The following is a 57,147-nucleotide window of genomic DNA, read 5'->3' as shown; positions in this document are numbered from 1 at the left end:
TCATTTCCACGGCCGGAACCCAGGCAGCCGCGTCTCTGCCGTCAAACAGCGGTTCCAGATCAATCGGGTTGCCCGCCTGAAGGAACAGGTCAACGGCATGAGCTATCTGGCGCATGTGATTGCGCTTACGCACCGCCAAACTCAACCGATCTAAGCGTCCGATCATCTCGTCCAGAGCGAGGCGGTTTCGTGAAACAGCACCGAGAAGGTTATCCAGGAGGACACGCCGTAGAGAACGATCACTGCCGGCCATACTTGAAAGGCCTACATGAGTGAACAAACCCAGGTTTTCGTGGAGCCGTTTGAGCCTGTTGATCGCATTATTGATATCTCGCAGCCGATCTCGCAGCCGTGGAGAGAACCCATACCCCCCTTCGATGAACGCTCGGGTTTGCGCTTGCTCGTTACGTAAGTGGTTCGTGACTTGACGGCAGCTGTACGTCAATCGTTTCAGGTGCTGTTCGGCCTCATTGGAGGAGTTGGCCGCTTTGGCGTCACGGTATGCCTCGCAGTGCTGCTCAATGGCTATGAGGGATTCTTTCAGGTCAGGAGCAGCACGACCAAAGCCCTGAAGCGAAATTTGCGCGCCGACGTCCAGCAGCAAGCCACTGAGGTAGTAGAGCTCATCATCTTCTTCGATGAGCCCTTTGGACATCAGATAGGAAATCCCCTTTGTCCGTCGCTCAGGCAGCGCCACTCCGTCCTCGTCTGCCATCGCTAATGCTTCGAGAAAAGGTGCATTTCGTGTGAGTGCATCACCCAGCTCGATCCAGTCTGGCTCCTTCACAAATTGAGCCCTCCCTGATGTTCAGTATGCGATTGGTCGCTGGCACCGATGTCGAGGCTGAGCGAGTTGTATTCGGCTATCCACGCCAAGATCGTATGAACGTAGCCCATCTTGCCTGTGGCGATGTAGTTCGCCGACTCGCTGTTGCGCTTGACGATGTACCCGGCGTCAGCCAATGCGCGAAGGACAAGTTTGAGCCTGTCGTTGTTGTCCTTACCGCTTTTGGATTTGTTGAAAAAGTCGTACCCGCTGAGATCCCAGAGCTGCGTACGGTAGGTGGGATGATTCTCGATTGAGTCCAGCATGTCGGCGAATGAAATGACGTCGCCCGGGGCCAGGCATGTCTCACTGCGTCCCGCACGATTGATTAGCCGGATGAATTCAAGGCAAGGCCGAATCTGGTCGCGTAGCTCGATCAGTTGCGCCGTTGCCGCTTCTCGATCTACAGGTTCAGAAAGGTCAATAAACCGTGCAAAGAACGTATCGGGAGCCTCGGGCTCACCGAGTGTTGCCAATTTTCGCCCCAGGGGCGCGAGCGCACTCTCGACGCTGGCCGCAAAATCAGACTCTCGTAGCTGGCGGTGAAGCTCTGGATAGGCATATTGGCAAATGAAGCCCCCGGCAAGAAGCTTACTCAGTACGTCTCTCAGTGGGCTCATTGTGCATCCTTCCGATCATCGTTTCCCAGTGCATCGTTAAGGTCATCAAGCTCGTCCTTTTCCTCCATGCCGTACTCCTTGACCACAATCGAATCGGTGTCAGACCGGCGCTCCAGGCTGTACCGATTATTAAACTGCCGGAGCAGCTCCGGCGCGCCTCCAGGAAAGCATGCCAACATGGAAAGCCCGCGATCATTGAAGTAGTTGACCAGCGCAACGTAGTTTTCTGGTGACAGCTCCAATGCTTCGTCGATGGGGATCGACATCTGAAAATCCGCCTCATTTCGCAAAAGCTCGAACAGCGATACGTAGATCATGGCCACGATGATCTTCGTCAGCCCTGTGCTGCTGAGGTGGATCAGCTCTGCGTTATTTGTCGCGACTTTCACCCTGCCTTGGTCGTTGCAGGTGACGGAGACATCGAAACAATCGGAAAGCTTAGACGTGAACGCACCGCCTTCAATCTGGCGTTCCACGGTGCGCAAGGCGTCCATGAAGCCATCAGTTGGTAGATAATCACCTCCCATCCCACTCCACCGCTTGTACTGCTGCTCGTAGTTCGTCATGTCGTCCCAAAACGACATCTCATGGATGCGTGATGAAACTTTGAACTCAAACTGGCGGATTTGGGCGAAAGAGCCGAGTACCTCGCTCGCCTTCTCTGTCGCGTCCTTTCCTAACTTCAAAATGCTTCGGTGCAGGTGCTGCAGCTTCGAGCGGTTATCGCAGAGCTCGTCTGAGAGGTTTTTAGCCTGAATAATCAGCTTGGTTTTCTGGTCAGGGTGAGATATCTCAATGTATTCCTGGAGATTCGCAGCGGCTTCCAACCACGCCAGCTCAAGCACATATGCACTGTTTGAGGCGTGATTGATGATCTGTTCGATGGCCGCGCCCTGCGGCGTATGCACCAGCCGTTCTCTGACGAAACGATGGTGAACGTCGCGATAAAGCTCGGCGCCTTTGCGGTGGTGTTCTGATTTGCGACGTTTGAGCTTGCCGACCTCATCCTCGATGTCTGCAGCCTTCAGCGTAGAACCCAAGTGGGCCTCAGCGGCTGCGTCAATCTGTTCAAGATCGCGCAGTACCCGTGATACTGCACCTAGCTCCTGGTCATCGGCGTGCCCTTCGGTGACCAATGCCTTGCGACGCTCGGAAATCGTTTTTTGCGCAGCCCGTAGCTCAAGTTGCCATTGTTCAATGGCGCGACTGATCCGCTCAAACTCTGCGATTGCGCGAGCCAACGCCGCCTTACGTTCAGGAACTGCTGGTACTGATTCTCTAACCCAAAGTCGATAGCCATCGATCTCCGATTCATGATCCCTTAAACGTTTGATCGTTTTCTCCAGCTCAGCAATCTCGGCGCCAAGCCGCTTGCTCGCCGTGTCATCAACTCCAGCTGATTTGAGCTGGGCTTCAAGATCTGCCAAAGCTCGTTCCAGTTCCGCCGCGAGGGTGGCGTCGACCCGTTCTTCTGCGGTCTGCAGTTCCAGCTCGGCCCGAGACTGATCCTGAGTCAACTGCAGTCGAGACTTGTCTGCTTCACCTTGCAGGTCACTAATTTCCTGCCTGTGCCGTTTTTTCAAACTGTCTAGGTGGCTGGCGATCAATTCAAGCCGATGTGCTGCTTCCAAGACGCGGGCCGCCTGTATCTCGAGTTCCTGCACGACCTCGTCGCGAGCCCGATCAACCAAACCGGCGTGATCCCCTTTTAGCGTCTCCAGATCCAGACTCGCATTGGTCAGTTCTTTTTGAGCTGCCGACGCCCGGATACCTGTCTGGCGCAGGCGATCTTCTACTCCTCGCTGCTGTCGCTCTATCACCTCCATATCAGTGCCGAGCGCTCCAATCTGGGTGGTCAATAAAACGACCTCAGCTTCGAGAGCGCGAACACTGGCAACAGTGGCCTGGGGGAGCACGTCGAGATTGATCTCAACACCGTAGAGACTTTCTTGAACTGCCTCTAGCAGCGCGGGATTCAAATCCGTACGCATCAATGTCTCTGTCGGGACAAGTCGAGCGATATTATCTGTCCAGGTAGGGTGATGCCGTCGCAGGAAACCAAGCAATGTTTCGGCACCGGCGTTGATCTGCAGCTTGATGGTATTTCTGGACTCGACCAGCGCGTCTCGCCTGGCTTGCAAGCCGCTATACTCCGCAGCGCGGGTCTGTCGTTCCAGCGATAGGCTCTCTACCTCGGCTGATACAACACTCAGCGCGTTTTGAAACTCGGCAATGAGCAGCATTTGCTCATTGATACCCTTTTGGGATGCATCCAGCGCGATCTGGGCGTCAGGAAGCGCGCTGAGGGACTTGAGTTGTTCAGCACGTGCAAGCTCGCGAGCCTGAGTACCAGTTGCCTGGAGCTGTTCTTGCTGGTGCACGGCGAGCTCGTCCTCATGAGCGACCCGTCTCTCATCAAGCAATTTATCTTGAGTAGCGGACAACTCCTGATGCCGTTGTTGGATCGCGTGTGAGGACGCATGGTACTTGGAGAACGCAGCACTCTTTCCATCAGCAGCAGCCTGCTTCGCAGCCGCTTCGAGTTCCAGAAACACGCTTCGGATGTCAGCCCCTTGGCGGTTCAATTTGACCTGATGTTCTTGCTTGAGGTGTAACTGGTCTCGTATCTCCCCAAGCTGGTCGAATTCCTCCGAGAGCGCCTGTGTACGATTTTGCAGGTAGCGATCCCGCTTTTCGTTGAACCGATGCTGCCAGGACTCCGCCTCTGTCACCAGGGTCTGAGCTTCGCCCTTTAGACCGCTGAGTGCACTCATATGATCTCGGTTACGGTTTTGTAGCTGCTCATCTTCTGAACTGAGCTGGGCCAGCGCTTCCACTCGACCGTTTTGTCGTTCCTTGAGTTTCTCTTCGACCATGAGTGCTCGGCGCTTGTGCACGCCCAACTGCCGCAGGACTGCACGAAACTCGTGGCAGTGGCGATTCATTTCAAATATCACGGGTTTCAGCGACTCCATCAGGAGATAGCCCGCGCGGTTTTCAATGACATTCCTGAACGGCTGCGCGTTGAGCATCATTAGAGTGCGGCTTGGATCTGCGTTGTCCTGCTGAAGGATTTCGGCCATGGTTGCCTTCATCGTGTCGAAGGTGCCGCCGCTCTCGATAAGCGCCAGAGTCACAAAATCGATGCCGTTGAAGTCCTTGCGCTTTGGTGCGAGTGAGAAGCCCATCCGCAGACTCACGATCAGCTTGCGCTTGGTAGCGTCGGTGATTTTCTCCAGATGGGCTGTGCCGCTATTGAATTGAATGATCTGCCGGTAGTGGTACGGTTGCAGCTCAGGGGAACAGGCGATCCCAAGGTGGGTCAGGTGGCCATGTAGTTCGCCTGGAAGTACCAACAGGCCTGCATCATAGTCGCGGTAGAGAAGTTCCGGGCTCCAAGCGCTTGATACCAGTCGATATGCATACCCTTCCCCGCTACGATGCATGATCGCGCAGCGAGCATCGCCAGCAAAGTTCACGTATTCAAACACGATGAAGCTCGAGGAACGTGGGAGATACCAGTTGGCAAAGCTCTCACGGTTGGTTCCAGCCTTCACCAAGCGCCCTGGAGACGCGCCATAAAACACAGGGATGAGCTTTATGAAGGACGACTTTCCGATTCCGTTTTCACCCGTGACGCTGGTGTTACCTTCCATGACAAGCTCTGCTTTGGCGCCCGCACATAGTGAATCGATCAGTACAATTTTGATGAGTTGCGACATCAGCTGCCTCTCTGGCTAACCTCGTATCAATACCGCCGACGGTTTCTCGGCATCCCTTCGCAGCGTCCATCTACTCCTTCGACGGTGCTTGCGCTCTCACTCAACGATATGTAGATATACCTGACACATCTACGGTGTTTACGCATACAGGTAAACTTTTCGAGCACATGGGGACGGTATGAAACGGGCGAAAGCGATTGAGGCTGTACGCTGGGATTTGGCATTGCGTTACAAACTGATAGAGACCGTTGCCTGGTGGGAAGGTCGCCTGACCACGGGGCACTTGATGCAGAGCTTTGGCATCAGTCGTCAGCAGGCGTCGAAGGACATCAACACCTACATCGATGAGCATGCGCCCCGAAATCTATCGTATGACAAGCACCTAAAAGGTTACGTACCCACCAAGCATTTCAAACCGCTGTTCATGAAGGAAAGTGCAAGTGCATATCTGCACCTGCTGAACCAGAATCACGAGCGGGCTCCGCACATTGAAGGACTGACGTTGGCGTATGCGCACATTGACATCCTTGACGTGCAGGATCGCTCTATCCGCCCCGAAGTGCTTAGGCCGTTATTGAAGGCTTGTCGAGAAGGTCAACGACTTGAGTGTGAGTACGCTTCTTTCAAAACGCCAGATGGGGAAACCCGACTCATTGCGCCGCATACGCTTATCCATACCGGCATGCGCTGGCACGTGCGTGCATACTGCGAGAAAAATGGTGAGTATCGTGATTTTGTATTGAGCCGGTTTCGGGGTACTCCGGAGCTGATGAATGATTTCACAGAGCATTCACGTCAGCTCGACCCCGGGTGGACGACGCCGGCGACAGTGATCCTGGAAGCGGATTCGAGATTGAAGGCTGGGCAACGGGCCATTCTCGAAGCCGATTACGGAATGGAGAACGGACAGTTGATGATAGAAACCCGCGGCGCGTTAGTTCAGTACGTCTTGAATCGCTACCAGATCGATACCGCCAAAATGCATATGAAACCAAGCGCCCAGCAGCTCATCGTGGCTAACCTGGACGAGCTCAGCCATTGGCTCTACTAGACCTGGGCAGCACCGTGAATGTGTAAACAAATCACGCATATCGCGCAGGTAGGGCTTGATCACATCCAACAGCAATCACCAGCTGCACCACAGCGGATGCCCCTTACTCAGAGGATCAGCTGGATCGCTGCCGTTGGAAAAGGCAATAGGCCTCATCAGCTCGGAGGCCTACCCCCTATCTACGGGGTGGCCATTTGCGACCTCACACTCAGCATCGTCGTTGGAGGCATCGTTCCTCCGCGATACTCTGAAGCTCAGCTATGAAGATGCTGAGCGGGATTTCAGCAAACTGCGCCTGGAGTCTGATCGGCTGTTAGAGATGGATGATAGCAAAGGACAACAGGGGTTACGTGCACTCCCCCGCCGCCAGAGTCCTTGGCAGCGCATTCGGATCATTCGACTGTAAGGCAAGATTCGACAAAGCCGCCTTCGACGTCGACGCTCTCCACGTGCCATGCTGAAATAATGCCGAAAGAAGATGCCGCTCGATGTGCCGGAATACCGAAGTAGGCAAATGAATTCTGGCGGAGGTTATGAGCCCTCCCCACGGGTTACTTTTACTTTTTAGCTGTTTCTAGACACTATTCCCCGAGGTACATGCAGATGCCCTTTGACGAGCGAATTCTTAACGGAATGGGGGTGCTCGCAGCCGTTGTCAACAATGGCAGCTTTGCATCGGCCGCCCAGGCGCTTGACATGACCCCTTCAGGAGTAAGCCGGGCGGTCCAGCGCTTTGAAAGCCGGCTTGGAATCCGTGTCTTTGACCGCACTACACGCGCCGTGTCGCTGACTGACGAGGGCCAGCAGCTTTTCGATCACATACTTCCGTTGCTGGAAGGCCTGGAGGACGCTACAACCCAAGCACTATTGGGTCGCGGTGACGTGAGTGGCAGGCTTCGAGTTAATGTCCACCCATTCTTCTCCCAGTTGATTCTCGGCCCCGGCCTAGATCGCTTCCTGCGGGCCCATCCGAATCTGACGCTGGACCTGGTCGCACGTGAACAGCTTGGCGACATGGTCGCGGATGGTTTCGACCTGGCCCTTCGCTTTGGCGAGCCAAAACCCTCCCGACTTGTGGCAAAGAAGATACTCGAAACACGCATCCTCACCGTGGCATCGCCTGCGTACATCGAGCGCTGCGGAATGCCCAGTACTCCCCTGGAACTGCAAAACGACTCGCACAATTGCATCCAGTTTCGCGACCCGGAAACATCGCGCCCTTTTACCTGGGCGTTTCGAAAGGGCAAAGAGCAGTTCGAACTTGCCTTGGGGGGCCAACTGCTGGTCAATGATGTCGGGACTTTGCAAGGGGCCTGCCTGGCTGGCTATGGCATCGCTCAGGTGATGGAACTTGGGGTGGAACACTGGCTGTCCAGTGGCAAGCTGGTAAATGTGCTCCAGGAGTGGTCGGATGAACACTTTCCGCTGTATGCGCTCTACCCTTCACGCAAACATCTGCCTGCCAAGACACGGGCCTTTATGACATTTGTAGCTTCGATTGTGGAGTGAGTCGCTGCCGGTCCCTCAACACAATGATCTTCTGACCTTTATAAAAACCTGATTGGTGACACCTTGTCATCATTCAATTGACAGTTCATGCGTCGCGCCGATCTCTCCTGATTGATAGCCTGCCATCAATCGTCAACGCCACCTCATCATCTTGAGGTGGCTTCATTCAGGAGATTGGCATGAGCAACAAATCCACCGCATTGATCGTTGGCGCCTCCCGTGGCCTTGGTCTGGCCCTCGCCGAGGAATACTGCATCCGTGGCTGGCAGGTCATTGCGACCTCCCGCGGCAGCTCGCAAGGGCTGGAAAAACTACAAGGTAGCTTTGGCGCTTCGCTGGAGGTCGAGCAAGTCGACATCGTAGACCTGGACTCCGCAAAAGGGCTCCGTCAGCGCCTGGACGCTCGTGAGCTGGATGTGCTTTTCGTCAACGCAGGCATCTGCAAGGCAAACGAGCTGAACGCCCTTCAGGTCGAGGAAAAAGATTACTTGGACATGTTGCTGACGAATGCCCTGAGTCCCATGCGCCTCATCGAGCTGTTCTACGACCGCTTGAATGCCAAGGGTGTAGCGGCCGTAATGTCCTCGGAACTGGGCAGCATCACCGACGCCAAGGGGTTCTGGGAACTGTACAGTTCAAGCAAAGCGGCACTGAACATGCTGATGAAACATTTCCATTCGCGCCACGTCGACGACACTCGTGCCCTGCTTGCGATCGCTCCGGGCTGGGTGCGTACCGATATGGGCACGGATAATGCGTTGCTGGACATCTCCGAAAGCATTCCTCTGGTTGTGGACGTCGTGGCCCGTAATGCTGGTGTGCCGGGTCTGCGCTTCACTGACCGCCACGGCAACGAACTGCCTTGGTAACCGTCCTAATCCCCCCGCGATTGGAGGTTGAGGAACTACAAAAAATCATCACTCCATTACGACTGTGAACTCGTCTCTTCATCTGGAAGAGGCGGACGACGACCCGTTATTACAGCTTCAATACAGCTAAACGCAGGCATCAAATTTTCTGCGATCTCTACCGCTTTTCCTGTTGGGCGCACTCCTCTACCTGTCCGAAGAAACAATGGATCGTCAAAGTGCGATCTCAATCGAGCGAGAGAACCACTCACGGCAGGTTGCCCTACCTTCATTAGAATTGCGGCGCGCGAGACACTTCGCTCACGATAGAGCACTAAAAACGTCACCATCAGGTTGAGGTCGACGTCATGAAAAATTTTCTCATTGATCGCCATAGTCCTCTTTCCCTCTACTATTCAGTTTATTGTTTTTTCTGGCACGGAGATGATTACGATGATGCTTGCGGCTTGAAAGCAACTGCCTTTTTTGTACTAGCAACTACCCACCGAACTGCGTCGGTCAGTCATCAGGTTTCACGCCAGATTCATCGCAACCTAAAATAATTGTGCGGTGGATAATGAAATGGATAAACCGTGAAAAACGAGACGCTTAGTCGCAGCAAAAGCGACAATGCACTTGAGGCTTACTTGTCTTCGATATCAGGACTAATGATATTTACTCAGGGCAAAAAAAAGCCGCCTATGAATAGGCGGCAAAAACCAAAGGACGATGAATGAAGCCTCTACCAAGAGTAAAATTGACAGAAGCACATCGGGATGTTGATCCAAACAGAATCTTACTCGCACCTTGCGCCGCGCACCATAAATCCCGTCGATATGAAAAATCAAAACAACTTATTTTATTTTCGGCGATTTGCAAGAATTCCAAAACAAGCAATACGACGATATCTTCAAGACTAATAACACGACTCAAACATAACCCCCCTCCTCGATCGCCGTTCAATAATCTTTTTCCTCGCGGCCTTAACCTGAGAGGCCAGTTCTGGAAAATATGATGAGTGCTTTAGAGCAAGAGCGCCTGAGCTGAATCTGCAGAGTGCGGGCTCAGTTCTTTCTTCTTTGTAGGCAGGAGGCATCGATAGCGAGGGCAGTTCATGGTTCAATGCCAGCGAGGAATACAAAGTTATTGTCAGTGTTATCAACGTAAGGAAGCTGCGGCAACCATCGCCACTCAACATTTCGAGTATGCCGTTTAAGGTCAGGTGGTAGTGCAGATGAAGGCCATCATCGAAACAGGTGGTGAAATCGTCCTTTTGACCCACTGCAACTGAGAGACAATTTGTAGCTGACACTGCCATGGCCTCCTCTCCTCTGCGGCATGACAGCAACCGCGGGACTGCCTTTGCTCAGAACATAAATACGATCAAAAAAATGGGCCGTGGTTATCACCACGACCCATCACCTACTTGCGTGTCAGCGATCAGGCAGTTGCTCGTGCCTTATGGATAGCCACGATTTCAGCTTCATCCTTCAAGGCCTTTTGAACGGATGGACGAGCGTCTACACGTGCTTTCCAGGCGTTCAGGTTTTCCAGATGGCCGATCTCGGTGCCCGAGCGTTCGTGCCACAGGGTGGCCCAAACATAAGCGTCAACAACCGAGAAATTATCGCCTAGCAGGTACGCACGTCCGTCAGCCAGACGGGTGTCCAGGGTGGTGTATGCAGCGACCAGTTTTGCACGAGTCCACTCCGTGCCGAAATCGGTCATGAGTTTGCGCATCAGAGGGATATGCTTCTGTGCAATCTCGGTGGCGATGAAGGTGAGCAATTGGTCGACCTTGACGCGTTCCAGGGTGCCACGCGTTGGGATCAGACCGAACTCAGGATGCTGGTCAGCCAGGTAGGAAGTAATAACGATGGTTTCGGTGATTTTGTCCTGCGAATCATTTTCCAGGGCCAGAACCGGAACGTACAGGAGTGGATTGGCCTCGGCGAAAGATTCGCCATTGGAAGTGGTTTGGTCGAAAACGTTGAAGTGAACCAGTTCAGGGTTCAGACCGATTTCGTTGGCGATGATCTGAACGGCTTGGGAGCAGGTTTGATCGGCGATGTACAACTTAGTCATGATTGCATTCCTCGGGGAGTCAGTTGTTTTCCGCGCCCTGAATCCGGGCTGGTGAACAAAGTCTGAGCTTCCCTCTGAGGATGATAAACAGTCGGCAATGATACGCTCTGTAGCGTGCACAGCTACAATCAGCCCAACGTTTGATAAAGCGTCGGGTGATCGTCGCTGCCTTGCACCGGCGGGTCTTCTTATATGACGGGAGAACGTGAAAAAATGAATACGGACGTGAGCTTTCCAAGCGTCGATCACAGAACGTCTGAGACCAATCATTGAATCCATATGGAAGACAGTCTGTGTCCAAAAAAGCGCTTATCCAGATTTAAACAATCTATATAGTCGGCGCTGAAACCTCGACTCTCAGGTAGTTACGCGAGATAGCCCCCAGCGCAAAGCTTAGGTACGGTTTTGGGCTTCCATTAGAAGTAGCGCCCCGCTCCAGACACCGAAAGCCAACTCAACAAAACTATTATTCATTCAAAAAAGTCCCGCGTGCGTGCGGACCTGAAAACCAAACTAGCGCAAGCGAGGGCCGTCTACGATACCGGACTTGCAACCGATCACGAAGTATTTCGTCTGAAACTATTATAATAAAGATTGCGGCATCAAAAAATCGTAAGCAATGATGCTTGCCGTTAACATCAGATAAAACCCTGAACATCCGCACCAAGAAAAAACTTCAAGATATAGCCAACGCACTAGCGCTTTTTACCGAACGTCTTTCGCGCCGCCATTATGAGATAGTGTCGCACTATCGAGATGAAAAATCTCAAACCGTCTTTTGAAAAATGAGCCATAGTAAGTCAAGCGATAGTTGTGTACGTATCGACATGAATAGACAGATTATAGAGAGACTGTAATGGAACGAGCCGACACCTCCTTTCCGGACATAGCCGCCTTCGTCGGCGTCGCACAGACCGGTAGCTTTACCCGAGCTGCTGAAAATCTTTCAACGAGCAAATCCAACGTCGGCAAGGCGGTTCAACGACTGGAAATCAGGCTGGGTACCAAGCTCTTCCAGCGAACCACCCGTGCCGTACGCCTCACTGAAGATGGCGAAACTTATCTGAACGCGGCCATCGCGGCGCTGGATGGCCTTCGGGATGCGGCTCGCGAGTTAGCCGCAAGAAAAGATGAGCCGATGGGCCGCGTTCGCCTGGACATCCCATCTGGGTTTCGCCAGTTGTTTCTTCCAACCATCTCCGAACTTCGTCAGCGCTACCCACAGGTGACGCTAGAGTTGTCCATGACCGACCGCATGTCGGACGCAGTGGGTGAAGGCTGGGATATTGTGGTTCGCGCGGGGGAGTTGCCGCAGGACAGTGAAATGACTGTGCGCAAGCTTTGCAATATCACACTCAGTCTGTACGCCTCTCCCGACTACCTGGCCCGTCATCCGCCGATTGAGTCAGCGGCCGACCTGGTCAACCATGAAGCGGTGATTTTTCGAGGGTTTACTGGTCGGCTGCGTCCATGGTCGATTACCGATAATGGCCATGTCCGAGAGTTTTCGCCGACGCCGGTTTTGATTGTTTCAGATGGGCAGGCCGTGATTGACTCCACAGTTATTGGACTCGGCATTGCCCAAATTTATGACAAGGTTGCTCAACCCTACGTCGATTGCGGCAAGCTTGTCCGCGTACTCACTGCTGTTGACTCACCGGGCCCTCCTGTCCATGCCCTCATTCCCTTGGGCAGTCGTATGCCGGCAAAAACGCGAGCGGTGCTCAACTACCTGGCGGATCGTCTGCGTTAGCCTGATGACCTGTCGCATCCTGCTCTTGACTCCATGCTCGCCAAACGCAAAAAGCCCCGAAGCAGAGAGAGATCTTCTGCTTCGGGGTCTGCGCACATCGGGTTATTGCCGCTTCAAGGCGGGTAACCGTTTTGATGCCTAGGCAGCTTCGCTGGCAGTGTCGCCTGCAACCGCGCGATCCTTGCTCAACAACCCAAGAACCACAGCCGCAGAAGCCAATGTGATGATGGTCAGGATATGCAGCAGGTACTGAAATGCGGAGGCATACCCGTGTACCAGACGCTCATTGGCTAGACCTGGAACGGTGTTGATGGCATGGGCCATATCACCGGTGGTAACGCGATGTGCGGTTTCTGCAATAAGCGCTGCATCAGCACTCCCTGCAACCACCTGTACCGCTTCTGAGAGGTTGGTATGCAGCAGCGAAGCCAGCATCGCAGCCACGCTTGCCAGGGCAATGCCCTCACCCGCGACACGCACCGTGTTGAAAATACCAGCCGCCATACCCGCGCGCTCTTTTGGCACGACGCTGACCGACAGACCGTCCATCAAGCCCCAAGGCAGACCTGCCCCGATACCGATCAACAGCATGGGGCCAACCAGACCAAACTTCGGCTCGCCAATGTTGTACAGGCTCAACCAGTGCAGCCCCACGGCAGCGATCAGGAACCCCACGCCCGAAAGAACGCCGGCGGAGATAAACCGCGTCATCGAGGCGGCCAGCATCGGTACTACCAACATTGGTGCAGACAGTGCCAGCAGCAGCAAACCGGCGTCGATTTCGCTCAGGCCTTCAACACCAATGAATCGCAACGGCAGCATCACGACCAGCACGATGTAGCAGTAGCAGGTGCCGATCGGCAGCATTTGCACGCCGACAAAACGCGGGAAGCGGAACAGCGTCAGATCCAGCATCGGGCGCTTGACGCGCATTTCAATCATCACGAAAACCACCAGCAATACCGCCGATGCACCCAACAGGCCAACCACTAAAGGGCTACCCCAACCGCTGTCAGGCGCTTGGATCACACCAAACGTAAACAACGCCAGCACCGAACTGAAGGTAAGGGTGCCGGGCCAGTCAAGACCTGTTGCGCCGGGGTCACGTGTCTCACGCATGCGCGGCAGGCCAAAGACCATGGCAATCACACCGATCAAAGCCGTGAACAGGAAAATCGCACGCCAGCTAAAGGCTTCGATCAACACGCCGGCCACCAATGGGCCGAATGCCAGACCGATACCGAAGGTCGTGCCCAGCATGCTGTACGCACGGGTGCGAGCATGACCTTCAAACTCTTGTGCAAGCGCAGCGGAGCCACTCGCCAGTGCAGCCGCACCGGCAACCCCTTGAATGGCACGCAGGATATCAAGCCAGAACACCGAAGGTGCCATGCTTTGGGCCAACGACGCAGCGGTAAACAGCATCATGCCGATGGTGAACAGGCGCTTGCGCCCATAGACGTCAGCCAAAGCACCTGCAGCCATCAGTAAACTGCCGAAAGACAGCATGAAGGCATTGGTGATCCAGGTAAGCGCCACTGGACTTCCACCCAGATCCCGCCCAATCGCGGGCGTGGCAACTGCCCCTCCGGTAAAACTCAGTGGAAGTACCAAAGCGGAAAGACAAATCGCTGCAAGAATAAGCAGCTTGTCTCTCTCCCTGGCAACGCGGTCTGTTGATTTCATGATTTCACCGTAAGTGGAATGTGCGCAGCTGAATGCACCGTCTTTGAAAATCGGCATCACCGTCGAGGGGTTTGCCACTTGGAAACCCAGGCATCGCCTGTGCTTGGGAGCTATTGTCCTGTAAGCAAGGAAGTCCTTAAACGCACCTGCGTGAGACGCTTCGTCGCTTGCAAAGAGACAATGCGACACCCCCGATTCCGGGCCTGCGTGACGGATGCCCCGATGCGTCATCACAAAAACAAAAAAGCATGCTCGATGGCATGCTTCTCTGTTTTTCCATCGGTGATAGTCAGCGAGCTTTACCGCTGCGTGATCGCTTGAGACGTGGCCGGTTTGGCATTACCCCAGCCACCACCCAATGCGCGAATCAGGTTCACGGTGGCCGCCGCTTGAGCGCCCTGCAACTGCACCGCCGCCCTGCGTGATTGCAGCGCCGTCCGCTCCGCGTCGATGACAGAGAGATAGATGACATCGCCTTCGGTGTACTGCGCCCGGGCGACTTTCTCCGCCCGGCCTGACGCCTCCACAGCTTGCGACTGCGTCCGGGTCTGGTCTTCCAGCACTCGCAGGTCAGAGAGGTTGTCCTCTACTTCACGGAACGCCACCAGCACCTGTTGCCGATAGTTGGCGACATCTTCTTCGTACTCGGCCCGGGCCTTGGCCAGGTTTCCCTTGCGCAGGCCACCGTCGAAGATCGGCAAGTCAAGCGCTGTACCCGCCAACGGGCCAAGCAGGAAAGTACGGCTGCTCCATTTGAACAAGTTGCTCAGCGAACCGGACTCAAAACCGGCAGTGCCGGTCAGCGTCAATGACGGGAAGAACGCCGCTTTAGTCACGCCGATCCGTGCGTTCGCCGCAGCCATAGAGCGCTCGGCCGCGGCGATGTCCGGACGACGCTCCAGCAGTGAAGATGGCAAACCTGCCGGGATACGCAGATTCACCGGCTGTAAAGGATTGGCGGCCATCGAAAACTCTGCCGGTGTTTTGCCCAGCAACACCGCGAGGCTGTGCTCCGACGTCGCACGTAGACGCTGCACCGTCATTGCATCCGACCGGGCCGTCGCTAACTCAGACTCGGCACGCGCAACATCCAGCTCACTGATATCGCCCAGCGCATATTGCTGCTGCACCAGTTTAAGGGCTTGTTCACGCAGTTCGATGGCATGGTTGTACACCTCGATTTCCGCGTCCAGTTCACGCAACGCGAAATAGTTCTGTGCAACATCCGCCTGCAAGGCCAACAACACCGAATGGAACAAGGCTTCGCTACGCTGGGTTTCCGCGTCCGCCGCATCAACCGTGTTGGCGACGCGACCAAACATGTCGAACTCGTAAGAGATACCGGTCTGGGCACGCCACAGGGTTTGACTCGCCCCCTGCCCGCTGTCCGACTGGAACTGCGACGCCGGTGACACACGCTGACGGGTCGGGCCGAAACCCGCGTCCACGGTGGGGAACAGAGCCGAGCGAGCCGACTGATTCAGCGCCCTCGCCTCCTTCAACCGTGCGGCCGCTGCAACCAAATTCTGGTTGGCATCCTGCGCCTGACTTTCGAGGTGATTCAGGGTGGTGTCATTGAACACCCGCCACCACTCGCCCCTGGTGAAGTCCTCCGACGGCTCGGCGGTTTTCCAGTTGCCGGCTTCGGCAGGAGACAGCGGTGCCGAAACCTTTTCCTCTTTGAAAGCCTGTGGTGCAGAAACATCAGGTTTCTCGTAAGTCGGCGCCAGGGAGCAGCCGGCCGTCACCAACATCGTCGCCAACCAGACCGATCCTAAAAGCATCCGATTCATTGCAAACACTTTCATGTCGTTCTCCTTACTTCAGGTACGCGGCTTCAGGCACGCGGGCTGATGCTTGAGTGTGATGGCCACTACTTGAGTAGGGCGTGTGTTCCGGACTGATATTAAAGTCGTCGTTGAGGTCAGCACCGAGGTGTGGGTGTTTACCGTGCTTATCCACCAGGTGTTCCACACCCGACAGTTTGCGCAGCAACACGTAGAACACCGGCGTCAACATCAGACCGAACAGAGTCACGCCCAGCATGCCGAAGAACACCGCAATACCCATGGCCTGACGCATTTCAGAACCCGCGCCGGTGGAGAACACCAACGGCACGACCCCCATGATGAAGGCGATGGACGTCATCAGGATCGGACGCAGACGCAGGCGGCTGGCCTCGATCGCGGCCTGCACAATGGAACGGCCCTGCATTTCCAGTTCGCGGGCGAACTCGACAATCAGGATGGCGTTCTTCGCCGACAGCCCCACCAACACCATCAAACCAATCTGGGTGAAGATGTTGTTGTCACCATTGGTCAGCCACACACCCACGAGTGCCGACAGAATGCTCATTGGTACGATCAGGATGATCGCCAATGGCAAGGTCAGACTTTCATACAAGGCAGCCAACACCAGGAACACCAACAACACGCTGATCGGGAACACCCACATTGCCGCGTTGCCAGCGAGTACCTGTTGATAGGTCAGGTCAGTCCACTCGTACTTGATCCCGCGTGGAAATACTTCCTTGGCGATACGATCGACCGCCGCCTGAGCCTGGCCAGACGAATAGCCGGGAGCCGGGCCACCGTTGATGTCAGCAGCGGTGTAGCCGTTGTAGCGCACGACCATTTCCGGGCCATAGGTGGTGGTCACTTTGATCAGCGACGACAGCGGCACCATCTCACCTTTGTCGTTGCGGGTTTTCAGCAAGCCAATGTTTTCAGCGGTAGCACGGAACGGCGCATCCGCCTGAGCCCGCACTTGATACACACGACCGAACGCGTTGAAGTCATTGACGTACATCGAACCCAGGTAGATCTGCAGGGTGTCAAATACATCAGTGACCGACACACCCAACTGCTTGGCCTTAACCCGATCCAGGTCAACGTTGAGTTGAGGCATGTTGATCTGGAACATCGAGAATGCCGGGCCCAGTTCCGGCGCCTTCGCAGCCGCAGCCAAGAAATCCTGAGTCGCCTTGTTCAGCGCCTCCAAGCCCAGTGCACCACGGTCTTCGATCATCAGTTTGAAACCACCGACCGTCCCCAGGCCCGCCACTGGCGGTGGGGGGAATACGGCGATGGCCGCGTCCTTGATCCCGGCATATCTGGCATTCAACTGCGCAACGATGGCCGAGGCGGACTCTTCTTTGGAGCGATACTTCGACGGCTCAAGTACAGGGAATACCAGGGCACTGCTTGGCGAGTTGGTCAGGCTGACCGACAACCCCGGAAACTGCGGCAGGTTCTTCACGCCTGGAATGGCCAAGGCGATATCACCCATGTCACGCACGACTTTCTCGGTGCGATCCAACGTCGCGCCACTAGGCAATTGTGCGATAGCAACCACGTAGTCCTTGTCTTGTGCTGGCACAAAACCACCCGGCACGATTTTGCCCATCCACACCGCGCCACCGAGCAGAATGCCGTAGATCACCAGCATCACGAGCTTGCGGTTAACGACACGGCGTACACCGTTGCCATAGTTTTCCGAACCCCGGTTGAAAACGCGGTTGAAGACGTTGAAGAAACGACCGAACAGCTTGTCCATGATCCGGGTCAGACGGTCTTTCGGCTCGTCATGCCCTTTGAGCAGGATGGCGGACAACGCTGGCGACAGGGTCAGGGAGTTGAACGCCGAGATCACAGTAGAGATCGCAATGGTCATCGCGAACTGTTGATAGAACTGACCGGTCAGGCCGGACATGAAAGCCAGCGGCACGAACACCGCCACCAGGGTCAGCGCGATGGCGATGATCGGCCCGCTCACTTCCTGCATGGCCTTGTAGGTCGCATCACGCGGCGACAGGCCATCGGCGATGTTTCGCTCGACGTTTTCCACCACGACGATGGCGTCGTCGACCACAATACCGATTGCCAGCACCATGCCGAACAGCGACAGGGCATTGATGGTGTAACCAAAGCCCAGCAGCAATGCAAAAGTACCGATGATCGATACCGGCACCGCCAGCAACGGAATCAGCGAGGCGCGCCAGGTCTGCAGGAACACGATGACCACCAGTACTACCAGGGCAATCGCCTCCAGCAGGGTCTGGATCACGGCATGAATACTGTCACGCACAAACTGGGTGGGGTCGTACTTGATGCCGTAATCGACACCATCCGGCATGTCCTGCTTGATCTCTTCCATGACGGTGCGTACGTCATCGGAAATCTGCAACGAGTTTGCACCCGGTTGCTGGAAGATAATCATCTGTACGGCAGGCTTGTTGTCGAGCAGTGCACGCAAGGTGTACTCGGACGCGGCCATTTCCACACGAGCGACATCCGACAGCCGCGTGATCGCGCCACCGGAAGATTTCAGGATGATGTCGCGAAATTCCTGCTCGGTTTTCAAACGGCCTTGGGCGTTGACGCTCAACTGCATCGGTACGTCGGTGAGCATTGGCGCACCGCCAACGATACCGGCTGCCACCTGCACGTTCTGCTCACGAATGGCTTTCACCACATCGAGAGCGGTCATGTTCAGGCGGGAGACCTTTTGCGGGTCGAGCCAGATGCGCATCGAGTAGTCGCCGGCACCCCACATCACCACTTCACCCACACCAGGAATCCGCGCCAGGCGATCCTTGACGTTGATCAACGCATAGTTGCGCAGATAAGTCAGGTCGTAACGCTGGTTGGGCGAGGTGATGCTCACGCCCATGGTCAGGGTGGGTGAGGACTTGATCGTGGTCACGCCCAGGCGCTGCACGTCTTCAGGCAGACGCGGCAAAGCCTGCGCCACGCGGTTCTGCACAAACTGCTGAGCCTTGTCCGGATCAGTACCGAGCTTGAAGGTGACGGTGGTCGTCAACTTGCCGTCGCTGTTGGCCAGCGACTGCATGTAGAGCATGTTTTCCACGCCGTTGATCTGTTCTTCAATCGGCGAAGCAACGGTTTCGGCGATTACTTTCGGGTTGGCGCCCGGGTACTCGGCGCGCACCACCACCGAGGGCGGTACCACTTCAGGGTATTCGGCGGTCGGCAGTTTGGTGAGGGCAATCAACCCCGCCAGGACCACCACCACCGACAGCACGCCGGCGAAGATAGGCCGGTCAATAAAGAATTTAGAGATATTCATGATGATGTTCTCTCGTTAAGCCGAAGGCTTCGCAGCACGACCGATGTTCGCCATTTCCACGGCGTTGGCGTGCACGGTGTCGTTGGGACGTACGCGCTGCACACCGCTGACCACCACCCGATCACCGGCCTTCAGACCCGAAGTGATGATGCGCAGTCCATCGTGCAGATTGCCCAGGGTGACCTCGCGGTACTCGACGACATCGCCCTGGCCGACCAACAGGACAAATTTCTTCGCCTGATCGGTGCCGATGGCAGAGTCATCAACCAATACGGCGTCCGTTGGTTTACCGCCACCCACCTTGATACGTGCGTACAGACCCGGCATCAGTGCACCATTGGCGTTATCGATACGGGCCCGCACACGGATGGTTCCCGATTGGGTGTCGAGTTGGTTGTCGATGGAGTCGACCACACCGTTGCGCGAGTAACCGGTTTCGTCAGCAAGACCGAGGGAAACGGGAGCAGGTTTGCCTGACGCCTGATTCAGGTAGCGCAGGTAGGTTTGCTCATCGACATCGAAGGATGCGTAGATAGGCGTCACCGAAACCAGGCTGGTCAGCACCGGTGCCGCCGGGCCTGCCGACACTACGTTGCCAACGGTCAGTTCCGCACGCGATACACGTCCGGCGATGGGGGCGGTGATTTCGGTGTAGGAAAGATTGACCTTGGCCGCGTCGAGTGCGGCCTTCGCCACCTTCACGTTAGCGATCGCTTCGCGCGAAGCATTTTGTTTCTCGTCCAGATCGCGCTTGGAAATGGCATTGGATTCAATCAGTCGCCCAGCGCGAGCGGCATCGGTCGCCGTATAGACGGCGCGGGACTCAGCAGCGGCCAATTGACCGGCAGCACGATCAACCTCGGCCAGATAAGGACGCTGATCAATAGTGAACAGGCGATCTCCTTTGTTGACCATTGCTCCGTCTTTGAAATGTACGGCAACGATGGTGCCAGGCACCAATGGACGAATATCGACCTTGCCTACCGCCTCCAGGCGACCCGAATAACTCTGCCACTCGCTAATCTGTTTAAAGACCACGGTGGCGACATCAACTTCAGTTTTAGGGGCGGCCGCTGCTTCTGTCGCATGAACTGACTCAATGGCTGAAAAATGATCGCCATACTTCACGGCGATTCCGGCTGTGCCGGCCACTAAGAGCGCACTCAACGCAACGGAAAGTCGTTTGTGATGGGCGATCATTTCTTTTCTCCTACTCAGTTAAGTGACTGTCTTGATAGGCAGCGATCGAATACCAGCTCCGGTCTACTACCAAACGTCTTGCAATTGACTTTTATGTATTTCGGGCGCAAAGAGACTCCCTCCCGAAACCGGACACTTACAGCACAACACACACAACATCAGGTTTAATTCAGGGCGTTATTCCCGCTGACAATGCGCCGATATAGTCATCAACAAATCCGCTTTCGCATAATGCATTGTTCAACTTGTGCACATACTCTGCGTTACTCCCCATAGGGCCGGACGCTCCTGAAATGTGCCGCGTAACGGCTTCAACACTCGCATCCTTTTCATACAGCGGATGGTCAGGCTCAGCGACGAATACCAATGCCGTAGCGTGTGTCCCGTCATCCATAGCGATCGGCGCCCAAACCGGTCGATAAGCGCCGGTTGGCATCTCCCGAACCCAAAGCAGGATCAACTCTTCTCGTGCCACCTGCTCGGTCAACCTGAAAGCGACTCCCTGAGTAGAGCCCCCTGGTTCAAGTGCCAACATCCGTCCCGGCGTACTGACGGTGGCTCGACCAGCGATGATTCGCATGCAAAAGCTTCTGTGCCAGCCTTGTAAAGTTGCTCGTTTTTGTCCTGCAAAGTTCAACAAGGGATTCCATAACAACGAACCGTAACCAAAGACCCAGATGTCGCCACGTTCATGGCGTTTGGCCAACGTTTCGCGCATGGATTGCTCGATCTGCTCTAGCGTCCACAACAAATCTTTTGGCATCTCACCGAAATTCTCGAGGTATGCACCGGAGGTAATCTGGTCTTTCGTCAACATTGCCGCCGCCTCTGATTCTGCGTCCGTACTGAAAATAGATCCGGCCCAGCCTGGCCCGTAGAACGCAAAATTTGCGGCAGCCAAGAGATGAACCAACGTTGGCAGCCAAGTAATAAATCTGCCCATGGACAAATACTGCCGGAGCGTGAGAGACGGATAAATAACGCAGGGATCTACTGTTAGTAGCCACAAAAGAGACAATGATATGAATAGAGGGTGCTCGTTCTAACTGATCAGGTCTTTGTCGCAAACAGCACTTTTCTTTACGGCGCAGCAAAACACCCAAGTAGTTCCCTGACTATCTTTCAAGCGTCCGCCCAGCAACTAAGGATACTGTTTCATCAGTGCCTGGATTGTTGATCCGCTTGAGTCACAACGAAACTATTGAATTGGGTCCGGCTTGCAGTGAATTATGCCCTCCGCTCTAGACCGCATAAATAACGCTATGGTGGTTACACAGTTGCCACAGGAGCGACAATCCTGGTTACGACTTGATGGCGTAAGGGAGAGAGTGGAAAACCGAGCCTTTGGGCGCCTCTGTCGTCGTGCGCTTTGCCGATGAACGGCGCATCTGTCGAAGCACCGCCAAACACGATATTTTCCTCAGCGAGCTATCCTTCTATTTTCCAGATCCGCACGACGAGAGCCCCTCCCATGAAGCTCTATTTCACTCCTGAAGCCTGTTCGATGGCACCCCATATCGTATTGCGTGAGCTGAACGTTCCATTTCAGCTAATCCAGGTCGACCACGCCACCAAAACCACTTCCGCAGGAGAGGATTACTGGAGCATCAACCCACATGGGTACATCGCAGCCTTGATGCTCGACAATGGAGAAGTACTTACCGAAAGCTCGACTATTCTCGAATTTCTTGCCGATCTCAAACCCGCGGCAGGCTTGGCGCCTCCGTCAGATAGCTGGCAGCGAGTACGCCTGCGTGAGTGCCTGAGTTTTCTGTCGTGCGAGCTCAATTGTGCAATGAGCCCCTTATTTCGAGATATCCCTCAGCAGGTGCGCGACCAAATCTACACCCGCCTCTTCCGTCGTGTGGACTCACTCAACCAAACGCTTTCACAGCAACCCTATTTATTGGGCGAAGCATTTTCCGTGGCAGATGCCTACCTCTATACGTTACTCAGATGGCTCGACTGGTTCTCGATTGACCTGGGACGGTGGCCAGCTTTAGCCGCTTACCAAGAACGTATCGGTGCTCGCCCTAGCGCTCAGGCAGCGTTGGCCGCAGAACTGAACGGGAAGAGTCCGCGCACACATTAGGCCAGTAGGATACTGCCGAGCCCAGTTAAACGCGGACCTAGAGATGCGCGATCACTTCGCGAACGCTCCAGCCGCCATCAACGAACAGTAGAGAACGCCGCTCGCACTTCATTGACGAAAATCTTAGGCTGTTCAAAGGCCGCAAAATGGCCGCCTTTTTCCGCTTTATTCCAGTAGATCAAATCGCTGTACGCCTGCTCGGCCCATGCCTTCGGCGGCGTGTAGATCTCTCCTGGGAACACCGAGACAGCCACTGGCAGATCAAGGTGAATGGCACCGAAGTTAAGACCTGGATGCTCGGCATACATACGTGCCGACGATGCACCGCTGTTTGTCACCCAGTACAGCATGATGTTGTCGAGAATCTGGTCGTAAGAGAACACGCTCTCGGCAGTGCCACCACTGTCGCTCCAGGACGCAAGCTTCTCGTAGATCCACGAAGCCTGACCCACAGGAGAGTCCGCCAGCGAGAAGCCGATGGTCTCTGGGCGAGTGGTTTGCAGGTCGTGATAGGCGATGCCGTCAGAAGCAAACAGCACGCACTGATCGAGTGCTGCTTGCTCTTCTGCGCTCAGCTCTGCAGGCAGATCGGCCGGAACAACAAAAGGCAGGTTCACGTGAATCGCCGCCAAGCCGTCCAGTTTCAAGCGCCCCATCTCAGTGGTCACCACACTCCCCCAGTCACCACCCTGCGCAACATAACGGGTGTAGCCAAGGCGCTGCATCAATTCGTGCCAGGCATTACCGATACGGGTGCGGTTCCAACCTTTAGTGGTCGGTTTGTCGCTGAAGCCATAGCCAGGAATAGAAGGCAGAACCACGTGGAAAGCGTCTTTCGCTTCGCCACCATGAGCAGTTGGATTTACCAACGGATCGATGCTGTCGAGGAACTCGACAATCGAACCCGGCCAACCGTGGGTCATGATCAACGGTAAAGCGTTTTCGTGAGGCGATTCGATGTGAAGGAAGTGAATGCCCAGGCCATCAATTTCGGTTTTGAACTGCGGATAGCTGTTCAAGCGTGCCTCGAATCGACGCCAGTCATACTGGGTACGCCAGTACTCAACCAGATCTTGCACCTTGGCCAATTGTGCGCCTTGGGAATGATCGCCAACGGTTTCACGATCCGGCCAGCGGGTGCTATTCAGACGACGCTGCAAATCATCCAGTTCGGCCTGAGGGATCTCAATGCGAAAAGGCGTCAGTTGAGTGCTGTTGGACATCATGAGTTCCTCTGTGTCATCGGATTGTCGACAACCGTTTGGGTGTCGATTCAGTCGAGATCACTATGCCCGTAGCAAAGGAAAGAATAAGCCCGTCGAAAAGCAACGCTCTGTCGCAAGAGAGGATACAAAGGCCGGTCAGTAACGCGTGTCTCGTCAGCTACACTCAATCGACGCAAGACTGCAGAGGGACGTCGAGCATGGTTACCAAAACTGCAATCGTATTTGCTGGCGGTGGCAGCTTGGGAGCTGTTCAGGTAGGGATGCTGCGGGCCTTGATGGAGGCCAATGTAAGCTTTGACATAGTGGTCGGAGCCTCGGTAGGGGCAATCAATGGCGCCTACTTTGCCGCAAGACCCAATGCAGAAGGAGTCGAAGCACTCGCCGGTTTCTGGCGTGGTCTGAATAAAAAGGACATCTTTCCTTTATCCTGGCTCGATACCTGTAGAGGCTTGATCAAGCGGCGTGGTTTCCTGTTGCAACCAGCGGCTTTGCATCGACTACTGGGTCAAGCGTTACCCATTCACCGCATTGAAGAGGCTGCACTTCCCCTGCACATCGTCACCACTGATCTGCTCAGCGGTGCCGAAACAGTGCTGTCCAGTGGGGAACTTAAGCAGGCGTTATTAGCAAGCGCGGCCATCCCGCTCGTGTTCCCGTGTGTACAAATTGCCGATCGATTTCTGGTCGATGGCGGTGTGGCAAGCAATACACCCATTTCAACTGCCGTGGCCCTGGGGGCCACTAATGTCGTGGTAGTCCCCACCGGGGTGAGTTGCGCCCTGACACAACCTCCGCGAGGCCTGGTCGCTTTAGCACTGCATACCGTCAACCTGATGAGCATGCGCCAATTGGTGAGCGACATCGAACACTTCCGTACCCTCACCAGCCTGCATATCGTCCCACCTTTGTGCCCCGTGGATGTCTCTGTATTCAATTTTGCCCAGACAGAAGATTTGCTGCAGCGCGCTTATAAACAGACGCTATGGTGGCTAGACGGTGGAGGGCTTGAGCGCACGAAAGTACCGGGAGCGCTGACGATTCACTCCCATGCCCATGATAACTGAATGCGCGCTAACTGCCGGTTACTGCCCAAGTCAACAGGCTAATGTCGCTGCTGCAGAAAACCAAATAGCCTATCGGTTTTCTGCGCCACAGCTTTGCTCGCCTGTCGAGATGGAGCTGGGCCGAGACATTGAAGGACTCTACGGATGTTGAAAAAAATCAGAAGAGCGAATGCGGATGACTGGCAAGCCAAGACCAGTGCTGACTGCCAGTCCAGAATCAAAACAGACAGTAATTCATCTCACAGTTAGAGATCTGATTTTTTTGAATCTCGGTTTTTTTAAACTACTCCCCCTAAAAATGGCTATAACCACCAAATTCCACGTTGATATCAGTCTCTTGGTTAGCCTGCTCCCATGAACATTAGTCAATAAACATCCCCACAGCATTGGTGCCTGAACACACCGCATAGCATGATGCTTGACCGCTTATGAACAGATGACATCACCTACTTGTAAAATCAAGCATATGGCTCAGTAACCAGATCAACCCTGTCCATCCCCAAACCGTAAACCCACACTCCATACCCCAGCACCGTCTAATGCTGAAACGTCATCATCTCCCCTTCTCCTGCATGTTAATCTCGCATCACCACGAATAGACATTGATCGTCACAAGACGATGACCAGAACCAGGAAAGCCCATGCCAAAGATTTCTCACTCAGCCCTGCGCCGCAAATTCCGTGAATTGCTTGCCACCCCAACCTGCGTTGAAACCGCATCCGTCTTTGACCCGATGTCGGCGCGTATCGCTGCTGACCTGGGTTTTGAAGTCGGCATCCTCGGTGGCTCCGTTGCCTCGTTGCAGGTACTGGCGGCACCCGATTTCGCGTTGATCACGCTGAGTGAGTTCGTTGAGCAAGCGACCCGTATTGGCCGTGTGGCCCAGTTGCCGTTCATTGCCGACGCCGATCACGGCTACGGTAACGCCCTGAACGTGATGCGCACTGTCGAAGAGCTGGAGCGTGCCGGTGTGGCCGCGTTGACCATTGAAGACACGTTGCTGCCCGCGCAATTCGGGCGCAAGTCCACTGACCTGATTTCCATCGACGAAGGCATCGGCAAAGTCCGCGCTGCGCTGGAGGCGCGTGTTGATCCGGAGCTGTCGATCATTGCCCGCACCAATGCCGGCGTACTGCCGACCGAAGCGGTGATCGAACGCACCCAGGCTTATCAGAAAGCCGGTGCCGACGGGATTTGCATGGTGGGTGTGGCTGACTTCGAGCATCTGGAACAGATCGCAGAGAACCTGACAGTGCCGCTGATGCTGGTGACGTATGGCAACCCTAAGCTGAATGACGCCAAGCGTCTGGCCAGCCTCGGTGTACGCGTGGTGGTTGCCGGTCACGGCGCTTACTTCGCCGCGATCAAGGCGACCTACGACAGCCTGCGCGCCCAGCGGCAGTTGACCCACAGCACGGACAACCTCAGTGCCACCGAGCTGACGCACACGTACACCTTGCCGGAAAACTATGTGGCGTGGGCTGAAAAGTTCATGAACGTCAAAGAGTAACGTTCGACCCGGAACGAGGGGTGCAACACCCCTCCTTTTCCGCTCAGGTGAAAAAACGATTCGCCGGCCGCGGCAACCCCAAGTTCTCGCGCAAGGTCAGCCCTTCATACTCGCGGCGGAAAATCCCCCGTGCCTGCAACGTCGGCACCCTCTTGCCCACGAAGTCGTGGACGTTCCCTGTCCAATAATCAAACGTGCGGGCTTATGCGTTCAAATGCCTTGGCCGCCCGACACTTCGATGCGCTGCGCATTCACCCAGCGATTGTCCTCGGACAGCAAACCCGCAATCATCGGGCCGATATCGTCCGGCACACCTGCGCGGCCCAGGGCGGTCATGTCGGCGAAGAGTTTGTTCACCTCGGGGTTGTCGCGCACGGCGCCGCCGCCAAAGTCAGTCTCGATGGCACCGGGCGCCACGGTGTTGACCGCGATGCCACGGCTGCCGAATTCCTTGGCCATATAGACAGACAGCACTTCGACCGCGGCCTTCACAGCGGCGTACGCCCCATAACCAGGGAACGACACACGGGTCAGCCCCGAAGACAGATTGACGATGCGTCCACCGTCGGCAATCAGCGGCAGCAGGGCTTGGGTGAGGAACAGGACGCCCTTGAAATGCACATTCACCAGCCCGTCGAACTGCGCCTCGGTGGTCTGTTCGATCAGTGCATAGTCGCCGTGGCCGGCGTTGTTCACCAGGTGGTCAACGCTGTCGCGCTGCCAGGTATCACGCAATACGCCACGCAGTTGCTCGGCAAACCCGGCGAAGCTGGCGATGTTGCCGGTGTCCAGTGGCAGGGCCACGGCTTTGCGTCCCAGGGCCTGGATGTCGGCCACGACCGCCAGGGCATCTTCGGCACGGCGTTGGTAGGTGATGATCACATCACTGCCCTTGCGGGCGATGCTCAGGGCGGTGTTTCGGCCGAGGCCACGGCTGGCGCCGGTGACGATAGCAAGCTTGGTCATGGTGCTGCTCCAGGTGAGGTGTGGCGCCATGATAGGAAGCCTGCGATCGTGCGGCGTTACCGAAACCTGCGGGTTGTTTGCCTAATTATCCCAACGTCATGCCGAGTCCAGGGCCCGGCCTTTGACCGCGTCGACGTCCTTGATCGGCGGCAGCCCGAACATGCGCGCGTACTCGCGGTTGAACTGCGACACGCTTTCATACCCCACGTTGAACGCTGCGCTGCTGGCCGAAGTGCCTTCCGACATCATCAGCCGGCGCGCCTCGATCAGGCGCAGGTTCTTCTGGAACTGCAAAGGCGACAACGACGTGAACGCACGGAAATGCCGGTGGAACGACGACAGGCTCATACCCGCCGTCGCCGCCAGCTCATCGACCGGCAGCGGCTTTTTATAATCGGCCCGCAACACCGCCACTGCCCGCGCCACCCGATGGGCCTGGCCTTCGGCCCAGCCGAGTCTGCGAATGGCTGCGCCGTGCCGTCCCTCCAGCAACCAATAGTGCAGCTCACGCACCAACTGCCCATGCAGTACCGGGGCGGAGGCCGGGAAGTCCAGCAGGCGCATCAGTCGCAACGCGGAGTCGGCCACCTGCTGATCAATCCGCTCGGCCGCCTTCACTGCCGCGCCGGTGGCTTGCGGCTGCGGTTTCATCTGCAACGACAGCTCGGCGATAACAGCAGCGTCGAGGTCCAGCACGATCGACAGATAGGGTTCTTCGGCACTGGCCCGGGTGATCTGGCTCACGGTAGGCACATCCGCCGTGATCAACAGCGAATCGCCTGCCTCAAAGGTAAAGGTCTCGGTACCGAGGGTGACGTCCTTGGTGCCTTGCAGGATCAGGCAAACCAGCGGATTGGGCATCGCATGCATCAGCCCGCTCGGGCGGGTCGAGCGGATGGTCGTCAACCCCGGAATCGGCGTCTGGGCCACGCCCGCAGGGTTGGCGTTCGCCTCGACGTAGCGGCGAACGGCGTCAAGCAGGGTTTCGTTCATGGGACTGTGTCTCTGGGCGTCAGGCGCTCAACATACACCAACCAGTGAATACGGGATAAACCTGACGGACGCGATTACGAACCACAAGTGCATGACTCAGTGAGCGTTATGCAGATTATCGAAGCCAATCACTCGCCGTAACCTGTGCTCCATGGCGCAAGCACACCGCCTTGCGCAGCACACAAACGGAGCGTCCCATGACCCTATCCACAGCCCGCCAACTCGAAGGCAAAGTCGCGCTGATCACCGGCGCCAGTTCAGGTATCGGCCGCGCGGCCGCCATTGTCCTGGCGCAACGCGGGGCGAAGATCGTCGCGGCTGCCCGCCGTCAGAGCGAACTTGACGAGGTGGTCGCCGAGATCACCGCCCAGGGAGGGATCGCCGCCGCCATCTTGGTTGACGTGACCCGCGAAGCCGACATCATTGCCATGGTGCAATTTGCAGTGGACACCTACGGCAAACTCGACATTGCCTTCAACAATGCTGGCACCGAAGGCGTGTTCGCGCCGCTGCTCGAGCAGGACAATGCGCGCTTCGACCTGGTGTTCGAACCCAACGTGCGCGGCGTCTTCAACTGCATGAAATACGAAGCCAAGGTCATGCTGGAACAGGGCTTTGGCAGCATCATCAATAACGCGTCCATGGGCGGCGTGATCGGTTTCGAGAATGCGGCGCTGTATATCGGCACCAAACACGCCGTCGTCGGCATGACCAAGACCGCCTCCATCGAGTGGTTCAAGCAAGGTGTCAGGGTCAATGCGCTGTGCCCGGGCCTGATCGAAACGCCATTCCACCATCGTGGAATCTGGCCATCGGTGGAAGCCCAGCACGCCTTTGCCGCCAGCACCCCGGCCAGCCGTTTCGGCACGGCCGAAGAAATGGCGACAGTCGTGGCGTTCCTGGGTTCTGAAGATGCCAGCTACGTGTCCGGCCATGCCTTGCTGGCAGATGGCGGCTACTCGGTGGCCTGACGGTTACGCGCCTGGAAGAAGTCGATAAATGCCCGGAGCTTTCCGGGCATTTGCGCTCGGTTGGCGTAATACAGGTGGAAGGTCTCGGCCGGTGCCGCGTACTTTTCCAGCAGTGGCAGCAATGCCCCGCTGTCGATATCCGCCTGGGCAAACGGGCGGAACACCAGCGCCAGGCCGCAGCCCAGGCGCGCCGCCGACAAGGTGGTGCGCATCTCGTCCAGGACCAGGCGGCCCTTCACGTCGATCTCGACATTGGCCTTGCCAATGCGAAACGTCCAATCCATGTATGGCCCGCGGCTGCTCAGGCGCTGGTGAATGCACTCGTGGGCCAGCAGGTCCTCGGGCGTGTTCAGCTGCGCCAGGTAAGCGGGCGCGGCCACCACCACCATCGGCTGCGACGCGCCCAGCGGCACGGCGATCATGTCGCGCTGCAACGCCTGGCCCAGACGGATGCCGGCATCGAAACCCTCGCCGATGATGTCGTTCAAGCCGTTGTCGAGCGCAATATCCAGACTGGTCTGCGGGTACTGCGCAAGGAACGCCGCCACATTGGGTTCGATCAGCGAGGCAAAGGCCACGTGGGAGCTGTTGATCTTCAACGCGCCGGAGGGTTGGCTGGCGGTGTCATGCACTTGCTGCACCGACAAGCGGATCTGCTCCAGCGCCGGCGCCAGGGTGTCGAGCAATTGGCTGCCGCATTCGGTCAACGCGACGCTGCGCGTGGTGCGGTTGAACAGACGCACACCCAACTGCGCTTCGAGCTGCTTGATGGTCTTGGACATGGCTGTCGGCGTGACCTCCATCTCGGCTGCCGCCCGCGCGAAACTCATATGGCGGGCCACACACTCGAACGCGATCAATGCAGGCAGATGGGTGGATTTCAGGCTCATGCAGCGTCTCGAAGGGTGGATGCAAACGGTGTTGCGCAGCATAAGTGAGTTCAACTAAGTCGCACACTGAAAATACCGCCCACGCAAAAAAAATCCGCCGCAGAATCTGCGGCGGCAACCAAAGGATTTTGTCGAAGCAGAGCGGCTAAGACAGCTCCAACGCTACACCCGCAGTCGATTAAACATAGTGAAGTTTAATTAATCGAGTTTCATCCGGTGGCGGGCTGCAGGCCACGCCGACTGTGCTTAGAATCAACTTCGGCATCCACGCCGAACACAATAAAAACCGTAACAGCTCACCTGCAAACATCTGCCCATACAACGTTATGCGCCATCCAATAAGTGCGATGTTTCTGTGCGCGCGTTCATCATTCCGGGGAAGTAACAACATGATTAAACAGTCGAGCCTGTTAGCACTGGCGGTGTGTGCCGGTCTCAGCCAGATGGCGTTTGCCGAGTCCGTCAGCGACCAGGCGGATTCCAAGGGTTTTATCGAAGGCAGCAGCGTCACCGGGTTGTTGCGCAACTACTACATGAACCGCAATCGCGAAGGCGGTCGGGCCGATAACATCGACTGGACCCAGGGAGCGATGCTCAACTACGCCTCGGGCTTCACCCAGGGCACCATCGGTTTCGGCGTCGACGCCTACGCCTACGGCGGGCTGAAACTCGACGCTACCCACGCGGACGCCGGCACCGGCAACCTGCCGACCGACCGGCATGGCGACCCCGAAGATGCCTACGGCTCCGTCGGTGCGGCGGTGAAGATAAAGGTCTCCAAGACCCAACTGAAATTCGGTGACATGCAGCCCACCGCGCCGGTGTTTGCCACTGGCGGCACGCGCCTGTTACCGCAGACCGCCACCGGTTTCGACCTGACCAGCAGCGAAATCGCCGGCCTGGACCTGGAAGCCGGGCATTTCACCAGCACCAACAGCGGCATGACCAGCAACCACGACCACGATATCTACGCGACTTACGCCAACGTCGCCGCCAACAGTGCGAGTTTCGTCGGTGGCAAATACACCTTCACCCCATCCTTGAGCGCAACGCTGTATGCCGGTGAGTTGGAAGATATCTGGCGCCAGTACTACACCAACCTCAACTACGTGATCCCGTTGGGCAATGACCAGTCCCTGGCGCTGGACGGCAACCTGTACCGCACCTTCGACACCGGCAGCGCCAAGGCCGGGGCGATCAACAACACCACCTACTCGCTGGCAGCCGCCTACTCGTTCCTGCAGGCGCACACGCTGACGCTGTCGTTCCAGAAAGTGCATGGCGACACGCCGTTTGACTACATCGGCACCGGCAACAACGGCGCGGGCGAAGGCGGTGATTCGGTGTACCTGGCCAACTCGGTGCAATGGGGCGACTTCAACGGCCCGGGTGAACAGTCCTGGGGCATCCGCTATGACCTCAACGTGGCCAGTTATGGCGTGCCGGGGCTGAGTTTCATGGCGCGCTACATCAACGGCTCGGACATCAATGGCACCCATACACCGGACCACAGCGCCTACGTAGGCGACTACGGTGCCGATGGCGCGCACCACGAGACCGACCTGGAGGCCAAATACGTGATCCAGAGCGGCCCGGCGAAAAACCTGTCGTTGCGCGTGCGCGATGCGATCGTGGCGTCGAACGCCGACCAGCGCGACGGGGACCTGAACGAACTGCGACTGATCGTCGACTACCCATTCACCCTGCTGTAATCACTGCGGGATCGAGCCCAGCCGTTGCCGCATCCCTGCGCTGGCGGCCGGGCCGGCCTGCAACATGCAGTGCTCCAACGGCACCACGCGCCCTTCACCGCTCACCAACATCGGCTGCAGCGGTTGACCTGTCTCGCGCTCCACCACCTGCACACTGGCGCCCTCCTCGGCGTAATGCCGATTGCCGAATGCCACCAGCGACATCAGCACCATGCGGAAATCCTCGCCCCTGGCTGTCGGCACGTATTCGTAGCGCGGCGGCCGCTCGCTGTAGACCCTGCGCTCCAGCATGCCCGCTTCCACCAACGCGGTGAGGCGACGGGTCAGCATATTCGGCGCGATGCCCAGGCTGCGCGAAAACTCATCGAACCGGCGCAGGCCCTGCAGCGCATCGCGCATGATCAGGATGCTCCACCACTCCCCTACTCGGTCGAGACTGCGGGCGATGGGGCATTCGTCGCTGGTGAGGGACTTGCGTTGCATGGGTGGCTTCCTTTGAACGGTGCATATTTGCGTGTCGCCATGTTACTTTCATGATGATAGTGACGTCCACAGGGTCTGTTCCCTCAACGCAACCGGAGTCGATTGATCATGAGTAAACGCATCGTTGTAACAGGCATGGGCGCGCTGACGCCGCTGGGCGCTGACGTGGAGACAACCTGGCGACGGCTGTTGGCCGGGCAGTCGGGCATTCGTCGCCTGCCGGAAGACTTGATCGGCGACCTGGCCGTGAGCATCGGCGGCCAGGTGCAGAGCACGCTGCAGGACCCCGAGGCGGGGTTTGATCCCGATCGGCTGCTGGCGGCCAAGGAACAGCGCAAAATGGACCGCTTTATCCTGTTCGCCCTGGCGGCAGCGGATGAAGCCTTGAAACAGGCCGGCTGGGCACCGAAGACCGCGCACGAGCAGGAACGCACCGCAACCATCATCGCCTCGGGCGTGGGTGGTTTTCCGGCGATTGCCGACGCGGTACGCACCACCGATAGTAAGGGGCCACGGCGTTTGTCGCCGTTCACCATTCCGTCCTTTCTAAGCAATATGGCCGCCGGGCATGTGTCGATCAACTACGGGTTGAAAGGCCCGTTGGGTGCACCGGTGACCGCGTGTGCGGCCGGCGTGCAGGCGATTGGCGATGCGGCACGGATGATTCGTGCCGGCGAGGTCGATGTGGCGGTGTGTGGTGGCGCCGAAGCGGCGATCCATCGGGTCAGCCTGGCGGGCTTTGCGGCGGCGCGGGCGTTGTCCAGTGACTTCAATGACACGCCCGAACTGGCCTCCCGCCCTTTCGATCAGGCGCGCGATGGCTTTGTCATGGGCGAAGGCGCGGGCATCCTGGTGATCGAGGAACTGGAACACGCCCTGGCTCGCGGCGCACAGCCGATCGCCGAGCTGGTCGGCTACGGCACCAGTGCCGATGCCTATCACATGACGGCCGGCCCGGAAGACGGTGACGGCGCACGCCGGGCGATGACACAGGCATTGCGCCAGGCCGGTATCCAGGCCGCTGAAGTACAGTACCTGAACGCCCACGCCACCTCGACACCGGTGGGTGACAAGGGTGAACTGGCCGCCATCAAGACGGTCTTTGGTGCCAGCGGCAGCCCGGCGATCAGCTCGACCAAATCCGCCACCGGCCATTTGCTCGGGGCAGCCGGCGGGATCGAAGCGATCTTCACCGTACTTGCCCTGCGCGACCAGGTGGCCCCGGTCACGCTCAACCTGGATAACCCCGACGCCCTTGCCGACGGTCTGGACATGCTGCGCGGCCAGGCCCGTTCGATGCCGATTGAATACGCCCTGTCCAACGGCTTCGGTTTTGGCGGCGTGAATGCCAGCGTGCTGTTCCGACGCTGGGCGTAGTTTGCCCCTGTCGTGATTTTCGGGGACCATGGCGCCTTTCTGAACCTGCCAACGAGAGGCGCCCATGGCCAACCACGACCTGCACTACACCCCGGATCCCGATGCCGACTCGATCTCTTCGGACGTCATCGGCTTCAACGGCATCCTGGTGTCCACCCAGATCCCGACCCGCGCCGATGGCAGCCTGGAACTGGGCGATATCACCCTGCAAAGCGAATGCACCCTGCAAGCCCTGAAAGTCGCCCTGGAAAAGGCCGGCAGCTCCATGGACCGGGTGATGCACCTGACCATTTATCTGACCGACATGGCCGACCGCGCCGCCTTCAACGAGGTCTACAAACGCTTCTTCGCCAAGCCCTGGCCCGTGCGTGCGGCGGTTGGCGTGGCGGCATTGGCGGTCGAAGGCATGCGCGTGGAAGTCACGGCGATGGCCGCTCAGGCCTGAGTGGGTGCCGGTCAGGCATTTCACAGCTACAATGCGCGCCTCGACCGTGACAAGCCTGACTAAAAAAACTATGTCCTTGCCCAAGCATCACCTGGAATTGCTCAGCCCTGCCCGCGATGTCGCCATCGCGCGCGAGGCGATCCTGCACGGCGCCGACGCCGTGTACATTGGCGGCCCGAGCTTCGGCGCGCGCCATAACGCCTGCAACGAGGTGAGCGATATCGCTCAACTGGTGGAGTTCGCCCGCCGTTACCACGCCCGCGTGTTCACCACCCTCAACACCATCCTGCACGACAACGAGCTGGAACCCGCGCGCAAGCTGATCCATCAGCTCTACGACGCCGGCGTCGATGCGTTGATCGTGCAAGACCTGGGCGTGATGGAACTGGATATCCCGCCCATCGAGCTGCACGCCAGCACCCAGACCGACATTCGTACCCTGGGCCGCGCCAAGTTTCTCGACCAGGCCGGTTTCTCGCAGTTGGTATTGGCCCGTGAGCTGAACCTGCAGGAAATCCGCGCCATCGCCGACGAAACCGATGCCGCCATCGAATTCTTCATCCACGGCGCCCTGTGCGTGGCGTTCTCCGGGCAGTGCAACATCTCCCACGCGCAGAACGGCCGCAGCGCCAACCGTGGCGACTGCTCCCAAGCGTGCCGCCTGCCGTATACGCTGAAGGACGATCAAGGCCGCGTCGTGGCGTTTGAAAAGCACCTGCTGTCGATGAAAGACAACAACCAGAGCGCCAACCTGCGCGCCCTGGTCGAAGCCGGCGTGCGCTCGTTCAAGATCGAAGGCCGCTACAAGGACATGGGCTATGTGAAGAACATCACCGCCTATTACCGCCAGCGCCTCGACGAGATCCTCGAAGACCGCCCGGACCTGGCCCGCGCTTCCAGCGGCCGCACCGCGCACTTTTTCCTGCCCGACCCGGAAAAAACCTTCCACCGTGGCAGCACCGACTATTTCGTCACTGACCGCAAGGTCGACATCGGCGCCTTCGACACCCCGACCTTTACCGGCCTGCCGGTGGGTGTGGTGGAAAAAGCCGGCAAGCGCGACCTGCAAGTGGTCACCCACGAGCCGCTGTCCAACGGCGATGGCCTCAATGTGCTGGTCAAGCGCGAAGTGGTGGGTTTTCGCGCCAATATCGCCGAGCCTAAAGGCGAGTTCAAGGAAGACGGCGAGAAGCGCTACCGCTACCGCGTCGAGCCAAATGAGATGCCGGCCGGCCTGCATCAACTGCGCCCGAACCACCCGCTGAACCGCAACCTGGACCACAACTGGCAACAAGCGCTGCTGAAGACCTCGGCCGAGCGCCGTATCGGCCTGTCCTGGGTCGCTCGCTTGCGTGAAGAGCAATTGGAAGTCATCGCCACCAGCGAAGAAGGGCTCAGCGCCAGCGCCACCCTGCCCGGCCCGTTCGGCGTGGCCAACAAGCCGGAACAGGCGCTGGACACCCTGCGCGACCTGCTCGGCCAATTGGGCACCACCGAGTACCACGCCACCCAGGTCAAGCTGGATGCACCGCAGGCATTCTTCATCCCCAACTCACAGCTCAAGGCCCTGCGCCGCGAAGTGATCGAGGCGCTGACCGCCGCCCGCGTAGCGGCTCATCCCCGGGGTGGCCGCAAAGCCGAGACCTCGCCGCCACCGGTGTACCCGGACGCGCACCTGTCGTTCCTGGCCAACGTCTACAACCAGAAAGCCCGCGACTTCTACCACCGCCACGGCGTGAAGCTGATCGACGCGGCCTTCGAAGCCCATGAAGAAACCGGCGAAGTGCCGGTGATGATCACCAAGCACTGCCTGCGCTTCTCGTTCAACCTGTGCCCTAAACAGGCCAAGGGTGTCACGGGCGTGAAGACCAAGGTCGCGCCGATGCAATTGATCCACGGCGATGAAGTGCTGACCCTGAAGTTCGACTGCAAACCCTGCGAAATGCACGTGGTGGGCAAGATCAAGGGGCATATCCTCGGCCTGCCGCAGCCAGGCAGCGTGGTGGAGCATTTCAACCCGGAAAACATCATTTTCCAGGGTACGCACTGACACGCTGGGAGCGGGGCCACCACCAGCCCCGCTGCAACCCCGCAGCCGCCAACAGAATCGCCGCCACACCCAGCCATTGCAGCCAGCCCAGGCGATGCCCGAAGGCGATCCAATCGACGAAGATCGCCGCAATCGGGTAGATGAACGACAGTGCACCGGTAATCGCCGTGGGCAGTTTCTGGATTGCGCCGTACAGCAGCACGTACATCAAACCGGTGTGCACCACGCCAAGGGTCACCAACGCCGTCCAGGCGTTGGGGGTGGCTGGCAAACTATTCCAAGGCACCATCGGTGCGAGCAACAGCGCGCCGGTGGTCACCTGGATCAACGCCATCAAATGCGGTGGCACCTCTTTCAAGCGCTTGATGATCAGCGCCGCGATGGCGTAGAGCAAGGCCGCGCCCAACGCCAAGGCGATGCCGGCCAGGTAATCGTCGCCGGTTTGTTGATCGCCGTGGGCGGTGACAATCGCCAGCATCCCCAGGAACGCCACGCTCAACCATGCCAGTTTCTGCACGGTGATCTTTTCTCCCAGGAACACCGCCGCGAGCATCACCAGCATGAACGGCTGCACGTTGTACACCGCCGTGCTGATAGCGATCGACGCGCGGGAATAAGACTCGAACAGTAGCAACCAGTTGCCGACAATCGCTACGCCGCTGAGCATCGCCAGGCCGAGCCTGGCCCAACTGAGCAAGTCCAGGCGCAGGTAACCGAGCAACGCGCAGACCAGCAACAGTGCCAGGCCGCCAATGGCGCAGCGCCAGAACACCACTTCGATCACCGACACGCCAGAGACCAGTACAAACCAGCCAATGGTGCCCGAGATCAACATGGCGGCGACCATTTCCCACGACCCGCGACGGATGGATGTGTCCATGATTGAAGCTCCTCAAGTGAGGCTCAATTATGGCAATCTGCTTGAGACCGTCTCCAGCGACTAAAAAAGGCTGGACGCCTGGATTACCTTTACTTATTAGGCGAACACCATGATTGACACCATCGACCAGCAACTGATCGCCGCTTTGATGGACGACTCGCGCCTGTCCCTCAAGGCACTGGCCGGCATTACCGGACTGTCCTCGCCCAGTGTCGGCGAACGCCTGCGCCGTCTCGAAGAGCGTGGCGTGCTGACGCACTACACCGTCGACATCGACCCCAGGCATTTCGGCTACCTGCTGCAAGCCATCGTGCGCATCCGCCCGCTGCCCGGCAAATTGCACGAGGTGGAGCGGCAGATACAGGCGATCCCCGAGTTCACCGAATGCGACAAGGTGACCGGAGAGGATTGCTTCATTGCGCGCCTGCATGTGCGCACCATGGACCATCTGGACAGCTTGCTCGACCGGCTCAACGCCTACGCCGAAACCAACACGGCCATCGTCAAGAAAACCCCGGTCAAACGCCGTTTGCCGCCCTTGGGGGATCAGTGATTTCGAGCCATCAGCGCAATCCTGTGGTGAGCGGGCTTGTTGTGGTGAGCGGGCTTGTCCCGCGCTGGGGCGCGAAGTGGCCCCAGCAAGATCAGCGCGGTCATCCAGATAAATCGTGGTGCCGGATTTTGGGGCTGCTCCGCAGCCCAGCGCGGGGCAAGCCCGCTCACTACAGGAAGCGCGCTCTCTACATTAGCGCCTTGGCCGCCGCCAATAAACCCTGGAACTTGCGATAACGCGCCGCCAGCACGCCTTGTTGCGTGGTATCCGGCACGTACCGTGCCTTCACCGGCATTCCCGCCTGCACCAGCGCATCCCCTTGGCCAATCGCCAAAAAACCCAGCTTCGCCGCGCCAATACACGCGCTCAACTCACTGCCGTGCAGGGTGAAGATTTGCCGCTGCAGGATATTCGCCAGCAACTGCGCCCAGTAGGCACTGCGCGCGCCACCGCCCACCAACGCGCACGCGCCCACGTCGGCACCGGCTGATTGCACGGCGTGCAGCGCGTCCAGCAGGCCGAACCCCACGCCTTCCATCACGGCATAACCCAACATCGCCGGTGTGCAGTCATGGCCCAAGCCCATGAAGCCACCGCGCAGCAGCGGATCGTTATGCGGTGTGCGTTCGCCGGCCAGGTACGGCAGGAACAAGGGCGCGCTCAGCGGCACAGCCTGCCCGATCGGCCATTGCGCCTGGACCTGGTCCAGCAATGTCTGCTCGTCCACGCTGCCCGTCAGCCGCGTGACCCAGCGCAGGCAACTGGCGCCGGCCAGCATGGCGCCCATGGTGTACCAACGATCGGGCAATGCATGGCAGAAGCTGTGCACCGCACTCGCCGGGTTGCCGGCGGCATGGTCGGTGATGGCGACAATGGCCGCGCTGGTGCCCAGGGTAATAAACCCGTCCCCTGCATTGATTGCACCGATACCGACAGCCGCCACCGGGTTGTCGCCACCGCCACCGGCAATCACGACCGAAGACGACAAGCCCAGCCCGTCCACCGTCAACACTGCACTCGCGGAGCCGCCTTCGACCAGCCGGGGCATCTGCTCCGGCGTCAGGCCCGTCGCCTGCAGCATCGGCGCGAACCATTCACGCTGCGCCACATCCAGCCACAACGTACCGGCCGCATCGGACATCTCGCTGATGCGCTCGCCACTCAGGCGCAAGCGCAGGTAATCCTTGGGTGACAGCACGCAGTCGATGGCCTTGAACACCTGCGGCTCATGCCGTTGCAGCCACAGCAACTTCGGCGCGGTCAACCCGGCCATGGGCAGGCTGCCGGTGATGTCGGCAAACCCGGAACCCAACTGCTCAGCCTCGGCGATGGCGCGGGAGTCGTCCCACAGGATCGCCGGGTACAACACGCGATTGTCCGCACCCAGCAACACCGCACCGTGCATCTGCCCGGACAGGCCGATACAGGCCACACGGGCAAACGCCTCATGCCGGCGCAACTCAGCAAGCGCCTGCAAGCACGCCTGCCACCAGTCTTGCGGTGCCTGTTCGGACCAGCCGCTGTGACGCCGCGACACGCTCAGGCGCACGCCCGCATGGGCCAGCACTGTGCCGTCGAGGTCCATGAGGATGGCCTTGAGTTCCGAGGTGCCGAGGTCGATGCCGAGGGAAACAGGACTGCTCATACGCGGGTCATTCCAATCCAATACAGCCACATGAATTACGCACTTGCAGGGTCGGCGTCAGGCGCACGCTCTGGGGCGGCGCACCGGGCGAAGCCATGCGTTGCAACAACAGGTTCACAGCCTGGGCGCCGAGTGCCTGGACCGGCTGCGCGATCAGGGTCAGGCGCGGCACGAAAAAATCCGCCCAGTCGAAATCATCAAACCCCACCAGCGCCATCTGCGCCGGCACCTCGACCTGCGCGTCGCGCAGTGCATGCATGGCGCCGAGCGTCATCAGGTTATTGCCCGCCATGATCGCCGTGGGCCGCGCCGCCAACGCCAGCAACTGCCGCGTAGCAACGTGCGCCGGCTCGCTGCTGGAGCCGCCATTGACCAGCAACTGCGGGTCAAACACCAGGCCCGCCGCCTCTAGCGCCGCACGGTAACCGGCGACACGCTCATCGGTAGTCCCCAGCCCTGCGCGCCCGGCGATAAAGCCGATGCGCCGGTGCCCATGTTCAATCAGGTGCGTGACCAGGGCCTGGGTGGACTGGATGTTTTCCACCCCGACCTGATCGAATTGCTCGCTCACCATGCGGTCCACCAGCACCGTGGGCATCTCGTTGGCCTGTAGATACTCCAGCGCCCTGGAGCCAGTGGACGGCGCCAGCAATATCCCGTCCACCCGCCGATGATGCAACGCGGTCACCACCCGCAGCTCCTGCTCCGGGTCGTCGTGGGTGTCGACAAACAGCATCATGTAGCCGTGCTTGGCGCACTCGGTCTCTATCGCGTGCACGGTTTCGCTGAAGTAATGGTTGGACAGCGCCGAAATCGCCACGCCAATCGTGCTGGTGCTCGAGCGGGCCAGCGAGCGCGCCAGGGTGTTGGGGATGTAGCCCAACGCCTGGATCGCCTGCTGTACCGCCAGCACCGTCGCCGGGCTGACCTTGCGGGTGCCGTTCAACACGTGGGACACCGTCGACGTCGACACCCCCGCCCGGCTTGCCACGTCATCCATGGTGACCACGACGCTTTCCCCTTCAGTGAATCAATGTTGACTCGACCAACCGCTGTACGTAGCGACGTTGTCACGGGTGATCAGTTTTGGCGTGAGCAGGGTAACCGCTTCGGCCGGGGCTTTGTCGTTGAGAATGTCATTGCCGACATTCACCGCAGTCTGCGCCATGGCCCACGGGTCCTGGCTGGACGATGCCTGGATCTGCGATTCGCTCTTCAGCGCATTCTCGATATCCGGCGCACCGTCCACCGAAGTGATGATGATGCCGCTGCGCTTGAGCTGCTTGGCCGCCAGGTCGCTGCCGATGGCTTGCGGGTCGTTGATCGCGAACAGGCCGTCGATTTTCGGGAAGCGCGTCAGGTAACCCTGCATCACGTTCAGGCCGCCTTCGCGGGAGCCTTTGCCGTCCTGGTCATCGGACAGCACCTTGATATCCGGCGCGGCGGCCAGCGCCGTCTTGCAGCCTTTGACGCGGTCGGTCACGGCGGTGACTTGCGGGCCGTTCTGGATGATCACATTGCCCTTGCCGGAGAGCTTGTCCACCAGGTACTGGCACGCCAGCTTGCCGGCTTCGACGTTGTCGGTCTGCACCGTGGCGTTGACACCCTTGGCGTCCACGTCGACGGCCACCACGACGATGCCGGCGTCACGCGCTTTCTTGATCGCCGAGGCCATTGCAGACGGGTCGACGGCGTTGATCAGGATCAGGTCGACCTTGGACGAGATGAAGTTATCGATCTGCGAGAACTGCTTGCTCAGGTCATAGTCGGCCGACACCGACGTGACCTTGATGCTGGGATTCAACTCCTTGGCGCGGGCGCTCGCGCCATCGGCCAGCGTCACGAAATACGGGTTGCCCAGCGAGCCCATGCTGATGCCGAGCGCCTTCAACTCGCGGGCTTCGACGACGTGGGACATCAGCGCAGCCAAGGCAATGACGGGAAACATGCGTTTTAGGTTCATGCGGGTCTCTCTTGTGATTGTTGTAGGAGTGAAATCAGGTCCGCGCGCCGGACTGGCGATAACGATCCAGCGCCACCGCGCCAATGATCACGATGCCCTTGATGATGTACTGCCAGATATCCGAGACGCCCAACAGCACCAGGCCGTTGGTGAGCACCGCGATGATCAGTGCACCGATCAGCGTGCCGCCGATGGTGCCGACACCACCGGTAAAGCTGGTGCCGCCGAGGATCACGGCGGCAATTGCATCCAGTTCATAGGACTGCCCCAGTTGCAGGCCATTCGCAGCAAACAGGCGCGACGCGCTCATCACGGCGCCCAACCCGGCCAGCGCACCGGACATGGCGTAGACAAACAGCAGCACCTTCCACACCTTGATCCCCGACAGCCGCGCCGCTTCCGGGTTGCCACCCACCGAATAGATCTGCACGCCCATCACCGTGCGGCGCAGGATGAACCACGACAGCGCCACCACCGCCACGGCGATCACCACCAGCCAGGGCACGCCAAGGATCGAGTCATTGCCGATAAACGCAAACGGCAGGTCCGGGTTGAACACCGTCTTGTCGTCCGCCAGCAACCGCGCCAGGCCGCGCATGGCTGTCAGCGCACCGAGGGTGACAATAAACGGCGGCAGGCGCATAAAGGCGATCAACCCGCCATTGACCAACCCCAGCAACAAGCCAAAGCCGATACCGGCGGCAATCCCGAACATGCCGAATTGCGGCGACATCGAGGCCTGCAGCGCCACCACCGCCGAGGCCGCCAGGATCGCGCCCACCGACAGGTCGATCCCCGCCGTGAGGATCACAAAGGTCATGCCCGCCGCCAGCACCACGTTCACCGAGGCCTGCTGGGTGATGATCGACAGGTTCTGCACCGTCAGGAAGTTCTCGCTGGCCAGGGCAAAGCCCACCAGCAGCAGGATCAGCACCGGCAACATGCCCACCGTGCGCATCAACTCGCGTGCGCGTTCAGCCTTACCTGTCGTTGCGATATTCAACTCAGCCATGGGCAACCACCTGATCGCCACCGGTGGCGAGGTCAATAATGCGTTCCTGGGAAATAACCTGGCCCGATGCACCGCCGACTTCCGCCACCAACTGGCCTTCGCGCATGATCAGCACGCGGTCGCAGGTGCCGATGATTTCCGGCAGTTCGCTGGAGATCACCACGATGCCGACGCCGGCCTGGGCCAGTTGATTGATGATGCGGTAGATCTCGGACTTGGAGCCGATGTCCACGCCACGTGTGGGCTCGTCGAGGATAAGCACATGTGGCTTGACCTCCAGCAGGCGCGCCAGCAGCACCTTCTGCTGGTTGCCACCGGACAAGGCGCCGACATTGACCTTGCCCGAGGCCACGCGAATCGACAGCGACTTGATCGCATCGGTGGCGCGCTGCGCGGCATGGGCGCGATCGAGCACCCCGCCGGCATGGGCATCCGGCACGCAGGCGCAAACATTGATGTTGTCCGCCACGCTCATGTCCAGGAACAGGCCCTGGGCCTTGCGGTCCTCGGTGAGGTAAACGACGCCGGCGCGAATCGCATCCGCCGGGGTGCGCAGTTGGGTGACGTGCTTGCCGACCACCTCCAGGGTGCCCGAGGTGCGTGGGTCGGCGGCAAAGATCAGGCGTGCCAGCTCGGTGCGCCCTGCCCCGACCAGGCCGGCAATGCCCAGCACTTCACCGGCATGCAGGTCGAAACTGCAATGACGCACGCGCTTGCCGTCGGCCATGTCGCGCACCCGCATCACCACGTTGCCGGGGTTATACGCGGCGTGTTCCTTCTTATAGAAACCCGACAGGTCGCGGCCCACCATCATTTTCACCAGCACGTCGGCCGACAGCGCCTCGCGGGTCAGTTCGCCAATGTACTGGCCGTCGCGCAGCACCGAAACGCGGTCCGACAGTTCATAGATCTCGGCCATGCGATGGCTGATATAGATGATCGCCAAGCCTTGGCTGCGCAGCTGTTTGATCAGCGCGAACAGGCGGTCGGTCTCGCGGGATGACAAGGGCGTGGTGGGTTCGTCCATCACCAGGATCTTGGCGTGGGCATGCAGGGCGCGGGCGATTTCCACCAGTTGGCGTTCGGCAATCGACAGGCTGTTGACCCGCGTTGCCGGGGTGAACTCGGCGCCGAGGCGTTGCAGCACTGCGATGCAACCGGCCTCCATGCCCTTGCGGTCGATGGTCCAGCCGCGCCGCAGTTCGCGGCCCAGGTAAATGTTCTCGGCCACGCTCAGGTTGGGGCACAGGCTCAACTCTTGGTAGATCACGGCGATGCCGAGGGCTTTGGCGGTGGCGGGATCGAACGTGGGGATAAGCTGGCCGCCGATACGGATTTCACCGCCGGGGTCGGCTTGATAGGCGCCGGAGAGGATCTTCATCAGCGTCGATTTGCCGGCGCCGTTCTCGCCCATCAAGGCGTGGATTTCGCCGGGGTAGACCTTCAGGCCGACAGTCTTGAGCACGCGCAAACCGTTGAAGGTTTTGCTGATGCCCTGCATCTCAAGCAAGGGTTCAAGGCTCATGAATGAGCTCCTGGAATTATTATTTTTGTCGTCGAGTGGCCCGACTCTAATGCAGTTACATTTCCTTACGCAAGCGCTTGCGTTGACCCTTTATCGATAGATGAAACGTTTCATCCAGCGTAAATCCGAAAAACGCTGGTTTGCGCCCGAAGATATCCATTCGGAGGGAAATAACCCCTGCCCCGCCATCAAAACGCCACAATCTCTGCTATCGTCCAAGGACATCATCTCCTCCTCGTCGCTGCCCAGCGATCTTCTGTGAGCATGCTCTGCGCCATCGTTTTTTGACGGTGGCGGGCCTGAATCTCACGGAACGCCCAAGCGATGGACACACCGTTACCCGAACTGCAATCGCGTGCCGAAAAGATCGTCGAGTTCAAACGGCAGAAAACCCTGCTCAAGACCGGCGCCTTGCAAGATGCGATCTTCAACAGCGCTTACTTCTCCAGCATCGCCACCGACGAGAAAGGCGTGATCCAGATCTTCAACGTCGGCGCCGAGCGCATGCTCGGCTATGCCGCCGCCGACGTGGTCAACCGCATCACCCCCGCCGATATCTCCGACCCGGTCGAGCTGATCACCCGTGCCGCCGCCCTCAGCCTGGAACTGGACACGCCGATCACGCCGGGCTTCGAAGCGCTGGTGTTCAAGGCCTCCCGCGGCATCGAAGACATCTACGAGCTGACCTATATCCGCAAGGATGGCAGTCGCCTGTCGGCCATGGTCTCGGTAACCGCCCTGCGCAACCGGCATGACACCATCATCGGCTACCTGCTGATCGGCACCGACAACACCGCGCGCAAGCAGGAGGAAGCCGAGCGCAAAGGCTTCGAGCGGGCGTTGGAAGAAAAGAACCTGGAGCTGGAACACGCCAGCCACATGAAGTCCGAATTCCTCGCGACCATGTCCCATGAACTGCGCACACCGTTGAATGCGGTGATCGGTTTTTCCGAGGCGCTCAAGGATGGGCTGGTCGGCGACATGAGTGACACCCAGCGTGAATACATCGGCGACATTTTCACCAGCGGCCAGCACTTGCTGTCGCTGATCAACGACATCCTCGACCTGTCCAAGGTGGAGGCCGGGATGATGGAGCTGGAGCTGGAAGCGGTTGAACTGGCGGGGTTATTGGCCAACAGCCTGCTGATCGTGCGCGAAAAGGCCGCGCTGCAACGCATCCAGTTGAAGCTGGAAAGCCCCGAGGACCTCGGCTGCCTGGCGCTGGACCTGCGCAAGACCAAACAGATCGTCTACAACCTGCTGGCCAATGCCGTAAAGTTCAGCGAACACGCAGGCTCAGTGACACTGACCGTGCGCCAGGTCGCTCGCAAGCAGGTCGGGCAGATTCCAGGCGACTGGCCGGTGTACCGCTTCGCCTTGCCCGCCAGCCCCCATCAACAGTTCCTCGAATTGAGTGTCAGCGACACCGGTATCGGCATCGCCGAGGACGACATGGGCAAGCTGTTCAAGGCGTTCAGCCAGATCGACAGCAGCCTGGCGCGCAAATTCGAAGGCACCGGCCTGGGGCTGGCGATGGTCAAGCGCCTGACCGACCTGCATGGCGGCAGCGTCGCCGTGGCCAGCCGCGAAGGTTGCGGCGCACGGTTTGTCGCCTGGCTGCCATTGCACCGTGCCCCGGAGGCCGCATGGCCGCCATCCTGATCGTTGAAGACAATGAAGCCAACATGCGCCTGGCGCGCTTGCTGCTGGTGAATGCCGGCCACAGCGTACTGTGGGCGCCCGACGCCGAAACCGGCCTGACCCTGGCTCGCGAGCAGCAACCGGCGCTGATCCTGATGGACATCCAGTTGCCGGGCATGGACGGCCTCGCCGCCACCGCGCTGCTCAAGCGTGACCCGCTCACCGCACACATCCCGGTGATCGCCCTGACGGCCATGGCGATGAAGGAAGACCGCGAAAAGACCCGGCTGGCCGGCTGCGATGCCTACATCATCAAGCCGCTGCGCTACAAAGAGCTGTACCAGGTGATCGACACCTTGCTGCAACAGCACATCAGCCCTCTTATATGAGTCCTCTCCATGGCCAGCCAACCCGCAACGCTGTTGATCGTTGATGATGAACCCCAGGTGCGAAAGCTCCTGGAAACCCTGTTGCAGCACGAGGGCTACCAGACCCTGAGTGCGGGCAGCGGCGAAGAAGCCTTGCAGTTGGTGGCGCGTCAGCCACCCGACCTGATCCTGCTGGATATCATGATGCCGGGCATGGACGGCTACGAGGTCGCCACCCAGTTGAAGGGTGATGAAACCACCGCGGGCATTCCGATCATCATGCTCTCGGCCCTCAGTGAGCCGAGCGCCAGGGTCAGTGGGCTGGAGTCGGGTGCCGAGGAGTTCATCAGCAAGCCGATAGAGCGTGTCGAACTGTGGCTGCGGGTGCGCAACCTGTTGCGGCTCAAGGTGCGCGGTGACCTGGTGAACAAGTCGCGTGAACTGTCGCTACGGCAAACCGGCATGAACGTGCATGACCTGGCCCGCCAGGACCTGGAGCATGCCTTGCGACTGGCGGTTGAGCGCCACGAATTCATGGTGCATTACCAGCCCAAGGTCGAGGTTGCCAGCGGCCGCCTGTGCGCCCTCGAAGCGTTGCTGCGCTGGGAACGTCCGGACTACGGCGCGGTATCCCCAGCCGTGTTTGTGCCGATACTGGAAAGCCTGGGGTTGATCGTGCCCGTGGGGCGCTGGGTGATCGAACAGGTTTGCCAACAGATTGCCGAGTGGCAACGCGGTGCCATTGGCTCGGTGGAGGTATCGGTGAACGTCTCCGGCCATCAACTGATCGAGGGCGACCTGATTGCCGACATCGCACGCATCCTTGCACAGACCGGGGTCGAGCCCTATTGGCTGGAAGTGGAACTGACCGAAGGCTCGCTGATGGAAAACACCCAGCACACCATCGCCAGCCTGCAGCGCCTGCACGCCATGGGCGTGAAAATCTCCATCGATGACTTCGGCACCGGCTATTCGAGCCTGGCGTACCTGCGGCGCTTTCCCATTGATACGTTGAAGATCGACATCGCGTTTATCCGCGAAGTGACCAGCAACCCACAGGATGCGGCGATCACCCGCACCATCATTGAACTGGCCCACAGCCTCAACCTGCGGGTGGTGGCCGAAGGCGTGGAAACCCAGGCGCAACTGGCGTTTCTCAAAGAAGCCGGCTGTGACCAGATCCAGGGCTATCTGTTCAGCCGACCGCTGCCGGTGGAAACCTTGGAGCGCTTGTTGCTGGAGCGTCTAGAGCGTGCGTGAAATCTCCACGCTCAAGCATTCGATCAACCCTCGGTGGGTCGCACTCAGCCGCTCTGCACCGCTGACCAGCGCCAGTTCCGAGGGCGGTACCGGCGGCAGCTCCGTGCAGATCCGATGGCTTGGCAGTACGGCGCTTTTCGGCAAGATGCTGATGCCCAGGCCCGACGTCACCGCCGCCTGGATGCCGGTCAGGCTGTGGCTGCCGAACGCCACGCGCCAACTGCGCCGGGCCTTGTCCAGGGTGCGGATGGCGCGCTGGCGGTAGATGCAGCCTTGGGGAAACAGCGCCAGGGGCAAGGTCTCGGCCTGCAGGTCCTGGCCCTGGCCGCACACCCACACCAACGGCTCCGGCCAACTGGCATGGCATTCGCCGCTGCCGGCCTCACGCTTGACCAGGGCAATATCGATTTCACCACTTTCCAGTTGCCGGCGCAGGTCGGTGCTCATGCCGCTGACTGTCTCCAGGCGCGCTTCGGGGCGGGCACGGACAAAGCCGGAAAGCATCGAGGCCATGCGCGTTGCGTCAAAATCTTCGGGCACGCCCAGGCGCACCGGCACCACACTGGCCTCGGTGTTCAAGGCATCGCGGGCCTCCCGCGACAAGCTCAACAAGCGCCGGGCGTATTGGGTCAGCACCTCGCCGTGTTCGGTGGCGCTGACTTGCTGGCCTGAGCGGTCGCGTACCAACAGCACCTGCCCCACGCTTTCTTCAAGCTTGCGAATCTGTTGGCTCACCGTGGATTGGGTGCGGTGTACGCGCTCGGCGGCGCGGGTGAAGCTGCCTTCATCCACCACGCAGACCAGGGTGTGCAGGAGTTCGAGATCAAACATGGTGGCCACCCGCTTATCGATAATTCAACTGTTATGCAGAGGTTAATTTAATTTCCAACTGACTGCCAGGTTTCCTATGCTGCAGCGGTCGCCCATTCTTCGCTAAAGGTGCCCCATGTCGCTCGACCACTCCCCTCGCCCCCTGTGGCTGACCTTTGATTGCTACGGCACCCTGATCCAATGGGATGAGGGCCTGCGTGCCGCCGTTGACCGGATCCTCGACGAAAAAGGCGAGCATCAGGTCGACGGCGAAACCCTGATCAGCGTCTACGACCACCACGAACACGCCCTGGAGCAAACCCCACCGCACCGCAGCTTTCGCACCCTCGCGGGCCTGGGCTTGCAGCTCGCCCTGAAAGAGCTGGGTCTGCCGACCAATGAGCACGACGGCGCGATCCTGACCGACAGCATCAGTGCCATGCCACCGTTTCCGGAAGTGGTAGCGACCCTCAAGCAGCTCAAGGATCAGGGTTACAAACTGTGCATCGTCTCCAACACCGACGATGACGTGATCGCCGGCAACGTGGCGCAATTGGGTGGTCATATCGACCGGGTCATTACCGCCCAGCAGGCGGGAGCCTACAAGCCCAATCGTCGCCTGTTCGACTATGCTCACGAGCAACTCGGCGTGAGCCTCGACCAGGTGGTGCATATCTGTGCCAGCCCGCATCTGGACCATGCCGCGGCACGGGATATCGGTTTCCGTTGTGTGTGGATCGACCGTGGCACCGGCCGTCAGTTGCTGGCCGATTACACCCCGGACGCCATCCTGCGAACCCTCGACGGCGTGCCCGAACTGTTCAAATCCCTGGGGTGGTGAACCATGGCCCATACCTTTACGCCCTCTTCCCTGGGCCCGCGCGCCGGGCGCTTGAACCTCGACAGCCTCGCGGCCATCGAGGCGCGGATGGAACTCGCCGCGTGCCTGCAACTGGCGGCGCTGCATGGCATGGAAGAAGGCATCTGCAATCACTTTTCGGCGACGGTGCCGGGGCATGACGACTTGTTTTTCGTCAACCCGTTCGGCTACGCCTTCGAGGAGATCACCGCCTCCCATCTGTTGGTGTGCGACTTCGCCGGCAATGTGATCGACGGCGATGGCACGCCAGAAGCCACCGCGTTTTATATCCATGCCCAGTTGCATCAGTGCCAGCCCCGCATCAAGGCCGCCTTCCATACCCATATGCCCAACGCCACCGCGCTGTGCCTGCTGCAAGGCCCGCCCTTGCTGTGGCTGGGGCAGACGGCGTTGAAGTTCTATGGGCGCACGGCGGTGGATGACGCGTACAACGGCCTGGCCCTGGATAACCGCGAAGGCCAGCGTATTGCGGCGGCGTTGGGTGATGCCGATATTCTGTTCTTGAAGAACCATGGGGTGATGGTGGCTGCGCCGAACATTGCCGAGGCCTGGGACGATTTGTACTACCTGGAACGCGCGGCCGAGGTGCAGTTGAAGGCCATGGCCAGTGGGCAGCCGCTCAAGCCGATCGAGCCGGCGGTGGCGCAGTTGGCGTATGAGCAGATGCGTGAGGGTGACCCGGCGAGTGCGCGGGCGCATTTGGATAGCGCGATGCGGCGGCTGAGAGGGTCGGGATCGCGCTTTGATCAGTGACCTGGTGACCTGAGCACCTATCCATATCCCTGCCGAATGCCGGCCAGCGTGTTTGACGGGGCGCCTAAGATCAAGCGCAGATATCTGCAGGCGCTGGCTTGCCGGCGATGGCATCGACTCGGTCTGCCTGATGTACCGAGGTGTCTGCATCGCTGGCAAGCCTGCGCCTACAGCGATTGGTTATTGCGCGTTGGCCTTGGCCGCATCGTTGATGATCGCCACCACCCGCGCCGGGTTCGACACCATCACCACGTGCGACGCACCTTTCACGTCCACGGTTTCCTTCGAGCCTGCGCGGTCGGCCATGAATTTAAGCGCGGCCTCGGGAATATTTTTGTCCGCTGAACCGTATATGAAGTAGGACGGCACGCTTTTCCAGGCGGGGTCGCCCGACGGTTCCTTCAGCGCAGCTTCGGTGATCGGGCGTTGGCCGGCCGCCATCAACTGGGCGTCCTTGGGTGCGACGTCGGCGGCGAACTGGGCGCCGAATTTGTCTTGCTGGATATACAGGTCGGTCACGCCGTCCTTGGACACCACGGGTTTGTCCAGGGTCGGGCCCAGGGTGCCGCCTGGGTAGCGGCCGGACAGTTCAAACGCAGTCTCGCCTTTTTCCGGGGCGAAGGCGGCCACGTAGACCAGCGCCTTGACCTTGTTGCTGCCATGCACGGCGTTGGAGATCACAGAGCCACCGTAGGAGTGACCGACCAGGATCACCGGGCCCGGGGTGTGTTCGACGATGTCGGCCACGTAGTCCGAGTCGGTCTTGACGCTGCGCAGCGGGTTGGCGACGGCGACCACTGGGTAGCCTTCGGCCTTGAGTCCGGCGATCACGCCGTTCCAGCTGGAGGCGTCGGCGAAGGCGCCGTGCACCAGCACTACCGTGGCTTTCTGCGGGGCGGCGAAGCTGGCGGTGGCGGCACCGAGGGCGAGTGCGCCGGTGATCAGGGCGGCGGCGACGCGGGAGAACTTGAAGGTTTTCATGGACGTTTGCTCCGTTAGGGTTGGCGCTCAAGGCGTTGAACGTGAGGCCATGATGCCGAAGCGTGTTTTACAAATGGAGGCTAATAGTCGACGATATGGCGCAGATCGTCTAAACAGATCGCTTATTCAATCTCAGGTGATTCATGGATCGTTTGTCCACACTGCTGGTGCACTTCGGCATCGGTGCCGAAACCTTTCACAGCGGGCTGCTGCACGGTGCGCTCGACACCCGCGACTTGCAGCAGCGCGGCCGCGTGTACCTGATCAAAGAGGGCCAGGCGAGCCTGGAAATGCCCGGCGGGATCCTGCGCATTCCCGAGCCCAGCCTGGTGCTGGTGCCGCGCCCCCTGCCCCATCGGCTGTTGGCGTCAAAGGCCGACCGGGCGCAAGTGGTGGCGGCATCCCTGCGGTTTGATGGGGGCCTGGATAACCCGCTGTCGGTGGCGCTGACCGACACCATAGTGATGCCACTCGAGCAGATCCCGATGATCGCCGGCACGCTCGACTGGCTGTTCAGCGAAGCCTTTGCCGAACACTGTGGCCGCGAGGCGGTGATGAACCGTTTGTTCGAGCTGATGGTGATCCAGTTCCTGCGCCACATGATGGCCTACCACAGCATGACCACCGGCATGATGTCAGGGCTCGCCGACCTGCGCCTGGCGCGGGCCATGACCCTGCTGCACAACCACCCCGAACGCCCGTGGACCGTGCAGGAAATGGCGGTGGAGTCGAACATGTCCCGTGCCAGTTTTGCCGCGCACTTCCATAAAGTGGTCGGCCAGACACCGGCCGACTATGTGCTGAGTTGGCGCGTGAGCCTGGCGCAGAAGCGCCTGCGTGAAGGCCGGCCCATCGCCCTGATTGCCGATGAAGTGGGCTACGAAAGCCCTTCGGCGCTGGCCCGCGCCTTTCGGCGCAAGATCGGCACCAGCCCGCGTGAATGGCTGCAACTGCAGGCGCCGCTACGGGTCGAGCACGCCGCCGCTGTAGCTGTCGGATAAGCGCGTGCCGGTGAACTTGGCGACCACCGAGCCCTGGGCCACCAGGCGTTCGCGGTGGCCGGTGACCATGCGCCCGGTCTGAGCGGCATGGAGTGGCACTTCCGAGGTGGGGTCGCCGGGCCGGCCGATGATGCGTGCGAAACGCTGGCCTTCTTCGACGTAATCACCCAAGCCTTTCTCGAACACCAGCACCCCGGCGCAGGGCGCAAGGAGGGTTTCCATGCAGCCCATGTCGACCACGTCGCCTGGCCACTCGGCGATGCTCGCCACCTCGTCGATCACACCGTTGACGCACAACCAGGCCCACAAGCCATCGGCGTCCTGCTGCGCCAAGGCGTCGCTGACATCTGCCTGCCCGCGCAGCTCAACGGTGGCGGCCAATTGCGGCGATGCGTGGTTGATGATGGTTTCTTCAAAGGAGCCATCGCCGCCCTCATCCCAGACAATCACCAGGTCCACCTGCAACGCCGCGGCCAGCGCCAGCCCTCGGTCAGGCCAGAAGCTGCGGTGAATGTAGAGGTACGGCAACGCCTCGTCATCGGTGTGCAGGTCCAGCACCAGGTCGGCCTCGGCAGCCAGTTGCACCAGGCGTTTCTGCCAGTGCGCCAGGTTGCTTGCAGGACGCTCCATGGCCAGGGAATGGTCGAAGGCACGGTTGAAATTCTGCCCGGTGGCTTCATGGAAACGCCCGAGCAAACGGCCCTGGCGGAACTGGCCGATGCCGAACGGGTTGGCCTGGGGCACCACGGTGACGCTGCCCTTCAGGCGGCCCTGGTCCTGACACGCTTGCAAGCGCGGCAATAACTGATGCAGCACCAGCATGCCGGCGATTTCATCCGCATGCACACCCGCTTGCAGGTGCACCCTGGGCCCGCTGCCGTCGCCGTCGAAACGCCAGGCGCCGATGTTCAGCGCGTTACCGGCGTCGCCGGTTTCCTGCCACGAAAGGTCTTTTGCCATGCCTTGCCCTCCTCTGATCAATTAATCGGTAGAGATTGAACACATGTTCAACTAACCTGAACGCTGTGGTGTTTCATCAAAGGCCTGCCCATGACCATCGACCCTCCCAAACTGCGCCGTGCCGACCCCGACGAACGCCGGGACCTGCTGATTGCCGCCACCCTCACCTGCCTGGCCCGCGATGGGCACGCCGGGATTTCCGTGCGGCGCATCGCCTCCGAGGCCGGGGTGTCGGTGGGGTTGCTCAACCACCATTTCGGCACCATCGACGCACTGATCGCCGAGACCTACCACAAGCTGGCCAACGAGCTGACCACTGCCCTGTGGGAGCAGGTCGAGTTGGCAGACGGCGCTGCCGCGCGCCTGGACGCGTTCCTCACTGCCTCGTTCTCGCCCAGGGTCATGGACCCCGACCTGCTCGGCGTGTGGGTGGTGTTCTGGAGCCTGATCCGCCACTCGCCCCACGTGAACCAGTCCCACGAAAACAGCTACCACGCCTACCTGGCGTTGATCCAGCAATTGCTGGACGACCTGGCCCGCAGCGAACACCTGGTGATCCACGACAGCCACCTGGCCGCCATTGGCCTATCGGCGATGCTCGACGGACTCTGGCTCGAGGGCTGCCTCAACCCCGGTACCTTCAGCCCCGCCAACGGGCTGCACATCTGCCGCTGCTGGGTACAGGGGTTGCGTCACGGAGCATTCGGCGCCGACCACATCCTGTGACACCGGGTGCCGCGCACTGAGCATGGCCAGGGTGCCGCTGATGGCGATCAACACCGCGCCGACAATCAGCGAGCCATCCATCAGCGTGCCCCACACCAGGCTCGACAAGAGGAACGCCCAGATCAGCCCGGTGTATTCGAACGGCGCCAGCAACGTCGCCGTGGCGCGGCGGAAACTGGCAAACAGCAGGAACTGGCCGATACCGCCCACCAGGCCCGCTGCCAGCATGCCCAGCCACGCCGGGGTGGGCGATGGCGTATGGGTCCAGGGCAAGGTCACCGCCATGCACAGCACAAACACCACGTTGGTGATCAGCATCTGCTCCAGCACCGATGTGGTCGGGTCGACCTGGCGCAACTGGATGTAGGTAAACGCCCAGCACAAGGCGGCAGCCAGCGTCAGCGCGATGGGCAGCGGGTCCACCATATGACTGGGGCGACAGGCGATCACCACGCCGACAAAGCCGATGATCAGCGCGATCCACTGGCCGCGACTGGCGCGTTCCTTGAGGATCAGCGCCGCCAGCAGCGTGACCATGATCGGCGCGGAGAAATACAGCGTGGTCATTTCCGCCAGGCTCAGGTCCTTGGCAGCGGTGTAGTACAGCAACCAGGCCAGCAACGACAACAGCCCGCGAATGATCAGCAAGCGCCGGCTGGCCGAGGTCCATGCACGGCGCAACAACCCCAGGCGCCCGGCAATCACGCAGGCGCCAACCACCACCAGGCTGCGCCAGAACAGAATGGTGAACACCGAATAATCGGCCACCAGCCATTTGATCACCGCGTCCTGCAACGCCAGGAATGCGTAGGCCAGGGCGCACAAGGCAATCCCTTGCAGCGAGCGGTCCTGTTTCATCCGGCCGACCTGCGCAGGGGCGTGCCGCGCCACTCGGCAATCGCGTAGATGGCTTCGATCAGGAAGGTCAGGCACAGGTAGACACCCGCCACCAGCAGCAGTGGCTGGTAGATCTGCAGGGTCTGCGCGCGCACCACGTTGGCCGCGCCCAGCAGGTCGACCACGGCAATGGTCGAGGCCAGAGCGGTGGACTTGAGCAGCATCACCGTCTCCCCGGCCAGGGTCGGCAGCAACAAGCGCATCGCCCGTGGCAAGCGGACCCGCAGCAGCGACTGGCGTGGGGTCATGCCGAAAGCCGAGGCGGCTTCCATTTCACCCTTGGGCACGGCCAGCAGGCCACCGCGAATCACCTCGCCCACGTAGGCGCCGACCGACAGCACCAGGGCAAACACGATGTACCAGTAGCCATCGCGCAGGTACGGCCACAGGAAGCTGCTGCGGATCATCGGGAACTGCGCGAACAGGCTGCCCAGGCCATAGTAGAAAATGTAGATCTGGATCAGCAGCGGCGTACCGCGCAGCACGCTGGTGTACGCCAGCGCACTGCGCGCCAGCCATTTGCGCCGCGACAGCCGCGCCAGCGCCACCAGCACCGCCAGGGCAAACCCGAATACCGCCGAAATCACCAGCAGCGACAAGGTGGTCTGCAACCCCTTGGCGATCAGGCCGGCGTAATAGCTTATCCAATCAGGCATGAACCGCTCACTCGACAGCCGGCAGCCAGCGACGGATACGTCGCTCCAGGCGCCCGGACAGGTAGTTGGAAGCCAGCGTCACCAGGTAATACAAGGCGGCGGCCGTGAGGTAGAACAGCAGGTACTGGCGTGTCGAGCCCGCCGCCTGCTTGGCGGTGTAGAGCAATTCGTTGGTGCCGACCACGCTGATCAAGGCGCTGTCCTTGATCAGGTTGATCCACAGGTTGGACATGCCGGCCAGGGCAAAGGGCGCCATGATCGGCAGGGTCACGCGCCGGAACAGGCCGAACCCGCTCAGGCCAAACGCCCGCGCCGCTTCGATCTGCCCGTGGGGGATCGCCAGGATCGCCCCGCGAAAGATCTCCGAGGCGTAGGCGCCCTGCACCAGGCCCAACACCAGGATCGCCACCAACGGGCCGCTGATGTTCACCTGTTCGAAGCCCATCCACAGCATCAGCGCGTTGAGGCCCATGGAGCCTGCGTAATACAGCAGCAGGATCAGCAACAGCTCCGGCACCGCACGAAACACCGTGGTGTAGCCGCGCATCAGCATCGCGATGGGGCGCGGCGCACTGAGCTTGGCGCAGGCCACCACCAGGCCGATCAGCAAGCCCACCGCGAAGGAGCCGGCGGAGATCTGCAGGGTCATCCATAACCCCTTGAGCAGCGCATTACCCCACCCCTGTTCGCCGAAGCTGAGAAGGTCGAACATCATTCGGTCTTCTGGGCGACTTGTTGGTACGGGCTGTCACAGGTCTTGCTCACGAACGCCGGGGTATCGCTGCGTTTGCATGGGCTCACCGACAGCCCGAAGTAGTGCTGCGACAGGTCGTCATAGTCCTTGCTCACCAGCAACTCGCCGATGGCCTTGTCCAGCCGGGCCTTGAGCACGGTGTCTTCCTTGCGCAAGCCGGCACCGACGCCACGGCCGATGATCGGGTCGTAGGGCACGCTGGCAATGTGCGCCAGGCCGCTGGCTTCGGGAGTCTTGACCATCATGGCGATGGCGGTGTCGTCGGCCATCATGTAGTCGATACGCCCGGCGATCAGGTCGGCGTTGGCCGATTCCTGGGTGTCGTAGTACTTGAGGTCAGCGATGTTTTCGTAATACTTCTTCAGGTAGTTGGCACTGACGGTGGAGATCTGCACGCCGATCAACTTGCCCTTCAGGCCCGCCGGGGAGATCTCGACTTCGCTGCCCTTGGGCCCGGCGACACCCAGCAGGGAGTCGTAATAGGCGCGGCTGAAGGCAATCTGTTTTTCGCGCTCATCGGTCACCGACATCGACGAGAAAATCACGTCGATCTTCTTCGCCAGCAGCGATGGAATGATGCCGTCCCACGCCACTTCCTTGATCTGGCACTCGGCTTTCATGCCTTCGCAGAGCTTGTGGATCAGGTCCACTTCAAACCCCGACCACTGGCCGTTACCGCCCTTCACGGTAAACGGCGGATAGGGTTCGGCCGCCACCGCAAACACGATGGGTTTATCTGCCGCCCAGGTGAAACTTGCGGCCACCATCAACACTGCACTGCTCAACCACGTTGCCATACGTTTGGATTTCATGATTTTGCCCCGTCTTTTTCTGGAGTTAGCGAGTTTGATGCGCGTTGACGAACTGTCGGCAACGTTCACTGCGTGGGTCGATAAACACCGCATCCGGCGAGCCGGCTTCTTCGATCAGGCCTTGGTGCAGAAACGCTACTTTCGACGACACATCCCGGGCGAAGGCCATTTCATGGGTGACCAGGATCATGGTGCGGCCTTCCTCGGCCAGGGAGCGGATCACCCGCAGCACTTCGCCCACCAGCTCCGGGTCGAGGGCCGAGGTGGGCTCGTCGAACAGCATGACTTTGGGCCGCATGGCCAGCGCACGCGCAATCGCCACGCGCTGTTGCTGGCCACCGGAAAGGAACGCCGGGTACTCATTGCGCTTGGCGGCCAGGCCGACACGGTCGAGCAAGGCTTCGGCGCGTTCGATGGCCTCGGCGCGGCTCTCGCGCAGCACCTGGGTGGGGGCTTCGATCAGGTTTTCCAGCACCGTACGGTGCGGCCACAGGTTGAAGTTCTGGAACACCATGCCCAGGGTCGAGCGGATGCGTACCAGTTGCTTGGCGTCCGCCACCAAGGGCGCACCGGGGCAGCCGTAATTGAGCTTGATGCGTTCGCCGTCCACCTGGATGCTGCCCTGGTCCGGCACTTCGAGCATGTTGATACAGCGCAGCAAGGTACTTTTGCCCGAGCCGCTGGCGCCGATCAGCGAGATCACATCGCCTTCGTGGGCCGTGAGGGAAATACCCTTGAGCACCTCGATATTGCCGAAGCGCTTGTGCAGGTCGACAACTTCGATCATCGCCCTGGCGTGCTCAGGGGGAGCAACTTCAAGCCTGGGCGCCACCGCGACACGCGGTTCACCGGTCAGCTTGGCGACAAACTGCGCGATGCGCTGGCAGGCCTCGGCCAGACGC

Annotated in this window: 49 protein-coding genes and 1 pseudogene (2 of these 50 running past the window's edge); 21 read left to right on the top strand and 29 right to left on the bottom strand. The window is 59.4% G+C overall.

Annotated features, from left to right (window positions below; genetic code table 11):
* The 3 genes in view from BM70_RS0103620 to BM70_RS0103610 are tightly spaced (each overlapping or abutting the next) and all read right to left on the bottom strand, a layout consistent with a single transcriptional unit that may run on beyond the window.
* Positions 1-787: the 5' portion of a hypothetical protein gene (locus tag BM70_RS0103620; protein WP_025854746.1), read on the bottom strand. Its footprint begins 455 nt before the window's first position; 787 of the gene's 1,242 nt are visible here — the first part of the coding sequence; the start codon lies at positions 785-787; the stop codon falls past the left edge of the window.
* Complete coding sequence (locus BM70_RS0103615) at positions 784-1,446, bottom strand: hypothetical protein (RefSeq protein ID WP_025854745.1); 663 nt, start codon at positions 1,444-1,446, stop codon at positions 784-786. Before BM70_RS0103615 ends, BM70_RS0103620 begins: the two co-directional genes overlap by 4 nt.
* Entirely contained in the window at positions 1,443-5,168 is a 3,726-nt protein-coding gene (locus BM70_RS0103610; RefSeq protein ID WP_025854744.1) for an ATP-binding protein, read from the bottom strand. Before BM70_RS0103610 ends, BM70_RS0103615 begins: the two co-directional genes overlap by 4 nt.
* A 178-nt stretch (positions 5,169-5,346) precedes the next feature.
* Here BM70_RS0103610 and BM70_RS0103605 point away from each other — a divergent pair, with 178 nt between their 5' ends.
* The 3 genes from BM70_RS0103605 to BM70_RS0103590 all read left to right on the top strand — a co-directional run bounded on the left by BM70_RS0103605 (position 5,347) and on the right by BM70_RS0103590 (position 8,597).
* The gene (locus BM70_RS0103605) at positions 5,347-6,219 is read left to right on the top strand and encodes a WYL domain-containing protein (RefSeq protein WP_016965239.1); all 873 of its coding nucleotides are present in this window, start codon (positions 5,347-5,349) and stop codon (positions 6,217-6,219) included.
* 603 nt (positions 6,220-6,822) lie between these two features.
* The gene (locus tag BM70_RS0103595; protein ID WP_025854742.1) at positions 6,823-7,728 is read left to right on the top strand and encodes a LysR family transcriptional regulator; all 906 of its coding nucleotides are present in this window, start codon (positions 6,823-6,825) and stop codon (positions 7,726-7,728) included.
* Between the two features lie 179 nt (positions 7,729-7,907).
* Positions 7,908-8,597: an SDR family NAD(P)-dependent oxidoreductase gene (locus tag BM70_RS0103590; protein WP_025854741.1), complete on the top strand. Its 690-nt coding sequence runs from the start codon at positions 7,908-7,910 to the stop codon at positions 8,595-8,597.
* A gap of 56 nt (positions 8,598-8,653) precedes the next feature.
* Here BM70_RS0103590 and BM70_RS32135 read toward each other — a convergent pair whose 3' ends face one another.
* Both BM70_RS32135 and BM70_RS0103585 read right to left on the bottom strand, forming a co-directional pair.
* Positions 8,654-8,971 carry a LysR family transcriptional regulator gene (locus tag BM70_RS32135; protein WP_081782033.1) on the bottom strand — a complete coding sequence of 106 codons (318 nt, stop codon included), beginning with the start codon at positions 8,969-8,971 and terminating at the stop codon, positions 8,654-8,656.
* 1,045 nt (positions 8,972-10,016) lie between these two features.
* On the bottom strand, positions 10,017-10,661 hold the full coding sequence (locus BM70_RS0103585) for a glutathione S-transferase family protein (RefSeq protein WP_025854740.1): 645 nt from the start codon (positions 10,659-10,661) through the stop codon (positions 10,017-10,019).
* 856 nt (positions 10,662-11,517) lie between these two features.
* Between BM70_RS0103585 and BM70_RS0103580 the strand changes: the two genes are divergently transcribed.
* Positions 11,518-12,414: a LysR family transcriptional regulator gene (locus tag BM70_RS0103580; RefSeq protein ID WP_025854739.1), complete on the top strand. Its 897-nt coding sequence runs from the start codon at positions 11,518-11,520 to the stop codon at positions 12,412-12,414.
* Positions 12,415-12,552: 138 nt separating this feature from the next.
* Here the strand turns inward: BM70_RS0103580 and BM70_RS0103575 are convergent, their stop codons facing one another.
* From BM70_RS0103575 to BM70_RS0103555, 5 genes are all read right to left on the bottom strand, one after another.
* A complete protein-coding gene (locus BM70_RS0103575) occupies positions 12,553-14,100 on the bottom strand; it encodes an MFS transporter (RefSeq protein WP_025854738.1) in 1,548 nt (515 codons plus the stop codon).
* Between the two features lie 299 nt (positions 14,101-14,399).
* On the bottom strand, positions 14,400-15,908 hold the full coding sequence (locus BM70_RS0103570) for an efflux transporter outer membrane subunit (protein WP_025854737.1): 1,509 nt from the start codon (positions 15,906-15,908) through the stop codon (positions 14,400-14,402).
* Between the two features lie 10 nt (positions 15,909-15,918).
* Positions 15,919-19,188, bottom strand: coding sequence for an efflux RND transporter permease subunit (locus tag BM70_RS0103565; protein ID WP_025854736.1), 3,270 nt, complete (start codon positions 19,186-19,188; stop codon positions 15,919-15,921).
* Positions 19,189-19,203: 15 nt separating this feature from the next.
* Complete coding sequence (locus BM70_RS0103560; RefSeq protein ID WP_025854735.1) at positions 19,204-20,388, bottom strand: efflux RND transporter periplasmic adaptor subunit; 1,185 nt, start codon at positions 20,386-20,388, stop codon at positions 19,204-19,206.
* A 169-nt stretch (positions 20,389-20,557) separates the two neighbouring features.
* Entirely contained in the window at positions 20,558-21,331 is a 774-nt protein-coding gene (locus BM70_RS0103555) for a gamma-glutamylcyclotransferase (protein WP_256220873.1), read from the bottom strand.
* Between the two features lie 528 nt (positions 21,332-21,859).
* Between BM70_RS0103555 and BM70_RS0103550 the strand changes: the two genes are divergently transcribed.
* Complete coding sequence (locus BM70_RS0103550; RefSeq protein ID WP_025854733.1) at positions 21,860-22,480, top strand: glutathione binding-like protein; 621 nt, start codon at positions 21,860-21,862, stop codon at positions 22,478-22,480.
* Positions 22,481-22,557: 77 nt separating this feature from the next.
* Here BM70_RS0103550 and BM70_RS0103545 read toward each other — a convergent pair whose 3' ends face one another.
* The gene (locus tag BM70_RS0103545) at positions 22,558-23,703 is read right to left on the bottom strand and encodes an epoxide hydrolase family protein (protein WP_025854732.1); all 1,146 of its coding nucleotides are present in this window, start codon (positions 23,701-23,703) and stop codon (positions 22,558-22,560) included.
* Between the two features lie 200 nt (positions 23,704-23,903).
* Here BM70_RS0103545 and BM70_RS0103540 point away from each other — a divergent pair, with 200 nt between their 5' ends.
* Both BM70_RS0103540 and BM70_RS0103535 read left to right on the top strand, forming a co-directional pair.
* The gene (locus tag BM70_RS0103540) at positions 23,904-24,770 is read left to right on the top strand and encodes a patatin-like phospholipase family protein (protein WP_025854731.1); all 867 of its coding nucleotides are present in this window, start codon (positions 23,904-23,906) and stop codon (positions 24,768-24,770) included.
* A 641-nt stretch (positions 24,771-25,411) separates the two neighbouring features.
* Positions 25,412-26,281, top strand: a complete 870-nt coding sequence (locus BM70_RS0103535; RefSeq protein WP_025854730.1) for an oxaloacetate decarboxylase — start codon at positions 25,412-25,414, stop codon at positions 26,279-26,281.
* Positions 26,282-26,491: 210 nt separating this feature from the next.
* Here BM70_RS0103535 and BM70_RS0103530 read toward each other — a convergent pair whose 3' ends face one another.
* Positions 26,492-27,247 carry an SDR family NAD(P)-dependent oxidoreductase gene (locus BM70_RS0103530; RefSeq protein WP_025854729.1) on the bottom strand — a complete coding sequence of 252 codons (756 nt, stop codon included), beginning with the start codon at positions 27,245-27,247 and terminating at the stop codon, positions 26,492-26,494.
* 96 nt (positions 27,248-27,343) lie between these two features.
* Positions 27,344-28,240 carry an AraC family transcriptional regulator gene (locus BM70_RS0103525; RefSeq protein ID WP_025854728.1) on the bottom strand — a complete coding sequence of 299 codons (897 nt, stop codon included), beginning with the start codon at positions 28,238-28,240 and terminating at the stop codon, positions 27,344-27,346.
* A 197-nt stretch (positions 28,241-28,437) separates the two neighbouring features.
* Here BM70_RS0103525 and BM70_RS0103520 point away from each other — a divergent pair, with 197 nt between their 5' ends.
* Positions 28,438-29,211 (top strand): SDR family NAD(P)-dependent oxidoreductase, encoded by a 774-nt coding sequence (locus BM70_RS0103520; protein WP_025854727.1) that lies wholly within the window; start codon positions 28,438-28,440, stop codon positions 29,209-29,211.
* Here BM70_RS0103520 and BM70_RS0103515 read toward each other — a convergent pair.
* Complete coding sequence (locus tag BM70_RS0103515) at positions 29,196-30,101, bottom strand: LysR family transcriptional regulator (protein WP_025854726.1); 906 nt, start codon at positions 30,099-30,101, stop codon at positions 29,196-29,198. The genes BM70_RS0103520 and BM70_RS0103515 overlap by 16 nt on opposite strands.
* Before the next feature lie 389 nt (positions 30,102-30,490).
* On the opposite strand from BM70_RS0103515, the gene BM70_RS0103510 reads away from it, so the two are divergent.
* Positions 30,491-31,813 carry an OprD family porin gene (locus BM70_RS0103510; RefSeq protein ID WP_025854725.1) on the top strand — a complete coding sequence of 441 codons (1,323 nt, stop codon included), beginning with the start codon at positions 30,491-30,493 and terminating at the stop codon, positions 31,811-31,813.
* Here BM70_RS0103510 and BM70_RS0103505 read toward each other — a convergent pair whose 3' ends face one another.
* Positions 31,814-32,296 (bottom strand): helix-turn-helix domain-containing protein, encoded by a 483-nt coding sequence (locus BM70_RS0103505; RefSeq protein ID WP_025854724.1) that lies wholly within the window; start codon positions 32,294-32,296, stop codon positions 31,814-31,816.
* Between the two features lie 108 nt (positions 32,297-32,404).
* Here BM70_RS0103505 and fabF point away from each other — a divergent pair, with 108 nt between their 5' ends.
* From fabF to BM70_RS0103490, 3 genes are all read left to right on the top strand, one after another.
* Complete coding sequence (fabF, locus tag BM70_RS0103500) at positions 32,405-33,673, top strand: beta-ketoacyl-ACP synthase II (RefSeq protein WP_025854723.1); 1,269 nt, start codon at positions 32,405-32,407, stop codon at positions 33,671-33,673.
* A gap of 64 nt (positions 33,674-33,737) precedes the next feature.
* On the top strand, positions 33,738-34,118 hold the full coding sequence (locus tag BM70_RS0103495) for a RidA family protein (RefSeq protein WP_025854722.1): 381 nt from the start codon (positions 33,738-33,740) through the stop codon (positions 34,116-34,118).
* A gap of 70 nt (positions 34,119-34,188) precedes the next feature.
* Positions 34,189-36,168 carry a U32 family peptidase gene (locus BM70_RS0103490; RefSeq protein WP_025854721.1) on the top strand — a complete coding sequence of 660 codons (1,980 nt, stop codon included), beginning with the start codon at positions 34,189-34,191 and terminating at the stop codon, positions 36,166-36,168.
* Here BM70_RS0103490 and BM70_RS0103485 read toward each other — a convergent pair.
* Entirely contained in the window at positions 36,146-37,048 is a 903-nt protein-coding gene (locus BM70_RS0103485) for a DMT family transporter (protein WP_025854720.1), read from the bottom strand. The genes BM70_RS0103490 and BM70_RS0103485 overlap by 23 nt on opposite strands.
* A gap of 109 nt (positions 37,049-37,157) precedes the next feature.
* On the opposite strand from BM70_RS0103485, the gene BM70_RS0103480 reads away from it, so the two are divergent.
* The gene (locus BM70_RS0103480; protein WP_025854719.1) at positions 37,158-37,601 is read left to right on the top strand and encodes an Lrp/AsnC family transcriptional regulator; all 444 of its coding nucleotides are present in this window, start codon (positions 37,158-37,160) and stop codon (positions 37,599-37,601) included.
* Positions 37,602-37,788: 187 nt separating this feature from the next.
* Here BM70_RS0103480 and xylB read toward each other — a convergent pair whose 3' ends face one another.
* From xylB to BM70_RS0103455, 5 genes are read right to left on the bottom strand one after another with little or no spacing between them, the layout of a single operon-like run.
* Positions 37,789-39,246, bottom strand: coding sequence for a xylulokinase (gene xylB, locus BM70_RS0103475; RefSeq protein ID WP_025854718.1), 1,458 nt, complete (start codon positions 39,244-39,246; stop codon positions 37,789-37,791).
* Positions 39,247-39,253: 7 nt separating this feature from the next.
* Positions 39,254-40,255 (bottom strand): LacI family DNA-binding transcriptional regulator, encoded by a 1,002-nt coding sequence (locus BM70_RS0103470; RefSeq protein ID WP_025854717.1) that lies wholly within the window; start codon positions 40,253-40,255, stop codon positions 39,254-39,256.
* A gap of 21 nt (positions 40,256-40,276) precedes the next feature.
* Positions 40,277-41,209, bottom strand: a complete 933-nt coding sequence (locus BM70_RS0103465; protein ID WP_025854716.1) for an ABC transporter substrate-binding protein — start codon at positions 41,207-41,209, stop codon at positions 40,277-40,279.
* Between the two features lie 34 nt (positions 41,210-41,243).
* Positions 41,244-42,221: a ribose ABC transporter permease gene (locus tag BM70_RS0103460; RefSeq protein WP_025854715.1), complete on the bottom strand. Its 978-nt coding sequence runs from the start codon at positions 42,219-42,221 to the stop codon at positions 41,244-41,246.
* On the bottom strand, positions 42,214-43,746 hold the full coding sequence (locus BM70_RS0103455) for a sugar ABC transporter ATP-binding protein (protein ID WP_025854714.1): 1,533 nt from the start codon (positions 43,744-43,746) through the stop codon (positions 42,214-42,216). The genes BM70_RS0103460 and BM70_RS0103455 overlap by 8 nt, the downstream gene beginning before the upstream one ends.
* Positions 43,747-43,846: 100 nt before the next feature.
* Here BM70_RS0103455 and BM70_RS33280 point away from each other — a divergent pair, with 100 nt between their 5' ends.
* The 4 genes from BM70_RS33280 (at position 43,847) to BM70_RS0103440 (ending at position 47,015) form a co-directional block, all read left to right on the top strand.
* Positions 43,847-44,008: a hypothetical protein gene (locus tag BM70_RS33280; protein WP_177326526.1), complete on the top strand. Its 162-nt coding sequence runs from the start codon at positions 43,847-43,849 to the stop codon at positions 44,006-44,008.
* A gap of 62 nt (positions 44,009-44,070) precedes the next feature.
* Positions 44,071-45,408, top strand: coding sequence for a HAMP domain-containing sensor histidine kinase (locus BM70_RS0103450; RefSeq protein ID WP_025854713.1), 1,338 nt, complete (start codon positions 44,071-44,073; stop codon positions 45,406-45,408).
* Positions 45,393-45,776 carry a response regulator gene (locus BM70_RS0103445; protein ID WP_025854712.1) on the top strand — a complete coding sequence of 128 codons (384 nt, stop codon included), beginning with the start codon at positions 45,393-45,395 and terminating at the stop codon, positions 45,774-45,776. Before BM70_RS0103450 ends, BM70_RS0103445 begins: the two co-directional genes overlap by 16 nt.
* Positions 45,777-45,785: 9 nt before the next feature.
* Positions 45,786-47,015: an EAL domain-containing response regulator gene (locus BM70_RS0103440; RefSeq protein WP_025854711.1), complete on the top strand. Its 1,230-nt coding sequence runs from the start codon at positions 45,786-45,788 to the stop codon at positions 47,013-47,015.
* On the opposite strand, the gene BM70_RS0103435 is transcribed toward BM70_RS0103440, so the two are convergent.
* The gene (locus BM70_RS0103435; protein ID WP_025854710.1) at positions 47,001-47,846 is read right to left on the bottom strand and encodes a LysR family transcriptional regulator; all 846 of its coding nucleotides are present in this window, start codon (positions 47,844-47,846) and stop codon (positions 47,001-47,003) included. The genes BM70_RS0103440 and BM70_RS0103435 overlap by 15 nt on opposite strands.
* A 115-nt stretch (positions 47,847-47,961) precedes the next feature.
* Between BM70_RS0103435 and BM70_RS0103430 the strand changes: the two genes are divergently transcribed.
* A complete protein-coding gene (locus BM70_RS0103430) occupies positions 47,962-48,666 on the top strand; it encodes a haloacid dehalogenase type II (protein WP_025854709.1) in 705 nt (234 codons plus the stop codon).
* Between the two features lie 3 nt (positions 48,667-48,669).
* Complete coding sequence (locus BM70_RS0103425) at positions 48,670-49,458, top strand: aldolase (protein WP_025854708.1); 789 nt, start codon at positions 48,670-48,672, stop codon at positions 49,456-49,458.
* A 180-nt stretch (positions 49,459-49,638) separates the two neighbouring features.
* On the opposite strand, the gene BM70_RS0103420 is transcribed toward BM70_RS0103425, so the two are convergent.
* Positions 49,639-50,439: an alpha/beta fold hydrolase gene (locus BM70_RS0103420; protein ID WP_025854707.1), complete on the bottom strand. Its 801-nt coding sequence runs from the start codon at positions 50,437-50,439 to the stop codon at positions 49,639-49,641.
* Between the two features lie 143 nt (positions 50,440-50,582).
* Here BM70_RS0103420 and BM70_RS0103415 point away from each other — a divergent pair, with 143 nt between their 5' ends.
* On the top strand, positions 50,583-51,440 hold the full coding sequence (locus BM70_RS0103415) for an AraC family transcriptional regulator (protein WP_025854706.1): 858 nt from the start codon (positions 50,583-50,585) through the stop codon (positions 51,438-51,440).
* Here BM70_RS0103415 and BM70_RS0103410 read toward each other — a convergent pair.
* The gene (locus tag BM70_RS0103410; protein ID WP_025854705.1) at positions 51,402-52,400 is read right to left on the bottom strand and encodes a succinylglutamate desuccinylase/aspartoacylase family protein; all 999 of its coding nucleotides are present in this window, start codon (positions 52,398-52,400) and stop codon (positions 51,402-51,404) included. The two genes, BM70_RS0103415 and BM70_RS0103410, sit on opposite strands and share 39 nt — an antisense overlap.
* A gap of 90 nt (positions 52,401-52,490) precedes the next feature.
* Between BM70_RS0103410 and BM70_RS33530 the strand changes: the two are divergent.
* Positions 52,491-53,030, top strand: a pseudogene (locus tag BM70_RS33530) (TetR/AcrR family transcriptional regulator); the annotation flags it as partial.
* Here the strand turns inward: BM70_RS33530 and BM70_RS0103400 are convergent.
* The 5 genes in view from BM70_RS0103400 to BM70_RS33820 are tightly spaced (at most 40 nt apart) and all read right to left on the bottom strand, a layout consistent with a single transcriptional unit that may run on beyond the window.
* Positions 52,986-53,984: a DMT family transporter gene (locus BM70_RS0103400; RefSeq protein ID WP_025854703.1), complete on the bottom strand. Its 999-nt coding sequence runs from the start codon at positions 53,982-53,984 to the stop codon at positions 52,986-52,988. The pseudogene BM70_RS33530 and the gene BM70_RS0103400 sit on opposite strands and share 45 nt — an antisense overlap.
* Positions 53,981-54,679, bottom strand: a complete 699-nt coding sequence (locus BM70_RS0103395) for an ABC transporter permease (RefSeq protein ID WP_025854702.1) — start codon at positions 54,677-54,679, stop codon at positions 53,981-53,983. The genes BM70_RS0103400 and BM70_RS0103395 overlap by 4 nt, the downstream gene beginning before the upstream one ends.
* 7 nt (positions 54,680-54,686) lie before the next feature.
* Positions 54,687-55,391 (bottom strand): ABC transporter permease, encoded by a 705-nt coding sequence (locus BM70_RS0103390; protein WP_025854701.1) that lies wholly within the window; start codon positions 55,389-55,391, stop codon positions 54,687-54,689.
* Positions 55,391-56,230, bottom strand: coding sequence for a transporter substrate-binding domain-containing protein (locus BM70_RS0103385; RefSeq protein WP_081782030.1), 840 nt, complete (start codon positions 56,228-56,230; stop codon positions 55,391-55,393). The genes BM70_RS0103390 and BM70_RS0103385 overlap by 1 nt, the downstream gene beginning before the upstream one ends.
* A 40-nt stretch (positions 56,231-56,270) precedes the next feature.
* Positions 56,271-57,147 carry the 3' end of an aminotransferase class I/II-fold pyridoxal phosphate-dependent enzyme gene (locus BM70_RS33820; RefSeq protein ID WP_025854699.1) on the bottom strand. 1,118 nt of this gene lie beyond the right edge of the window, so the window shows 877 of its 1,995 coding nt (coding positions 1,119-1,995); its start codon lies beyond the right edge, outside the window; it ends in the stop codon at positions 56,271-56,273.

Source organism: Pseudomonas sp. CHM02, assembly GCF_000612585.1.
Classification (GTDB): domain Bacteria; phylum Pseudomonadota; class Gammaproteobacteria; order Pseudomonadales; family Pseudomonadaceae; genus Aquipseudomonas.
This window is presented reverse-complemented; position numbering and strand designations above follow the sequence as displayed.

What these genes read in the sequence shown, in the direction of transcription:
- BM70_RS0103440 (WP_025854711.1), top strand. Translation starts at nt 45,786, where the DNA reads ATGGCCAGCCAACCCGCAACGCTGTTGATCGTTGATGATGAACCCCAG.
- BM70_RS0103580 (WP_025854739.1), top strand. Translation starts at nt 11,518, where the DNA reads ATGGAACGAGCCGACACCTCCTTTCCGGACATAGCCGCCTTCGTCGGC.
- BM70_RS0103400 (WP_025854703.1), bottom strand. Translation starts at nt 53,984, where the DNA reads ATGAAACAGGACCGCTCGCTGCAAGGGATTGCCTTGTGCGCCCTGGCC.
- BM70_RS32135 (WP_081782033.1), bottom strand. Translation starts at nt 8,971, where the DNA reads ATGGCGATCAATGAGAAAATTTTTCATGACGTCGACCTCAACCTGATG.
- BM70_RS0103535 (WP_025854730.1), top strand. Translation starts at nt 25,412, where the DNA reads ATGCCAAAGATTTCTCACTCAGCCCTGCGCCGCAAATTCCGTGAATTG.
- BM70_RS0103570 (WP_025854737.1), bottom strand. Translation starts at nt 15,908, where the DNA reads ATGAAAGTGTTTGCAATGAATCGGATGCTTTTAGGATCGGTCTGGTTG.
- BM70_RS0103415 (WP_025854706.1), top strand. Translation starts at nt 50,583, where the DNA reads ATGGATCGTTTGTCCACACTGCTGGTGCACTTCGGCATCGGTGCCGAA.
- BM70_RS0103385 (WP_081782030.1), bottom strand. Translation starts at nt 56,230, where the DNA reads ATGGCAACGTGGTTGAGCAGTGCAGTGTTGATGGTGGCCGCAAGTTTC.
- BM70_RS0103525 (WP_025854728.1), bottom strand. Translation starts at nt 28,240, where the DNA reads ATGAACGAAACCCTGCTTGACGCCGTTCGCCGCTACGTCGAGGCGAAC.
- BM70_RS0103480 (WP_025854719.1), top strand. Translation starts at nt 37,158, where the DNA reads ATGATTGACACCATCGACCAGCAACTGATCGCCGCTTTGATGGACGAC.
- BM70_RS0103505 (WP_025854724.1), bottom strand. Translation starts at nt 32,296, where the DNA reads ATGCAACGCAAGTCCCTCACCAGCGACGAATGCCCCATCGCCCGCAGT.
- BM70_RS0103485 (WP_025854720.1), bottom strand. Translation starts at nt 37,048, where the DNA reads ATGGACACATCCATCCGTCGCGGGTCGTGGGAAATGGTCGCCGCCATG.
- BM70_RS0103445 (WP_025854712.1), top strand. Translation starts at nt 45,393, where the DNA reads ATGGCCGCCATCCTGATCGTTGAAGACAATGAAGCCAACATGCGCCTG.
- BM70_RS0103550 (WP_025854733.1), top strand. Translation starts at nt 21,860, where the DNA reads ATGAAGCTCTATTTCACTCCTGAAGCCTGTTCGATGGCACCCCATATC.
- xylB (WP_025854718.1), bottom strand. Translation starts at nt 39,246, where the DNA reads ATGAGCAGTCCTGTTTCCCTCGGCATCGACCTCGGCACCTCGGAACTC.
- BM70_RS0103575 (WP_025854738.1), bottom strand. Translation starts at nt 14,100, where the DNA reads ATGAAATCAACAGACCGCGTTGCCAGGGAGAGAGACAAGCTGCTTATT.
- BM70_RS0103510 (WP_025854725.1), top strand. Translation starts at nt 30,491, where the DNA reads ATGATTAAACAGTCGAGCCTGTTAGCACTGGCGGTGTGTGCCGGTCTC.
- BM70_RS0103465 (WP_025854716.1), bottom strand. Translation starts at nt 41,209, where the DNA reads ATGAACCTAAAACGCATGTTTCCCGTCATTGCCTTGGCTGCGCTGATG.
- BM70_RS0103605 (WP_016965239.1), top strand. Translation starts at nt 5,347, where the DNA reads ATGAAACGGGCGAAAGCGATTGAGGCTGTACGCTGGGATTTGGCATTG.
- BM70_RS0103435 (WP_025854710.1), bottom strand. Translation starts at nt 47,846, where the DNA reads ATGTTTGATCTCGAACTCCTGCACACCCTGGTCTGCGTGGTGGATGAA.
- BM70_RS0103390 (WP_025854701.1), bottom strand. Translation starts at nt 55,391, where the DNA reads ATGTTCGACCTTCTCAGCTTCGGCGAACAGGGGTGGGGTAATGCGCTG.
- BM70_RS0103585 (WP_025854740.1), bottom strand. Translation starts at nt 10,661, where the DNA reads ATGACTAAGTTGTACATCGCCGATCAAACCTGCTCCCAAGCCGTTCAG.
- BM70_RS0103395 (WP_025854702.1), bottom strand. Translation starts at nt 54,679, where the DNA reads ATGCCTGATTGGATAAGCTATTACGCCGGCCTGATCGCCAAGGGGTTG.
- BM70_RS0103495 (WP_025854722.1), top strand. Translation starts at nt 33,738, where the DNA reads ATGGCCAACCACGACCTGCACTACACCCCGGATCCCGATGCCGACTCG.
- BM70_RS0103420 (WP_025854707.1), bottom strand. Translation starts at nt 50,439, where the DNA reads ATGAAAACCTTCAAGTTCTCCCGCGTCGCCGCCGCCCTGATCACCGGC.
- fabF (WP_025854723.1), top strand. Translation starts at nt 32,405, where the DNA reads ATGAGTAAACGCATCGTTGTAACAGGCATGGGCGCGCTGACGCCGCTG.
- BM70_RS0103595 (WP_025854742.1), top strand. Translation starts at nt 6,823, where the DNA reads ATGCCCTTTGACGAGCGAATTCTTAACGGAATGGGGGTGCTCGCAGCC.
- BM70_RS0103565 (WP_025854736.1), bottom strand. Translation starts at nt 19,188, where the DNA reads ATGAATATCTCTAAATTCTTTATTGACCGGCCTATCTTCGCCGGCGTG.
- BM70_RS0103555 (WP_256220873.1), bottom strand. Translation starts at nt 21,331, where the DNA reads ATGGGCAGATTTATTACTTGGCTGCCAACGTTGGTTCATCTCTTGGCT.
- BM70_RS0103520 (WP_025854727.1), top strand. Translation starts at nt 28,438, where the DNA reads ATGACCCTATCCACAGCCCGCCAACTCGAAGGCAAAGTCGCGCTGATC.
- BM70_RS0103610 (WP_025854744.1), bottom strand. Translation starts at nt 5,168, where the DNA reads ATGTCGCAACTCATCAAAATTGTACTGATCGATTCACTATGTGCGGGC.
- BM70_RS0103560 (WP_025854735.1), bottom strand. Translation starts at nt 20,388, where the DNA reads ATGATCGCCCATCACAAACGACTTTCCGTTGCGTTGAGTGCGCTCTTA.
- BM70_RS0103425 (WP_025854708.1), top strand. Translation starts at nt 48,670, where the DNA reads ATGGCCCATACCTTTACGCCCTCTTCCCTGGGCCCGCGCGCCGGGCGC.
- BM70_RS33280 (WP_177326526.1), top strand. Translation starts at nt 43,847, where the DNA reads ATGAAACGTTTCATCCAGCGTAAATCCGAAAAACGCTGGTTTGCGCCC.
- BM70_RS0103530 (WP_025854729.1), bottom strand. Translation starts at nt 27,247, where the DNA reads ATGACCAAGCTTGCTATCGTCACCGGCGCCAGCCGTGGCCTCGGCCGA.
- BM70_RS0103490 (WP_025854721.1), top strand. Translation starts at nt 34,189, where the DNA reads ATGTCCTTGCCCAAGCATCACCTGGAATTGCTCAGCCCTGCCCGCGAT.
- BM70_RS0103540 (WP_025854731.1), top strand. Translation starts at nt 23,904, where the DNA reads ATGGTTACCAAAACTGCAATCGTATTTGCTGGCGGTGGCAGCTTGGGA.
- BM70_RS0103410 (WP_025854705.1), bottom strand. Translation starts at nt 52,400, where the DNA reads ATGGCAAAAGACCTTTCGTGGCAGGAAACCGGCGACGCCGGTAACGCG.
- BM70_RS0103515 (WP_025854726.1), bottom strand. Translation starts at nt 30,101, where the DNA reads ATGAGCCTGAAATCCACCCATCTGCCTGCATTGATCGCGTTCGAGTGT.
- BM70_RS0103450 (WP_025854713.1), top strand. Translation starts at nt 44,071, where the DNA reads ATGGACACACCGTTACCCGAACTGCAATCGCGTGCCGAAAAGATCGTC.
- BM70_RS0103460 (WP_025854715.1), bottom strand. Translation starts at nt 42,221, where the DNA reads ATGGCTGAGTTGAATATCGCAACGACAGGTAAGGCTGAACGCGCACGC.
- BM70_RS0103430 (WP_025854709.1), top strand. Translation starts at nt 47,962, where the DNA reads ATGTCGCTCGACCACTCCCCTCGCCCCCTGTGGCTGACCTTTGATTGC.
- BM70_RS0103455 (WP_025854714.1), bottom strand. Translation starts at nt 43,746, where the DNA reads ATGAGCCTTGAACCCTTGCTTGAGATGCAGGGCATCAGCAAAACCTTC.
- BM70_RS0103545 (WP_025854732.1), bottom strand. Translation starts at nt 23,703, where the DNA reads ATGTCCAACAGCACTCAACTGACGCCTTTTCGCATTGAGATCCCTCAG.
- BM70_RS0103590 (WP_025854741.1), top strand. Translation starts at nt 7,908, where the DNA reads ATGAGCAACAAATCCACCGCATTGATCGTTGGCGCCTCCCGTGGCCTT.
- BM70_RS0103615 (WP_025854745.1), bottom strand. Translation starts at nt 1,446, where the DNA reads ATGAGCCCACTGAGAGACGTACTGAGTAAGCTTCTTGCCGGGGGCTTC.